Origin of the sequence: Capnocytophaga canis, from assembly GCF_000827555.1 — a bacterium.
In the GTDB taxonomy this organism is placed as follows: Bacteria; Bacteroidota; Bacteroidia; order Flavobacteriales; family Flavobacteriaceae; genus Capnocytophaga; species Capnocytophaga canis.
Window position 1 is genome coordinate 1 of sequence record NZ_CDOI01000173.1, and the last position, 57671, is coordinate 57671.

General features: G+C 34.7%; 50 protein-coding genes, 1 tRNA gene and 1 pseudogene (1 of these 52 running past the window's edge). 24 read left to right on the forward strand and 28 right to left on the reverse strand.

Annotated features, from left to right (window positions below):
- From ilvC to ilvD, 4 genes are all read right to left on the reverse strand, one after another.
- Window positions 1-1106: ketol-acid reductoisomerase (gene ilvC / locus CCAND38_RS08805; protein ID WP_042344914.1), on the reverse strand; the 1106-nt coding region annotated here is incomplete at its 3' end.
- Window positions 1107-1260: 154 nt separating this feature from the next.
- Window positions 1261-1800 (reverse strand): acetolactate synthase small subunit, encoded by a 540-nt coding sequence (ilvN, locus tag CCAND38_RS08810; protein WP_013996713.1) that lies wholly within the window; start codon window positions 1798-1800, stop codon window positions 1261-1263.
- A 78-nt stretch (window positions 1801-1878) separates the two neighbouring features.
- Window positions 1879-3561, reverse strand: a complete 1683-nt coding sequence (ilvB, locus tag CCAND38_RS08815; protein ID WP_042344915.1) for a biosynthetic-type acetolactate synthase large subunit — start codon at window positions 3559-3561, stop codon at window positions 1879-1881.
- Window positions 3562-3739: 178 nt separating this feature from the next.
- Window positions 3740-5422 carry a dihydroxy-acid dehydratase gene (gene ilvD, locus CCAND38_RS08820; RefSeq protein WP_042344916.1) on the reverse strand — a complete coding sequence of 561 codons (1683 nt, stop codon included), beginning with the start codon at window positions 5420-5422 and terminating at the stop codon, window positions 3740-3742.
- A gap of 369 nt (window positions 5423-5791) precedes the next feature.
- On the opposite strand from ilvD, the gene CCAND38_RS08825 reads away from it, so the two are divergent.
- From CCAND38_RS08825 to murB, 3 genes are all read left to right on the forward strand, one after another.
- Window positions 5792-6727: a polyprenyl-phosphate transporter gene (locus CCAND38_RS08825; protein ID WP_042344918.1), complete on the forward strand. Its 936-nt coding sequence runs from the start codon at window positions 5792-5794 to the stop codon at window positions 6725-6727.
- A 173-nt stretch (window positions 6728-6900) separates the two neighbouring features.
- On the forward strand, window positions 6901-9294 hold the full coding sequence (locus CCAND38_RS08830; RefSeq protein WP_042344920.1) for an efflux RND transporter permease subunit: 2394 nt from the start codon (window positions 6901-6903) through the stop codon (window positions 9292-9294).
- An 11-nt stretch (window positions 9295-9305) separates the two neighbouring features.
- On the forward strand, window positions 9306-10316 hold the full coding sequence (murB, locus tag CCAND38_RS08835) for a UDP-N-acetylmuramate dehydrogenase (protein WP_042344921.1): 1011 nt from the start codon (window positions 9306-9308) through the stop codon (window positions 10314-10316).
- A 43-nt stretch (window positions 10317-10359) separates the two neighbouring features.
- Here murB and CCAND38_RS08840 read toward each other — a convergent pair whose 3' ends face one another.
- Window positions 10360-11328: a polyprenyl synthetase family protein gene (locus CCAND38_RS08840; protein WP_042006216.1), complete on the reverse strand. Its 969-nt coding sequence runs from the start codon at window positions 11326-11328 to the stop codon at window positions 10360-10362.
- A 577-nt stretch (window positions 11329-11905) separates the two neighbouring features.
- Between CCAND38_RS08840 and CCAND38_RS08845 the strand changes: the two genes are divergently transcribed.
- Entirely contained in the window at window positions 11906-14107 is a 2202-nt protein-coding gene (locus CCAND38_RS08845; protein WP_042344923.1) for a RelA/SpoT family protein, read from the forward strand.
- Window positions 14108-14156: 49 nt separating this feature from the next.
- Window positions 14157-14229 (forward strand) — tRNA-Pro (locus tag CCAND38_RS08850).
- A gap of 25 nt (window positions 14230-14254) precedes the next feature.
- Here the strand turns inward: CCAND38_RS08850 and creD are convergent.
- From creD to CCAND38_RS08865, 3 genes are all read right to left on the reverse strand, one after another.
- A complete protein-coding gene (gene creD, locus CCAND38_RS08855; protein WP_042344960.1) occupies window positions 14255-15634 on the reverse strand; it encodes a cell envelope integrity protein CreD in 1380 nt (459 codons plus the stop codon).
- 77 nt (window positions 15635-15711) lie between these two features.
- On the reverse strand, window positions 15712-16014 hold the full coding sequence (locus CCAND38_RS08860) for a winged helix-turn-helix domain-containing protein (protein WP_042006222.1): 303 nt from the start codon (window positions 16012-16014) through the stop codon (window positions 15712-15714).
- Between the two features lie 81 nt (window positions 16015-16095).
- Window positions 16096-16719, reverse strand: coding sequence for a hypothetical protein (locus CCAND38_RS08865; RefSeq protein ID WP_042006224.1), 624 nt, complete (start codon window positions 16717-16719; stop codon window positions 16096-16098).
- A gap of 144 nt (window positions 16720-16863) precedes the next feature.
- On the opposite strand from CCAND38_RS08865, the gene CCAND38_RS08870 reads away from it, so the two are divergent.
- The 8 genes from CCAND38_RS08870 (at window position 16864) to CCAND38_RS08905 (ending at window position 24067) form a co-directional block, all read left to right on the forward strand.
- Window positions 16864-17283, forward strand: a complete 420-nt coding sequence (locus tag CCAND38_RS08870) for a hypothetical protein (protein ID WP_042344924.1) — start codon at window positions 16864-16866, stop codon at window positions 17281-17283.
- A gap of 210 nt (window positions 17284-17493) precedes the next feature.
- On the forward strand, window positions 17494-18738 hold the full coding sequence (locus CCAND38_RS08875) for an alginate export family protein (protein ID WP_042344926.1): 1245 nt from the start codon (window positions 17494-17496) through the stop codon (window positions 18736-18738).
- 202 nt (window positions 18739-18940) lie between these two features.
- A complete protein-coding gene (locus tag CCAND38_RS08880; protein WP_042006231.1) occupies window positions 18941-19171 on the forward strand; it encodes a hypothetical protein in 231 nt (76 codons plus the stop codon).
- Between the two features lie 227 nt (window positions 19172-19398).
- A complete protein-coding gene (locus CCAND38_RS08885) occupies window positions 19399-20481 on the forward strand; it encodes an AMP-binding protein (protein ID WP_042006233.1) in 1083 nt (360 codons plus the stop codon).
- A 237-nt stretch (window positions 20482-20718) separates the two neighbouring features.
- Window positions 20719-22554 carry an ABC transporter ATP-binding protein gene (locus CCAND38_RS08890; RefSeq protein WP_042006235.1) on the forward strand — a complete coding sequence of 612 codons (1836 nt, stop codon included), beginning with the start codon at window positions 20719-20721 and terminating at the stop codon, window positions 22552-22554.
- A 3-nt stretch (window positions 22555-22557) separates the two neighbouring features.
- Window positions 22558-23097 carry an RNA polymerase sigma factor gene (locus CCAND38_RS08895; RefSeq protein ID WP_042006236.1) on the forward strand — a complete coding sequence of 180 codons (540 nt, stop codon included), beginning with the start codon at window positions 22558-22560 and terminating at the stop codon, window positions 23095-23097.
- Window positions 23098-23128: 31 nt separating this feature from the next.
- Window positions 23129-23620 carry a hypothetical protein gene (locus CCAND38_RS08900; protein ID WP_042344928.1) on the forward strand — a complete coding sequence of 164 codons (492 nt, stop codon included), beginning with the start codon at window positions 23129-23131 and terminating at the stop codon, window positions 23618-23620.
- Between the two features lie 15 nt (window positions 23621-23635).
- Window positions 23636-24067, forward strand: a complete 432-nt coding sequence (locus CCAND38_RS08905; protein WP_042344929.1) for a hypothetical protein — start codon at window positions 23636-23638, stop codon at window positions 24065-24067.
- Window positions 24068-24177: 110 nt separating this feature from the next.
- Here CCAND38_RS08905 and msrB read toward each other — a convergent pair whose 3' ends face one another.
- The 10 genes from msrB to CCAND38_RS08955 all read right to left on the reverse strand — a co-directional run bounded on the left by msrB (window position 24178) and on the right by CCAND38_RS08955 (window position 36526).
- Window positions 24178-25293, reverse strand: coding sequence for a peptide-methionine (R)-S-oxide reductase MsrB (gene msrB, locus CCAND38_RS08910; RefSeq protein WP_042344930.1), 1116 nt, complete (start codon window positions 25291-25293; stop codon window positions 24178-24180).
- Window positions 25294-25312: 19 nt separating this feature from the next.
- On the reverse strand, window positions 25313-25771 hold the full coding sequence (locus tag CCAND38_RS08915) for a DUF417 family protein (protein ID WP_042344933.1): 459 nt from the start codon (window positions 25769-25771) through the stop codon (window positions 25313-25315).
- A gap of 360 nt (window positions 25772-26131) precedes the next feature.
- Complete coding sequence (locus CCAND38_RS08925; RefSeq protein ID WP_042344935.1) at window positions 26132-26689, reverse strand: RNA polymerase sigma factor; 558 nt, start codon at window positions 26687-26689, stop codon at window positions 26132-26134.
- A gap of 65 nt (window positions 26690-26754) precedes the next feature.
- Complete coding sequence (locus CCAND38_RS08930; RefSeq protein ID WP_197066350.1) at window positions 26755-29901, reverse strand: efflux RND transporter permease subunit; 3147 nt, start codon at window positions 29899-29901, stop codon at window positions 26755-26757.
- A 160-nt stretch (window positions 29902-30061) separates the two neighbouring features.
- Complete coding sequence (locus CCAND38_RS08935; protein ID WP_042344937.1) at window positions 30062-31048, reverse strand: hypothetical protein; 987 nt, start codon at window positions 31046-31048, stop codon at window positions 30062-30064.
- 15 nt (window positions 31049-31063) lie between these two features.
- Entirely contained in the window at window positions 31064-31351 is a 288-nt protein-coding gene (locus CCAND38_RS11550) for an NVEALA domain-containing protein (protein WP_082023507.1), read from the reverse strand.
- Between the two features lie 155 nt (window positions 31352-31506).
- Complete coding sequence (locus CCAND38_RS08940; RefSeq protein WP_042344939.1) at window positions 31507-32643, reverse strand: DUF4934 domain-containing protein; 1137 nt, start codon at window positions 32641-32643, stop codon at window positions 31507-31509.
- A gap of 62 nt (window positions 32644-32705) precedes the next feature.
- On the reverse strand, window positions 32706-33785 hold the full coding sequence (locus CCAND38_RS08945) for a DUF4934 domain-containing protein (protein WP_042344940.1): 1080 nt from the start codon (window positions 33783-33785) through the stop codon (window positions 32706-32708).
- A 66-nt stretch (window positions 33786-33851) separates the two neighbouring features.
- The gene (locus tag CCAND38_RS08950; RefSeq protein WP_042344942.1) at window positions 33852-35324 is read right to left on the reverse strand and encodes a TolC family protein; all 1473 of its coding nucleotides are present in this window, start codon (window positions 35322-35324) and stop codon (window positions 33852-33854) included.
- Window positions 35325-35716: 392 nt separating this feature from the next.
- A complete protein-coding gene (locus tag CCAND38_RS08955; RefSeq protein WP_042006252.1) occupies window positions 35717-36526 on the reverse strand; it encodes a M48 family metallopeptidase in 810 nt (269 codons plus the stop codon).
- Window positions 36527-36649: 123 nt separating this feature from the next.
- Between CCAND38_RS08955 and CCAND38_RS08960 the strand changes: the two genes are divergently transcribed.
- The 9 genes from CCAND38_RS08960 (at window position 36650) to truA (ending at window position 46448) form a co-directional block, all read left to right on the forward strand.
- Complete coding sequence (locus CCAND38_RS08960; protein WP_042006253.1) at window positions 36650-37300, forward strand: protein-L-isoaspartate(D-aspartate) O-methyltransferase; 651 nt, start codon at window positions 36650-36652, stop codon at window positions 37298-37300.
- 115 nt (window positions 37301-37415) lie between these two features.
- Window positions 37416-37784 (forward strand): rhodanese-like domain-containing protein, encoded by a 369-nt coding sequence (locus CCAND38_RS08965; protein ID WP_042006284.1) that lies wholly within the window; start codon window positions 37416-37418, stop codon window positions 37782-37784.
- Window positions 37785-37844: 60 nt separating this feature from the next.
- Window positions 37845-38057 (forward strand): hypothetical protein, encoded by a 213-nt coding sequence (locus tag CCAND38_RS12005; RefSeq protein ID WP_064504536.1) that lies wholly within the window; start codon window positions 37845-37847, stop codon window positions 38055-38057.
- Window positions 38058-38365: 308 nt separating this feature from the next.
- Window positions 38366-39283 carry a YihY/virulence factor BrkB family protein gene (locus CCAND38_RS08975; RefSeq protein WP_042006254.1) on the forward strand — a complete coding sequence of 306 codons (918 nt, stop codon included), beginning with the start codon at window positions 38366-38368 and terminating at the stop codon, window positions 39281-39283.
- Window positions 39284-41734: a replication restart helicase PriA gene (gene priA, locus CCAND38_RS08980; RefSeq protein WP_042344945.1), complete on the forward strand. Its 2451-nt coding sequence runs from the start codon at window positions 39284-39286 to the stop codon at window positions 41732-41734.
- A gap of 191 nt (window positions 41735-41925) precedes the next feature.
- Window positions 41926-43218, forward strand: coding sequence for a tyrosine--tRNA ligase (gene tyrS, locus CCAND38_RS08985; protein ID WP_042344946.1), 1293 nt, complete (start codon window positions 41926-41928; stop codon window positions 43216-43218).
- 294 nt (window positions 43219-43512) lie between these two features.
- Window positions 43513-44667: a galactokinase gene (locus CCAND38_RS08990; protein ID WP_042344947.1), complete on the forward strand. Its 1155-nt coding sequence runs from the start codon at window positions 43513-43515 to the stop codon at window positions 44665-44667.
- 3 nt (window positions 44668-44670) lie between these two features.
- A complete protein-coding gene (locus CCAND38_RS08995; RefSeq protein WP_042344948.1) occupies window positions 44671-45699 on the forward strand; it encodes a dipeptide epimerase in 1029 nt (342 codons plus the stop codon).
- A gap of 8 nt (window positions 45700-45707) precedes the next feature.
- Window positions 45708-46448, forward strand: coding sequence for a tRNA pseudouridine(38-40) synthase TruA (truA, locus tag CCAND38_RS09000; RefSeq protein ID WP_042344949.1), 741 nt, complete (start codon window positions 45708-45710; stop codon window positions 46446-46448).
- 91 nt (window positions 46449-46539) lie between these two features.
- Here truA and lysA read toward each other — a convergent pair whose 3' ends face one another.
- From lysA to CCAND38_RS09030, 6 genes are all read right to left on the reverse strand, one after another.
- Window positions 46540-47742, reverse strand: a complete 1203-nt coding sequence (lysA, locus tag CCAND38_RS09005) for a diaminopimelate decarboxylase (protein ID WP_042344950.1) — start codon at window positions 47740-47742, stop codon at window positions 46540-46542.
- 375 nt (window positions 47743-48117) lie between these two features.
- Window positions 48118-48417 carry a thioredoxin family protein gene (locus CCAND38_RS09010; RefSeq protein ID WP_042006264.1) on the reverse strand — a complete coding sequence of 100 codons (300 nt, stop codon included), beginning with the start codon at window positions 48415-48417 and terminating at the stop codon, window positions 48118-48120.
- 57 nt (window positions 48418-48474) lie between these two features.
- Window positions 48475-50994 (reverse strand): type I DNA topoisomerase, encoded by a 2520-nt coding sequence (gene topA / locus CCAND38_RS09015; protein ID WP_042344952.1) that lies wholly within the window; start codon window positions 50992-50994, stop codon window positions 48475-48477.
- Window positions 50995-51121: 127 nt separating this feature from the next.
- Window positions 51122-51412, reverse strand: coding sequence for a DciA family protein (locus tag CCAND38_RS09020; protein WP_042344953.1), 291 nt, complete (start codon window positions 51410-51412; stop codon window positions 51122-51124).
- A gap of 50 nt (window positions 51413-51462) precedes the next feature.
- On the reverse strand, window positions 51463-52230 hold the full coding sequence (locus CCAND38_RS09025) for a murein L,D-transpeptidase catalytic domain family protein (RefSeq protein ID WP_042006268.1): 768 nt from the start codon (window positions 52228-52230) through the stop codon (window positions 51463-51465).
- Window positions 52231-52533: 303 nt separating this feature from the next.
- Entirely contained in the window at window positions 52534-52740 is a 207-nt protein-coding gene (locus CCAND38_RS09030) for a transposase (RefSeq protein ID WP_064504537.1), read from the reverse strand.
- A 105-nt stretch (window positions 52741-52845) separates the two neighbouring features.
- Here CCAND38_RS09030 and CCAND38_RS09035 point away from each other — a divergent pair, with 105 nt between their 5' ends.
- A complete protein-coding gene (locus tag CCAND38_RS09035; protein ID WP_042006271.1) occupies window positions 52846-53505 on the forward strand; it encodes an epoxyqueuosine reductase QueH in 660 nt (219 codons plus the stop codon).
- A gap of 4 nt (window positions 53506-53509) precedes the next feature.
- Window positions 53510-54205, forward strand: a pseudogene (gene truB, locus CCAND38_RS09040) (tRNA pseudouridine(55) synthase TruB); the annotation flags it as partial.
- Between the two features lie 142 nt (window positions 54206-54347).
- Here truB and purE read toward each other — a convergent pair.
- The 4 genes from purE to glmM form a co-directional block, all read right to left on the reverse strand.
- Window positions 54348-54824 (reverse strand): 5-(carboxyamino)imidazole ribonucleotide mutase, encoded by a 477-nt coding sequence (purE, locus tag CCAND38_RS09045; RefSeq protein ID WP_042006273.1) that lies wholly within the window; start codon window positions 54822-54824, stop codon window positions 54348-54350.
- A gap of 104 nt (window positions 54825-54928) precedes the next feature.
- The gene (locus CCAND38_RS09050; protein ID WP_042344955.1) at window positions 54929-56203 is read right to left on the reverse strand and encodes a glycosyltransferase; all 1275 of its coding nucleotides are present in this window, start codon (window positions 56201-56203) and stop codon (window positions 54929-54931) included.
- 2 nt (window positions 56204-56205) lie between these two features.
- Window positions 56206-57024: a ZIP family metal transporter gene (locus CCAND38_RS09055; RefSeq protein WP_042344956.1), complete on the reverse strand. Its 819-nt coding sequence runs from the start codon at window positions 57022-57024 to the stop codon at window positions 56206-56208.
- 519 nt (window positions 57025-57543) lie between these two features.
- Window positions 57544-57671, reverse strand: partial view of a phosphoglucosamine mutase gene (glmM, locus tag CCAND38_RS09060; RefSeq protein ID WP_042344957.1) — the 3' end only. The gene runs 1261 nt beyond the window's last position; 128 of the gene's 1389 nt are visible here — the last part of the coding sequence; the start codon falls outside the window, past its right edge; its stop codon occupies window positions 57544-57546.

Consider the following 57671-nt stretch of genomic DNA (forward strand, 5'->3'; position numbering starts at 1 on the left):
ACCCCCGATTTTACCATCGCTACCAATAATGTTCCGTAGTCAAAATAGGTTTGCTCTTCAATAGCTTCGGTAGTGGTAGGAGTTTTCTCAAAATCGGTTTCAGCCGTAGCGGAACGCCACGTAAGCAGGTTTTTGTCGTTGTTTGCCCAATCTTCCATCATCGTTTTTGAAAAATGTCCGCTTAAAATATCGTCCATATGCTTTTCAAAGAGCGGACGCATCATCTTTTTCAAATCTTCGGAAATGGCAAATGCTCTTACTTTGGCAGGATTCGATAGACGATTCATCATATTGGTAATTCCGCCGTGTTTTAAGGCTTCGGTAATGGATTCCCAACCGTATTGAATGAGTTTGGCAGCGTGTTCAGGGGCAACTCCTTCGCGTTTCATCTTATTGAAAGCCAATATCGAACCTGTTTGTAAAAGTCCGCACAGAATGGTTTGTTCGCCCATCAAATCCGATTTTACTTCCGCCACAAACGATGAACGTAGCACTCCGGCAGTGTCACTTCCCAAAGCTGTAGCATAGGCTTTTGCCCACTCAAAACCTTTGTTCTCAGGGTCGTTTTTGGGGTGAACGGCAATCAAAGTTGGTACACCAAATCCACGTTTGTATTCCTCACGCACTTCCGAACCCGGCGATTTTGGAGCTACCATAATCACGGTAATATCTTTGCGGATTTCAATGCCTTCTTCCACAATGTTAAATCCGTGTGAGTAAGATAAAGTCGCCCCTTGCTTCATCAAAGGCATAATCTTGTTAATCACCGAAGTATGTTGCTTGTCGGGGGCTAAATTACACACCAAATCTGCCGTAGGAATAAGCTCTTCAAAAGTACCTACTTGAAAGCCGTTGGCGATGGTATTGGTGTACGAGGGGCGTTTTTCAGCGATGGCACATTCACGCAAAGCGTAGGAAACATTCAAACCCGAATCACGCATATTCAACCCTTGATTAAGCCCTTGGGCTCCTGCTCCCACGATAACAATTTTTTTTCCTTTTAAGGCTTCAACTCCTTGACTGAAATCGCTTTTCTGTAATAATTCGCAAACGCCTAATTGTGCTAATTTTTCTCTGAAATTTAGGGTATTAAAATAATTTTTCATTGTTCTTCCGATTTAATTTAAAGATTTATATGGATTGTGTTCTTAAAAATATGATGATAACTTTTGGTGTCAAACCGAATAAAATCAAAGTTCTTGGAATTAAAGATTTGATTTTACTCAACTTGAAAAAACTGTTTTCTTACATCATACTCTACTATTTTTGGTTATCTACCTCATATTTGTTGAGCAAGGGAGATACTTTCATTTCCGATTTTGAAATAGCAATTCGTGCCGAGCCCGAAAATTGCATAATTCCGTAAGGTTTCAGCTCCTGATAAAGTGCTGCGATGGACTCTCGTGAGCCTGTTTTTGAAATTACATAAAAATGTTTATAAACAGCAACAATATTAGCATTATATCGCTGAATTATAGCTTGAATGGGAGTTTCTTCATCAAAAAGGGAAGCCGTAGGCATTTTGAAAAGTGAATTTTCAAGGGAAATGATTTCTTCATCGGTATGATAAAATACTTTGATGATTTCTATCTGTTTTTCAATCTGTTGAACCAAATGTTCTACCCATTTTTGAGTGGTATGAGTCACAATAATCATCCGAAATACATTGTCAATTTCCGATGCCGACACATTGATGCTTTCCATATCAATATGTCTTCTGAGGAAAATCCCCGTCACTCTGTTGAGTAGCCCAAGCTGATTTTCCGAATATATGGTGATGGTGTATGTTTTTTGTTCCATATTTACAATTTTACGTTTTAGGTTTTAAAGTTTTAGGCTCAAGGTTTTATTATTTATTGAACTTCTTTTATTGCTTTTTTATTTCAGTCTCACTTCCGAAACTGAAGCTCCTGTGGGTACCATCGGGAAAACGTTGTTTTCTTTCTCAACACGAACTTCCAAGAAATAAGCCTTGTCGGAATTGAGCATTTCTTTAACAGCTTCTTCCAAATCGCTGCGTTTGGTAACCAATCGCGATTGAATGTGATACCCTTCTGCAATTTTAATAAAATCAGGATTTATCATTTCGGTGGAAGCATATCGGCGGTCAAAAAATAGTTCTTGCCACTGACGAACCATTCCTAAAAATTCGTTGTTTAAAACTACAATTTTCACAGGAATTTGCGACTGAAAAATTGTTCCTAACTCTTGAATGGTCATTTGAAAACCACCATCACCAATTACCGCAACCACTTGTTTTTCAGGGACTCCTATTTTTGCCCCTATGGCTGCCGGTAGGGCAAATCCCATTGTGCCTAATCCTCCTGAAGTGATTTTACTGCGTGAATTTTTAAATTTTGCATAACGACAAGCCATCATCTGATGTTGCCCCACATCGGAAACAATAACCGCTTCGTGATTAGAACATTTATTTATCAATTCTAGAACTTCTCCCATTGTAAGCCCTTCTTTTTCAGGATATAATTCGTTTTTAATGACGGAATCATATTCTTCTTTGTCGTATTTTTTGAATTCTTCTCGCCACGTTGTATGTTTTTTCTGTTCTACTAACGGAAGTATTTTCTGTAAAGCCTCTTTTACATTGCCCAATATGGCGACATCAGCCTTTACGTTTTTGTTGATTTCCGCAGGGTCAATATCAAAATGCAATACCTTTGCTTGTTTGGCGTATCTACTTAAATCGCCCGTTACACGGTCATCAAAACGCATTCCCAAAGCGATGAGTACGTCACACGTATTGGTCATTACATTAGGAGCATAGTTGCCGTGCATACCTACCATTCCCACATAATTGGGGTGTTCGGTGGGCAATGCCGAAAGTCCTAAAATGGTCGCTGCTGCGGGTATATCGGTCTTTTCTAAAAAGGATTTTAGCTCGTTTTCAGCTTGACCTAAAATGATTCCTTGTCCGAAAACAACATAGGGTCTTTGTGCTTGATTGATGATTTGTGCGGCTTCAGCCAATTTTGAATCATCTATTTCAGGTACAGGATTATAGCTTCGCATTCGAGTACATTTCTTATAGTCGAACTGAGCAACTTGGTCGAACTGAGCACTTTTTACGATGTCGATAAGTACAGGTCCGGGTCTTCCCGAACGGGCAATGTAAAAGGCTTTGGCGATTGCTTCGGGTATTTCTTCTACTTCCGTGATTTGGAAATTCCATTTGGTTACGGGGGTAGAAATTCCGATGATGTCTGTTTCCTGAAAGGCATCTGTTCCTAAGAGATGCTTTGCTACCTGACCTGTGATGCACACCAGCGGCGTGGAATCGATTTGGGCATCGGCAATTCCTGTGATGATGTTGGTTGCTCCGGGTCCTGATGTGGCAAAAACTACACCTACTTTTCCGGTAGCTCTTGCGTAGCCTTGTGCAGCGTGAATAGCTCCTTGCTCGTGGCGAGTGAGGATGTGTTTCAACTGATTTTGGTATTTGTAAAGTTCGTCGTAAACAGGCATTATCGCCCCGCCGGGGTAACCGAAAGCTAAATCGATCCCTTCAGCTAACAAACATTTGATTAAAACTTCTGCTCCTGTCATATTTATTTAAAGATTTGATATTTAATGAATTATTTAAAAATTTAGAAAAGTATGATACATAAGAATAAACGATTTCGATCAGCCTGATATTAAAAATTATCATCATACTTTTTATAACATAGCGAAAAAATTTTGTTGATTAATTTGCATCTGATTAATTATGAGTTGAGGCTCTCGACTAAAATTCATCGGTAACACAACCTTGCGAGGCGGAACTTACCGTACGAGCGTATTTGTAAAGCACCCCTCGTTTGGCAGTATCTTTTAATGGTTTGAGGCTGAAATTGGCTCGTCTTTGAGCTAATTCTTCTTCGGTGAGATGTACATCAATAGTGTTTTTTACAGCATCAATGGTAATCAAATCACCATCTTGTACCAATGCAATGTTACCACCATTTTGTGCTTCGGGCGAAATGTGTCCAACCACAAATCCGTGTGAGCCTCCCGAAAATCGTCCATCGGTGATGAGTGCTACTTTTTTGCCCAAACCTGCCCCCATAATGGCAGAAGTCGGTTTTAACATTTCAGGCATTCCCGGACCTCCTTTCGGACCTTCATAGCGAATGACCACAACTGTTCCTTCGGTGACTTCGCCTTTGGCAATTCCTTCATTGGCAAGAAATTCACCTTCATAAACTTTAGCTTTTCCGGTAAACGAAAGTCCTTCTTTACCCGTAATTTTTGCTACAGCTCCTTCGGTGGCTAAATTTCCATAGAGAATACGAATATGTCCCGTTTCTTTAATTGGTTTTTCTAAGGGATATATAATATTTTGGTTTTCAGAAAGTGATGGTACATCTGCAAGATTTTCAGCTATTGTTTTACCTGTAACTGTAAGGCAATCACCGTGAAGTAATCCTTTTTCGAGTAAATATTTCATCACAGCAGGGATTCCGCCAATGTGGTGTAAATCTTCCATAACGTACTTTCCGCTTGGTTTGAGGTCTGCGATAAAAGGTGTGGAATCGCTCAGCTTGGCAAAATCATCAATAGTCATCGGGATTTGAGCTGCTTTTGCAATGGCTAAAAAGTGCAATACGGCATTGGTAGAGCCCCCCAAGGCAACCACCAATCGGAAAGCATTTTCGATGGATTTTCGCGTGACGATATCGCGAGGTTTGATGTCGTTTTCTTGCAGATAACGCAACGCTTTACCTACTTTGAGGCATTCTTGTCTTTTGGCATCACCTGAGGCAGGAGTTGAAGAGTTGTAAGGCAAACTCATTCCCAATGCTTCAATGGCCGAAGCCATTGTGTTGGCAGTGTACATTCCGCCACAAGCTCCTTCGCCCGGACAGGCTTTGTGTATTACTTCCTTATATTCTTTTTCATCAATAATTCCTGCTACTTTTTGTCCCCACGCCTCGAAAGCGGAAACTACATCGAGTTTTTTTCCGTTATGGCAACTTGCGGCAATTGTTCCGCCATACACCAAAATTGAAGGTCGATTCAGTCTGAGCATTGCCATTAAAGCTCCCGGCATATTTTTGTCGCACCCTACCACTGTAACGAGTGCATCGTAACACATTGCTTGAATTACCGTTTCGATAGAATCAGCGATAATATCTCTCGAAACCAAAGAGTAACGCATTCCGTAAGTACCCATTGAGATTCCGTCTGAAACACCTATGGTGTTGAAAATCAACCCAACAGAACCCGATTGCTGTACGCCCTCTTTAATTTTCAAAGCTAAATCATTTAGATGCATATTACAAGGATTTCCCTCGTAACCCGTACTTGCGATGCCTACTAAAGGTTTTTTTAGGTCGTCATCGGTCAGCCCCAAAGCGTGTAGCATTGCTTGTGCTGCGGGTTGCGTATCGTCTTGTGTAACTTGTTTGCTGTATTTATTTAATTCCATATTTTGATGATGATTTCTGAATCAAATTTTAAAAATAAAAAAACCTGCATCTAATTTCTGATGCAGGTTTTGTGTGTTTTACATATACGAAGCCTCGCATCAATAGGTGTTATTGATGATAATAATAAGGCTAATAATTATACTGTTATGATACATTTATTAATTAATTCGGTTGCAAACGTAATACTTTCTGCAAAAAAAAACAAATTTTTTATGTTTTTTCTTGTTTAAAAATTGGATTCCTACTCTAATTTCATTTTTAGAATTTTCATTTAGCTTCTATGATATAGTCCATTAAAAAGTTTTTCCGTTCCTACTGTTTACTTTTTTAAATATTTACGTACCTTTGTAGGCTAATTGTTTAAACAAATGCGAAGAACTTTTTTAGATTATATGCTAATTTCCCTAAAAGGAATGGCTATGGGAGCTGCGGATGTAGTTCCTGGTGTTTCAGGTGGAACAATCGCTTTTATATCAGGTATTTACGAAGAGCTGATTAGTTCTATCAACAATATAAATTTAGGAGCTTTCAAAGTATTGAAAAACCATGGGATTGTCAATTTTTGGAAACATATCAACGGTAATTTTTTCTTTTCACTACTTGTGGGGATAGGTATAAGTATTTTATCCTTAGCAAAAGGCGTAAAATGGTTATTGGAAAATCAACCGATTGCTGTATGGTCATTTTTCTTCGGATTGATGTTGGCAAGTATACTATTTTTGGCAAAGGACATTAAAAAATGGAATCTTGGAACGGTTTTATCAATGCTCTTTTTCGGAATTTTGGCTTATTTAATTACCATTGTTCCACCTTTAGGAAGCAACGATGGACTGATTTACGTATTTTTTTCAGGAGCATTGGCAATCTGTGCGATGATTTTACCAGGTATTTCGGGAGCATTTATTTTAGTACTTTTAGGGTCGTATCATATCGTTTTGGGAGCCTTAAATGACTGGAATTTTAAAATTATAGGGGTTTTTGGAATAGGAGCAATCATTGGAATACTGAGTTTTTCAAAAGTATTGAAATGGCTTTTTGCGAATTACCGAAATACCACAATTGCGGGGCTCACAGGGGTTATCATTGGCTCACTGAATAAAATTTGGCCTTGGAAGGAGATTCTTCAAACTCGCATTGATTCGCATGGCAACGAAGTGCCTGTATGGGAAAAGAGTATTTTGCCTTCCACTTATGAAAGTATTTCAGGTGATTCACAATTTCTAACAGCTGTTGTATTGGCGTTGGCAGGATTTTTTATACTCTACGGACTTGAAAGGTGGGCGGTAAATTTGAAAAAGTCGTAATTAATAAGAAACTTCATCATATTACGTATTTACGAGACTCAAAAAACAAACATCATGAGCTCAATTGTAGAATAAAAACGCATCAAAACAATAAAATTGGAAAAAAATCATTTACCAAATAGACATTAATGATGCAATTAAGTTAAAGATAAACGAAATTAATAAAATAGAACATGATAAAATGGTTTAAAGCTGAATTTTGGACTACTGTTGCACGTCTGATTCTGAGAAATCGGATTGCGATACTCGTTGCTATTGCACTAATAACCCTTTTTTTAGCCTTGCAATGGAAAAACATTCGCTTTACATTTACGGAAGCGAATATGCTTCCTGACGGACATCCGATTAACCTAGAATATCATGAATTTCTATCAAAATTTGGTGAAGAAGGAAATCTTATTCTATTAGCTATTGAAAATAAAAATAGTTACACTCCCGAAATATTAAATCAATGGAAAGGTTTAGCCAATGAATTTAAACAATTTAAGGAAGTTGAAGCTGTGCTTTCCATAGGGAATTTACCAGTTTTAACAAAAGACGTAGCTACCGAAAGTTTTACTACGAAACCACTTATAGACGGCATAATAACCTCTCAAAATCAAGTAGATAGCATCAAACAATTACTTTCCGAAAAACTGCCTTTCTATAAAGGAATCGTCTACAATCCAGAAACAGAAACTTTACAAACGGCGTTGTATATGAACAAAAAGATCATAAACACGAAAGAACGTAAAGACTTCATTATAAACACCTTAATCTCTATTATAGAAAAATTTGAACAGCAAACGCAAATCAAAGTACGTACTTCAGGTATGCCCTACATACGAACACTTAGTGCTCAAAACATTATCGATGAAATTGGGTTATTTATCGGAATGGCGTTGCTTATTACATCATTTATTTTATTCCTTTTTTTCCGCTCTTATCGTGCTATGTTTATTTCGATGAGTGTAGTTTCTATTGGGGTTATGTGGTCATTCGGGTTGCTTGGTTTATTCAATTATGAAATTACGATTTTGACTGGACTTATTCCTCCTTTGGTAATCGTTATTGGAATTCCAAACTGTATATTCTTGATTAACAAATATCAACAGGAATTTAACAAACATGGAAACCAAGCCAAATCTCTCCAACGTGTCATCAGAAATGTAGGAAATGCGACCTTGCTTACTAACCTAACAACTTCCATCGGTTTTGCTACTTTTATTTTTACGGAAAGTAGTCTTTTACAGGAGTTCGGAACCATTGCTGCCATCAGCATCATGTCTATCTTTTTCATTTCGTTGTGCATTATACCTATCATATACAGCTTTATGAAAATTCCAAAAGAAAAACATTTGAAACACTTGCACCGCACTTGGATTCAGAAGCTTATACAACTGTTGGAACGAACCGTTAAGCACCACCGAATTGCAGTATTCTCTATTGCTGTAATGCTGCTAACACTAAGTATTATAGGGATTAATCAAATGAAAATATCAGGAAGTTTGATTGAAGATATGCCAAAATCAGCTCCTTTTTTCGATGATATTTTGTTTTTTGAAAAAGAATTTGGAGGCATCATGCCTTTGGAAATTACGGTAGATACCAAACAGAAAAATGGAGTAATGCGATTGCCTAACTTAAAAAAAATTGACGAGTTATGTAAATATATTGAGGATATTCCAGAAATTTCTAAACCTATTTCAATAGTTGATTTAGTGAAATATGCTAAACAAACCTACTACAACGGAAATCCAGAGTACTACGATTTACCAACCTCTCAGGAACAAAATTTCATAATGTCCTACGTCAGAAATTCAAAAGGTAACGGACAAATGCTAAGTTCCTATGTTGATTCCTTGGGGCAAACGGCTCGAATCACAACCTTCATGAAAGATATTGGTACGGACAAAATGCAACAAATAGAAGAAAATATCTACGCAAAAGCAAAAAAATTATTTCCAGAAGAAAAATATGAAGTGAAAGTCACTGGAAAAGCTTTTCTGTTTACTAAAGGAACTACCTATTTGGCAAAAAATCTTATTTATTCGTTAGGATTAGCAATTTTACTTATTGCACTGATCATGTCCTACATGTTCCGTTCATTTAAAATGATACTCACTTCATTGGTTCCTAACCTATTACCACTATTGGTTACAGCAGGAATGATGGGTTATTTTGGCATACCTCTAAAACCCTCGACCATATTGGTTTTTAGTATTGTTTTCGGTATTTCAGTTGATGACACCATTCATTTTTTGGCAAAATATCGTCAGGAATTGGTTGCAAGAAACTGGAAAATCAGCAAATCCGTTTATGCGACTTTACGAGAAACAGGAGTAAGTATGTTCTACACCTCAGTGGTATTGTTTTTCGGGTTTTCGGTGTTTATGCTATCAAGTTTTGGCGGAACAAAAGCTCTCGGTGGATTGATTTCACTAACTCTTTTATTCGCCATGCTAACCAATTTGTTATTACTACCGAGTTTATTGCTTTCGTTAGAAAGAACCATCGCAAATAAAGAAACTCTTATAGAGCCAAAAATTGATATTTTACCAGAAGAGGAGGAAGAAAATAAGGCATAAATACAATTCATATGATTATAGAACACTACGTATCTTTAAAACCGTTTAACACCTTTGGGATTGATGCTCAAGCCACTACCTTTGTGACCATACATTCGGAAAAAGGGCTTACAAAAGCACTTAGCAATTACAAAAATCCTTTCATTTTTGGAGGAGGAAGTAACATGTTACTCACAAAAAACATTGAAAATCCAGTTTTTTGGATACAACTCAAAGGTATTTCTATTGAAAGGGAAACAGATGACCATGTGTGGATAACCGCAGCAGCAGGTGAAAATTGGCACGAGTTTGTACAATTTTGCTTGGAAAAAGGATACGGAGGTCTTGAAAATCTATCTCTCATACCTGGAAATGTAGGAGCTACTCCAATTCAAAATATAGGAGCGTATGGTGTTGAAATTAAAGATGTTATGGCGTATTGCCAAACCATAAATATCCACTCCATAACTCAAAAACAGTTTTCAAAAGATGAATGTAAATTTTCATATCGGGAATCTATTTTCAAGTGTGAAGAAAAAGGAAATTATATCATAACTTCGGTAACTTTTAAATTGACCAAAAAGAATCACATTTTACATACAGAATACGGAGCCATTCGTGAAATTTTGGAACAAAAAAATATTAAAAATCCACAACCGATAGACATCTCAAAAGCAGTCATCTCCATCAGAGAAAGTAAACTTCCTAATCCGAAAGAAATTGGCAATAGTGGTAGTTTTTTTAAAAATCCGGTTGTATCCAAAATTCATTTCGAAAAATTACAGAAAATATACCCTCAGATGCCTCATTATGTTGTCAATGAAGAGTCTACAAAAATCCCTGCGGGTTGGCTCATAGAAACTTGCGGACTAAAAGGCTACCGAAGAGGTGATGCAGGTGTACACCAAAAACAGGCCTTAGTTTTGGTAAACTATGGTAATGCTACAGGACAAGAACTTGTTGAGTTATCAAAATTCATACAACAAACCGTATACAACAAGTTTCAGATTCATTTGGAAAGTGAAGTAAATATCATTCAGTAGGGCACAATGTTTTGATATCCCTACTGAATCTGTGTAATTTAAATTAAATTTTTCGATGCATCAAATCAAGCGCAAATTGCTTGATTTCATTTCGCTTATCTTGTTGAATATCTAATTTTTCGAGAGTTTGAATGGCTTGTTGGGTATAATATTCAATTTGAGTTTTTACGAAATCAGTGGTTTTTGTATCCGTAAATATTTTCTTTACTTTTTCAACCTTTTGAGGGGTTTCTTCCGTAGTATTATAAAGATTATACAATAAATTTCTTTGCTCATTATCAGCAAGTTCCAAAGCTTTCAAATAGAGCATTGTCTTCTTATTTTCTAAAATATCCCCACCAATTTTCTTTCCAAAAGAAGCGTCTCCAAAAGAATCTAAGTAATCATCTTGCAGTTGAAATGCCATCCCTAATTGAACACCAAAATCATAAATCAATTGCTTATTTTCGTCTGTTGTTTTGGCAACTATAGCTCCCATCTGTAAAGCAGCTCCCACCAAAACAGCGGTTTTATATTTTATCATCAATAAATATTCTTCCACACTAACATCGTTACGTGTTTCAAAATCCATATCCCATTGTTGCCCTTCACAAACCTGCAAAGCTGTCTTGCTAAACAACTTAGCAAGTTGCTGAAAAACAATAGGTTCATAATTTTCAAAAAACTGATAAGCTATGATAAGCATAGCATCTCCTGAAAGAATAGCTGTATTTAAGTCCCATTTATGATGAACCGTTTGCTGTCCTCGCCTTAAAGGCGCCTTATCCATAACATCATCGTGAACTAATGAAAAATTATGAAAAACTTCTACTGCTAAAGCCGCATGGAGTGCCTTTTTATAATCTGTTTGAAAAATATCTGCCCCTAACAATGTTAAAATAGGACGTATACGTTTCCCTCCTAAACCTAAGATATAGTGCATCGGGGCATACAAATTTTCAGGTTCTTGCTTGGTGATATTTTCTTGCAAATGAGTTAAAAATACTTTTCTATAATTTTCAATTGACGACATATAATTTAATATGAATAAGGAACAAAATAACTACTTTAATTTGAAATATGCAAATTTGGCATACATCACGATAGACTAAACGTCAGTTTCTGAGTAAAAAAAATAGATATTTATCTGCGAAATATATGACAGATTACACTCAAAGGTAATTAGTTTACTTGTAGATATGAACTTTTAAAACTACTGAAAATCAGCATATACGTAACAAACTGTGTTGTACGTAAAAGTGAAAAAAATTGATACTTAAATAAAATTAACTTGCTATTGCTTTTTATAGATATTCTTTAAATAAATTTATAATTATTGTAGGATTTTATTAATTATTTTTTATATTTGTGCTTTGAAGATGTGTATTTATATACCAATATAAGAATATCATTCTGAACAAAATTCAACAAGGTATTAAAAATTAAATATTTATTTTTCAGACACATACAGATTCAGAAAGACACAAAAACTCGTATTTTTCCTAAAAATAAGTAATATACCTCTTTCTGAATTACTTAAATTTCACTGAAAAAAAAGAAATATTTTTTAGATTTTTTAAGATAATTCACAAACAAAACATTTTGAGGCTATGGGATGGAATTTTGACTTGGAGGAAGAAAATAAAATAATAGCTCGGGAGTATAAAGAGCTATTAAGTATTAGTTATCAGACCCTTACGGAAGATGACAAAAAACTAATTCGATTAGCTTTCGACACGGCGGTAGATGCTCATAAAGAACAACGTCGCAAAAGTGGTGAACCTTACATTCTACATCCGATTGCAGTAGCTAAAATTGTAGCTTCGCAAATTGGTTTGGATGCCGTTTCCATTGCTGCAGCTTTGTTACATGATGTAGTTGAAGATACCGACCACACTGTGGAAGATATGGAACGTCTTTTTGGCAAAACAGTAGCACATATCGTTGAAGGACTTACTAAAATTTCCAACCTAAGTAAAGAAAAAGATATATCATTACAGGCTGAAAATTTCAGAAAACTGCTTTTAACGATGAACGATGATGTGCGTGTAATTATCATCAAAATCGCTGATCGTCTGCATAATATGCAAACGATGGACTCAATGGCGGAACACAAACAAGCCAAAATAGCTTCTGAAACCTTGTACATCTATGCTCCATTAGCACATCGTATCGGGTTATACAACATTAAAACCGAATTGGAGGATTTGGGGCTAAAGTACACAGACCCTGAGTATTATTACAGCATACTCGGCAAGATGGAAGAATCGAAAGAAGAGCAAAAAAGCTATATAGAATCATTTACCCAAATCATTGAATCATCTTTAAACAGTCAAAAAATAGAATACCGTATCAAAGGTCGTCCGAAATCTATCTACTCAATTTACAAAAAGATGGAAAATCAAGGCGTTACCTTTGAAGAAATATATGATAAATTTGCCATACGTATCATTTATAAAAGCACTCCTGAGGAAGAGAAGTTTTTAGCATGGAAAATTTACTCTATTGTTACGGATCATTTTCGCCCCAATCCAACAAGGCTTCGCGATTGGATATCAGCACCAAAATCAACAGGTTATGAAGCATTGCATATTACCGTAATGGGGCCTAAAGGACGCTGGGTGGAGGTCCAAATACGCAGTGAGCGTATGCACGAAATTGCCGAAAAGGGATATGCTGCTCACTTCAAATATAAGCACGGAAACCAGGAAGAAGCAGGGATTGAAGTATGGCTTAATCGTTTGCAAGAAGTATTGGAAAATAGTGATGGTAATGCTGTGGATTTCGTTGAGGATTTCAAACTAAACCTCTATGCCAAAGAAATTTTTGTCTTTACCCCTAATGGAGAAATCAAATCCTTACCTAAAGGAGCTACACCGATTGATTTTGCATTTTACATCCATACGGGGGTAGGAATGAAAACTCGTGGGGCAAAGGTAAACAACAAACTCGTTCCCCTAAGCCATGTTCTGAAAAGCGGCGATCAAGTAGAAATCATCACCGCTGAAAATGCCAAACCAAACAAAAACTGGCTGAACTATGCAACTACAGCTAAGGCTCGAAGCAAAATCAAATCAGCTCTCAAAGAAGAGGTTAAAACGGTAGCCGCCGAAGGACGGGAACTGTTGCAACGCAAATTGAAACAATTGAAAGTAAGCCTTACAGAAGATGTTGTAAACGACTTAGTTAGCCATTTCAAAACCAAAACAAGTTTGGATATTTTTTACCAAGTTGGTACGGGAGAAATCACAAACCAGATGCTTAGAGATTTTGCTTCAAAACGTTCGTCATTCTTCAACTTTTTCAAAAGCAAAATCACCAGTAAAAAGAATGTGGTGGAAGAGGTGGAAAGTTCAAATGAACACTACGATAGCATTGTTTTTGGCAAAGAAGAGGAATCTTTGGACTATACGTTTGCTAAATGTTGTAACCCTATTTCTGGGGATCCTATTTTTGGGTTTATTACTATCAATGAGGGAGTTAAGGTACATAAAAAAAACTGTCCGAATGCTATTTCAATGCAGTCAAACTATGCTTACCGTATCATGGTTGCCAAATGGGTAAAATCAGCCGAACAAGAATTTAAAGTCGCTATCCGAATTAGCGGTTTAGATCGTGATGGGTTGGTAGCTGATATTTCACAAACCATTGGAAGTAATAAATTTGTAAAAATGACAAACATAAACATAGACACAGAGGGAAATATGTTCAACGGAAAGCTATCAATTACAGTGAACAATAACGCTACTCTAAAGCAATTGATGTTAGATTTGAAACATATCAAAGGTATTGATAAAGTAAACAGGTTATAGGAAAGATTAGGAATTTAAATAAAAAATAGTATATTTGCAACCGAAAAATCGGGGTGTGGCGCAGTTGGTAGCGTACACGTATGGGGTGCGTGTGGTCGCTGGTTCGAGTCCAGTCACCCCGACTTTCTTCATTGCATTATAACTCTCTTACCATTCTATTTTCCTCGAAACGTACATCACGATAGCAAGAATTGCAAACAAGCCAATGCTTCCCACTAAAAGTGCGTAGTTCTCCAATTGAATAATCACATAAATAAATCCATATACAGCTGATAGTGAGCATCCTATAAAAAATGGAAACTTTCTGTTTTTCAGTATGGATACCGAGTATAAGCTAATGAGTAAAATAACCATTAATGATGCAATAAGATACGCTTTTGAAAAGCTACTATGCTCTGTAATCGAAATCAAAAGTGTATAAAACATGATCAAAGCTAAGCCTATCATCGTATATTGAAAAATATGAATTTTTACTTTACTGATGGTTTGTATCAAAAAGAAAATTAAAAATGTAAGTCCTATAACCAAAAATCCATACTTACTAGCCCTTTCATTTTGCTGATATTCATCCACAGGGATTACAAAATCTACATCGAAAGTGTATTTTTCAATACTTGGTAACACACCAAAAGATTGTTGAGCAAAAGGACGATTGATATGTAACACTTTCCAATCAGCTGAAAATCCGCTATTTGTAATTTCTTTTTGATACGGCAAGAAATTGCCTTTAAAACTCGGATCTTTCCAATTCGATTTAACTGTACTTTCTGTAATTTTTCCAATCGGGACGATACTAATGCTTGAACTTCCATCATATTTTATCGAAAAATTAAAATTACCATTATCAAAATGCTCTTTTAGGTTAAAAAAAGATGTTTCTAATGAAGATACTACGAAATAAGTTCCTGTATGACCGTTATACTCATCATATTCAGCATAATTGGAAGAACTTTCTTCATAAATAGGCTCGAAAGAATACGATTTCCCTGATAAATTGATGGAAACACCATTTTTTATGCTTGATAAATTGGTTGTTCGAATCAAAATAGTAGCTTTATCCCAGTGAATATCTTCTTCAGGGATATTTTTTGACGAGAAATCTGGTTTTACATACTTCCCTTCGAATTCCATTTCAGCTGTGAATACCACCGACTCATAATTATTACGCTTTTTAGTTTCGGTCATCACGTTCGAAATATTTTTTAATGTCTCAGGAAAAAAGTACGCTACATTTTGTTGGGCTTTTCGCTCTATAACAGTTGTCCCTAATTTTTTGTCATAAACGGTATTTTTCTCGTAGGAAGTGTAAGGAACCTTTAAAATAGGCCCATAGAAAAACACTTTCTCCCCCCATTTTGAATTGATTTCACCTATGACTTCCTCCTGTCGGTATTTGCGTTCTCTAACTAAACTTTTTACTAATTCTAACGGAATTAGCAATACCAAAATTAAAATTCCGACCATGACCATTCGAGCGGTACTTGATTGCAACAATGTTGCGATAAATGATTTTTGATTTGATTCCATAACGTTTGTTTTTATATTAATAATAAATTTAAAAGCTCTTTGAATTTCAAAGTTTAAAATTAAAAAAATAGAATTCACTAATTTTCAGTCCCTTTTATAATTTTTTCCAAGGCTAGTATATGGCTTTGGAAAGCCTTTCGTCCTTTTTCTGTTGCTTTGTAGGTAGTATTGGTTTTACGACCGATAAAACGTTTCTCTACAACGATATACTCCTCGTTTTCAAGAGATTTTGTATGACTCGCTAAATTTCCATCTGTGACGTCAAGTAATTCCTTTAAGGTATTGAAATCAGCACTTTCATTGACCATAAGTATTGACATAATCCCCAATCGTGTGCGATTATCGAATGCTTTATTTATATGTTGTAAAAGTTCCTTCAATTTTTAATTTTTATTTCCTTTAAAACAGATGTTCATCAGTATAAAATGGTAATTTTGGTACAGGTTTTAAGAAAGAGAAAACTACTCCACCCTACCCCTATCATATTTAAAATACATTAACAAACCGTAAAAAATATGACATACTCCAAAACCAATCACCCAAAAGAGCAATCCATAGCCTGAAAATTGTACAGCCAACAAGCCCAAAATAACTTCAGTTATTCCCAAATAACGAACATCCCCAAAGGTATATCTACTGACATTCACACAAGCTAAACCATAGAAGATCAAAGTCATAGGTGCTAATAATCCATAATATTCATTCTTTAGTAGCAAGAAAATCAGTATCCCCCCTGTAAGCATTGGAATGGCAAAATTCCAAAAAGCACGTTTCGAAGTGGCGTTGATTAAAGTTTCTCCCCTACGTCTTGCTTTGCGTTGTGATAATATATAAGCCGTTACTAATGAGAGTATCAATACAGTTGCTGCAACTCCTAAAATAGCCTTAAACGTTTTACTTTCTAAGATAACAAATTGATTATAAGCATAATGTTTTTCAAGCAAAAGATGAACAACATAGGCTCCAATGAGTGCATACACTCCAGCTAACACTCCAGAAAGTCCACTCAATGACAGAAATTGAGTAGATTTTCGCATCATTTGTTTAATATGCTGTAAATCTTCTAAATAGCTTTTATCTTCCATTTTTAAAGTCCTTTGAAACGCAAAGTAACAACAAAAAAAGGAAATAACAAAACTTTCTCGCATATTTTTTGTAAATTTGACCTCCGATATTCGTACGTAAACGTTTTTTAAATAAAGATAAAGTTGCAATAATTTGACATACTTATGAAAACAATTCAGTATACTATAATTGTATTATTAATCTCACTATCAACATCTTGCAAAAATAAAATCACTGAGAAGGAATTGGTGCTACTCAATGGGTATTGGGAAATTGAAAAGGTTATCTTAGCTGACAAATCTGTAAAAATATACGAAATAAATACAACCTACGATTATATCGACTTGAAGGATAACAGCGGATTTCGTAAAAAGGTTTATCCACAACTTTTTGGTAAGTACCAAACGAGTGAGAATGCCGAATTTTTCTCAATCGTCAAAAAAGGTGATACTTGGGAGATGAATTATACCTCCAAAGACAATAAATGGGTAGAAACCTTGGAGTCGCTATCGGAAAAATCATTTACGGTGAAAAATACAGCGGGAATTGAATACTTCTACAAAAAAGTGGAAAGACAGGAATAATCTATCAAAAAATTATTTTATATCCTCAGAAATGATAAATATCATATTTATACGCAAAAAACAAACAATTTATTGTGATAAACGTAATTTTTAAGATTTATTTTTTCATTTTATAAAAAATAGTGTGTATATTTGTGCTGTCTCTATAAGAGATTTTTTAATCTCTTATAGAGATATGAAAGTTATTTAAACAAACTAATACCATTGCAAATGAAAAAACATTTCTTAACAACGTTATTATTCCTTGTGGGATTTAGTACTTTGGTCGCACAAGATTTCTCTGTTGACGCTAATTTCAGAACTCGATCTGAATATCGGCACGGTCAGGGAAGGCTTTTTCAAAAAGAAGAGAAACCTGCTTTTTTTGTAAACCAACGAGCTCGATTGGGGACTTCCTATCAAAACGAGTGGTTAGAACTTCGCTTGACAGCACAGCAAATTTTTACTTGGGGCGATGCACAACAACCTCAAGCAGAATTAAAAAATCATTTAGGTTTTTTTGAAGCTTGGGCAAAAATGCAAATTGATGAAAATTGGAATGTAAAATTAGGACGACAAGTCATTTCGTATGATGATGAGCGGATCTTAGGAGGATTGGATTGGTCTCAATATGGTCGTTTTCATGATGCAGCAGTTGTTTCGTATAAAAATTTTCTAAACGTTGGGTTGGCATTCAACCAAGAAGGACAACCTAACGTAGGAAACGCTTATGCCATTGGAAACACTTCAAAAAACACATACAAAACGATGCAGTTTTTAAGAGCCAACAAAAAATGGCAGGACAATTCACTTAGCTTTTTGTTTATCAACAATGGATTTCAAGACTTTGACTCATCAGGAAAACAAGATGGTGTGTCGAACATGCAAACCACTGGTTTTTACGGTATTTTCCCGATATCAAGCCTAATGTTGGAAGCAAGTGCTTATTACCAATTTGGAAAATTTCAAAAAACAAGTGTTTCGGCATATCAACTTCGGGCTGAGTTAATTTATAAGACACAGGAGTTTACCGCAGGATTGGGAATGGAAATGCTTAGCGGTAGAGACTATGATGACACTTCTGCTAAAATCAAAAGTTTCAATCCTCTGTACGGAACGGCTCACAAGTTCAACGGGCATATGGATTTTTACTACTTAGGTCAAAATTTACAGGGAACCACAGGACTCAACGATATCTATGCTAAAGCCATTGTTAAATTCAATGAGAAATCAAATTTGCTATTCATGCCGCATATTTTTATGAGCAATGCAAAACGTGCTGATAACAAAAGTTATCTCGGAACCGAATTAGACTTTATGTTCACACAGCAATTCCGCAAAGATGTTGCCCTAAACGTTGGATATTCACATCACTTGCCTTCCGATGCTATCAAAGTAGCTACCACTCACGGTATGCAAAATTGGTTCTGGGTGCAATTGAACATAAAACCAACCTTATTCACTACCAAACAGTAAGATACTCTTTCTTACAAAAAAACTTGTAATATTCCGCTTGATTATTGAGAATCAAGCGGTTTTTTTATGAGTACTTTCAAAATTATTCATCGGATAATATCATTTAGATTACAAATTACAGGTGCAACATCAATAAAGATTTTAAAAACAAAGTGAATCATGTACCTATTTTTTACTATATTTGCAAGGTAATTAATCAGATATGAAACAAAAATTGTTCGATTTTCGTTTTTTTTTGGAAAAACACGGATTTGCAGTTTCCTCCCGAATAGCAGAAAAGCTAGGTGTACGAGCTAAAGATGTACGTATATTTTTCATATACAGCACGTTTGCTACACTCGGAGCTTGGTTCGGAATCTATCTGTTATTAGCATCTCTATTAAGGATAAAAGACCTATTCTACACCAAACGAAGTTCTGTTTTTGATTTGTAAATCAACTAGAAAAGCTCAAAAACAGACATAGCCTTAAAGGTTAAATCTACCCGGTAAAAATATTTTTACGATTATTTTTAACTTCCCTATCCTTTTCGTATATTTGCACCTCTATTTTTGTCATAAAACATAAGGAAATAAACACTTTATTTCCAAGATATTTGTGTTACAAGATTTACATACATTTTTAGATAATTAATTAATACATAGCATAAAAAATAAACATAATGAACGAAATAGATTATACATTCATACATAGAGATTTCAAAATTGACAATTTTCCAATGGACAGAGAACGGTTGCTTATCTTGGCTACCGACTATGTAAAAAACGGAGAGAATCATCTGAAATCTGTCGGAGATTTCTTGTTAAATTGGTTGGATAATCGTGACTTTATTGAAGCAACTACTTCTGGTTCAACAGGTGTTCCTAAGGTAATACATTTGAAAAAGCAGTTTATGGTCAACTCAGCATTGGCTACAGGTAAATATCTAAATTTATCACCTAAAAATACGGCTCTTTTCTGCTTACCAGCTGATTTCATTGCTGGAAAAATGATGATTATCCGTTCTATCATTTTAGGATTGCATTTAGATATCATCCAGCCCTCGTCAATGCCTTTAGCATTAACTAACCGTGACTATGATTTCTCAGCGATGATTCCGTTACAAGCTTCAAAGTCGTTGTACGATTTACATCGGGTGAAAAAATTGATTTTGGGAGGAGCTTCCATCGATGAAGATTTGGAAAACAAATTGCAAAATGTTTCTACACATGTTTACTCTTCATATGGAATGACGGAAACTATCTCACATATTGCAATGCGTAGAGTGAATCACACCGCTACCCACGAAGAAAGTTACAAAGCACTACCGGGTGTTACCTTTTCACAAGATGACCGAAAATGTTTGGTAATCAACGCACCTCAAATCGCGGATCATTTGGTGGTTACGAATGATATTGTGGAACTAATATCTCAAACTGAGTTTATTTGGGTGGGACGTTACGATAATGTAATCAATTCGGGCGGATTCAAAGTATTTCCTGAAAGTGTGGAGCGTAAAATGAAAAAATATATCAAAAACCAGTACTTTTTAACCAGCGAACCTGACGAAAAACTTGGGGAGAAAGCGGTTTTATACATAGAAGGTAATGAAAAAGATTATCCAACTTTATCGCATGATTTGTTTGTTGATAAAGATATGTTAAAATTGGAAGTGCCACGAGCTATTTATTTTGTTCCAAAATTTGAATACACAGATAACGGAAAAGTTCGAAGAGACGAAACTGTGAAAAAACACAACAAATAAGTATGTTTTTCAGATAGATAAAAAACTCAAAATTCGTGTTTTTATGTGCGTTTTTTGAGTTTTTTTTATGAAATTTGAGTTCTTTCACATAAAAGTAAATAATGTTTTCCTAAATTCAAATTGCGTTATTAATCATCGTAACTACACCAAAAATTGACAAATGTAGCTGATGAATAGAATATGAGAAAGTTTTTTAAAAATATACTCCTGTAAAATAAAATTCAGAATCCAAAAAAAATGAATCCTAATTTAAAAAAATTCATACCATATATATACCCATATAAGAAATACGCTTTCTTAAATGTGCTTTTTAATGTATTATATGCATTATTCAGTGCTTTGTCGTTTGTATCATTGATTCCCATGTTGGACATTTTGTTTGGAAAGAAAGAGAGCAGGGTTTACGAAGTGCCCACTTTCTCTGGAAACGTCTCCGATTTAGTGGACTACGGAAAAAAATGGCTAAACTACAAAATTTCGAATATGGTAGGTGAGGATTCTGTATCAGCACTCACTATTGTCATCTGTTTGGTAATTTTGTTGTTCTTACTGAAAAATTTATTTAACTATATAGCAGTATTTTTCATTACCCATTTGCGAAATGGCGTTTTGAAAGATTTACGTAACAAACTCTATAAAAAAATTACCAATCTACCGCTTTCCTACTTTTCAGAACAACGAAAAGGAGACATCATAGCTCGTGTGGCTGGTGATGTAGGAGAAGTTCAGCATTCCTTTTTATCTATATTAGAACTCATTGTACGTGAGCCTCTTACAATTATATTTTCAATTGTAATGATGCTCGGTATCAGTATAAAATTAACCATTTTCACTTTTGTATTTATTCCACTTTCAGGGTGGATTATTTCCAAAATAGGAAAATCACTAAAAAAGCAATCCACAAAAGTACAGCAAGAACAAGGCAAATTTTTATCACTCATTGAAGAAACAGTCGGCGGATTGCGAGTTGTAAAAGCATTCAATGCCGAAAAAACTTTCCAAAAAAGATTTGAGGAGTCAACGCATCGTTTTTTTAAATTGGCAAATAATTTAGGTAACCGACAAAACTTAGCCTCGCCCATGAGCGAATTTTTAGGAATATTGATGATTGCTACGCTTTTATGGTTTGGTGGAACAATGGTTTTGGTGGAAAAAAGTTTAGATGGAGCTGCATTTATCGCTTTTATGGGATTGGCTTACAACATTTTAACCCCTGCCAAAGCAATTAGCAAAGCCTCGTACGATTTCCGTAGAGGAAATGCCGCAGCCGAACGCGTATTCGAGATTTTGGAATATGACAATCCAATTAAGGAAAAAGAGAATGCAACCGAAATTTTTGATTTTTCATCAGCTATTTCACTGAAAAACATCACATTCCGATACGGAGAACAAAACGTTTTAACTGATTTTTCATTAGAAATTCCCAAAGGAAAAACCATTGCTTTGGTGGGGCAATCGGGAAGTGGAAAAAGTACGATTGCCAATCTTATAACTCGCTTTTACGATGTTAATGAAGGAACTATCGAAATCGATGGAATCGACATCAAACAACTAAAAATAAGTCATTTACGCAGACTTATCGGCGTGGTCTCACAAGATTCAATCTTATTTAATGACAGCATAAAAAACAATTTACTGATAGGAAATCCGACTGCTAACGATGAGGCTATTTTGGACGCATCCAAAGTGGCAAATGCTTACGAATTTATCAAAGACCTACCCGAGGGGTTTGACACAAACATAGGTGATTCCGGCAGTAAACTCAGTGGTGGGCAAAAACAACGGTTGAGTATCGCCCGTGCTGTTTTAAAAAATCCACCCATTATGATTTTAGATGAAGCCACCTCAGCATTAGATACGGAAAGTGAGCGTTTGGTACAAAGTGCTTTGGAAAATATGATGAAAAATCGAACTTCAATTGTTATTGCTCATCGACTTTCAACCATCCAAAATGCGGATTTAATCGTGGTGATGCAAAAGGGGCGCATCGTAGAACAAGGTACTCATGGAGAGTTACTTGCCAAAGATGGCGTATATCGAAAACTGGTAGAAATGCAATCTTTTGAAACATAAAATTTGGACGAAAAAGAGCTCATATCACAACTTCAAAATGAGAAAAAAAGAGGAAAGGCTTTTGAGATTTTGGTCGATTTGTACCAAAAGCGACTTTATTGGCATATCCGTCGTATTGTAATTTCACACGATGATGCTGATGATGTATTACAAGAAACATTTATCAAAATTTTCCGAAGTATTGAAAATTTCAGAGGAGATAGCTCTTTATTTTCATGGATTTACCGCATAGCGACCAATCAAGCTCTTGATTTTTTGAAAAAGAAAGCTAATGAGAAAAATTGTACTATCGAAGATTTGCAATACGACCGAAGTTCGCACTTAGAAGCTGATACTTATTTTGAAGGCGACGAAATTGAGCGAAAATTCCAACAAGCCATATCTTCGTTACCTGAAAAACAGCAAATTGTATTCAATATGAAATATTTTGAAGAATTGAAATATGAGGAAATTTCTGAAATTTTGGGTACTTCAGTGGGAGCGTTGAAATCTTCATATCATCATGCTGTACAGAAAATTAAAAATTATTTAGAAAGTCATTAAACTTTTTTACTTTTTTATCGTCTTAGAGGAAATGAACGAAGATAATTTACATATTCAATCGGGAATGCAACTGCCCGAAAATTATTTTGACCAGTTCAAAAAGAAATTGATGAATAGGGTTGAATTGGAAGAGTATGCACCTAATAAAGAAACATTTATTGTTCCGGAGAAGTATTTTGAGAAGTCAAAACAAGCTATTTTGAAAGCTACAACGAAAAAAACGAAAACACGGATGTTCTCATTTGTCAGATATGCCGTGGCATCGGTTTTTACAGCTCTCATACTCTCTTCTGTTTGGATGTATACATCTCACAATGAAAATAATAACGTTCATTTTTCGGATTTAACTTCGGCAGAGATTCAGGGTTATTTTAGCGATATATATATCGAAGATAAATCTTACCTGATAGTTGAAGAATCTGAAGATGTTCACTTAGATAATTTTTTGGTCGGGGACATACAATCCTTTGGAAATATTGACAGTTACTTGTCAGAATACGATTATAGATTAGATGAATATTAAAAAAAATAGGTAATTATGAAATTGATTTATACTTTCTTGTTATTTAATTTATTTACTTTTTCTGTTTTTGCTCAAAAAGAGGATAACTATGAGCGTATAAAAACTCTAAAAATAGGATATATCACCGAAGAAGTGAGTTTAACTGCTGAAGAGGCAAAAAAGTTTTGGCCTATATACGAAAAATATAATAAAATTTTACACGATTTACATACCGAAGCCAAAACGTGTCGTAGACATGGTTTTTCTAAGAAAGAGAATCTGACCGAAAAAGAGGCTTTGGAAATTTTGAAAAAAGACACTGAATTAGGAGATAAAATTTCAAAAATAAGCAAGGATAAAGATAAAGAACTTTTAAAAGTTATCTCTGCACAAAAATTAGTATTATTGAAAAATGCAGAAAGAGATTTTCATAGAAAACTAATGACACAGTACAAAAATTCGAAATAAATACCTACATCTTTGAGGTTGCTTTATAAGACAACAAGAGACCGTTTGAATATGGTCTCTTGTTGTTTTGTGAACATTTTTATTAGAAGTCCAAATCTAATAAGAAGAATTTATTTCTTCAGCAGTTTCAAATAATCACCATAACCTTCCTTTTTCATTTCTTCCTTTGGAATGAAACGCAGAGAAGCACTATTGATACAGTAACGCAATCCTCCCTTGTCCAAAGGTCCATCTGTAAATACGTGTCCTAAATGAGCGTCACCTGTTTTGCTTCGAACTTCTACACGGGTCATTCCGTGCGATTTATCTATTTTCTCCGCAATGAGTTTTTTATCAATCGGTTTGGAGAAACTTGGCCAACCGCATCCCGATTCAAATTTATCTGTTGAAATGAAAAGAGGCTCACCTGTGGTAATATCCACATAAATTCCTTCGCGAAATTCATTCCAATATTCATTGTGAAAAGGACGTTCCGTAGCGTTTTTTTGTGTAACTTCATACTGAATTTTGGTAAGCTTATCCTTTAATACGTCATCGGTCGGTTTTTCGTACATTTTTTTACCGTTTTTAGGCAAAGGATTAGCTTCTTTTGCCACCTGAAACAATTTGGGATTTATGTGACAATACCCATCCGGATTTTTATCTAAATAATTTTGATGATTTTCTTCCGCATCATAGAAATTTTTCAAAGGCAAATTCTCCACCACAATCGGCTGATTATATTTGGAAGCCAATTCGTTAAGTGATTTCTCAATTATTTTTCTATCAGAATCATCAACAGTATAAATCCCTGTGCGATAACGTGTTCCTATATCGTTTCCTTGTTTGTTTAAACTGGTTGGGTCGATAGTTTTATAGAATAAATCCAAAAGCAATTGTAAATCAACCTCTTTCGGGTCATAAACAACTTTCACAGCTTCCGTAAATCCCGTTTTATCGGTATATACTTCTTCATAACTTGGCCTTTGGGTATTTCCGTTGGCATACCCAACTTGAGTGGCAATAACACCACGAATTTGCTTAAAGAAGTGTTCTGTTCCCCAAAAACAACCTCCCGCAAAATAAATTTCTTTCATATCCTTTTTGTTATTCATTGTTTTGATATCCATATTCTGCTTTTTCATAACTGACTCTTGAATTTTCACTGATTCCTTTGAGATTTTGCATTGACTTGTAAGCAAAATCATGATAGGCAATACCGCCATAAAAGTAATTATATTTTTCATTTTGACATCTAATTTAAAATTATTTTTTTTCTTGTTTTCCTATCAACATTAGGCTGAAACCCAACAATACAAGGTCTTTCAGTATAAAAAAATCTGTAATTGGTAGCCATTCTACTTTTCGCCACATATTTGGAGTAGTAAACAAATAACTAATTGTTATTAAAAAAGTTACTATCATTCCGTAGGCAGCATATTTTCTCAATTTTGGAAAAAACGGACTGAGTAAAAGCAATAAAGCCAATGTAATTTCAACGATACCGACAAGATTTGAAACGGCTTGTACACTCATCAAATCGTATGCCCAAAATGTTAAGAAATGATTTTCGACCAAAGGTTTTATCGCATTGGCTTCAGCTGTTGTGAATTTGAAAATTCCTATCCAAAATAAAATTAAAGCTGTCCCGAAAAGAGATACGTAATAGCCTATTTTGTAGATTTTTTCATCCGACAACGGACAATTTGAAATTTGTTTTTCCATCTGGTTTAATTATTAAAAGGTTATCTATTAAAAATGTATGATTAATCGTACATCCTTATAGTCGTTAACTTTTAAAAAACCTGACAAAAAAAGAACTATTTTTTTAAATTTTCTTTCATTTTACGCTTAAATAACTGAATTTCAGAATGATTAAAAACAACTTTTTTTTCAGTGATTTCTGTATTTTGAAGTGATTTATCCAAAAACATTACTTTTTTGTGATACATTTTACACAAACGACACAACCGCAGATGTAAAAAAAGACGTATTTTTTCAAAGAAAGAAATTTTCCTTGCTGTTTTCTTTTCAATAAGCAATGAAATTTCACTACAAGGCAATATAAAATAATGAATAATTCTGCTAAACATCTCCAAACCAATTAATTTCCAAACATTTTCTGAGCTGCAAACGACTCCTTTGCAATATTTTCCACATATTAGTCGTTGAAATTTCCATTTCCTGACAGACTACTTCCGTCTTTTTCTCTTCTAAATAATAAAGTTTAACGAGAAACCTCCATCGTTGAGGCAGTTTTTCGATGCATTCGTCTAAAGCTCGTGAAAAATCTTCCTTTTCTGAGGAATTTTCTGATATTTCTTGCCAAAAGTTTAAGACGCTCTGATCTGTCCAGATTCCATCTTCATCAAAAAAATCAGAAAGACTCGTACTGACAGGATTTTTATACTTATTCCGATAAAAATCGGCTGTTTTATTGTGAAGAATATTGTACAACCACGTAAGTGGACTACTTTTCCCTTGAAAAGATTCAAATGAAGTGTAAGCTACAAGAAAAACTTCTTGCACGATATCAGCCGCATCTTCCTTATCCGAAACCAAGTATAAAGCCCTATTGAGCAATGACTCTGAATACATTTCAATCCACAGCGTTATTTGTTGGTCTTTTGTTTTATCTACCATCTTTTATTTTTTGAAATACTAAATAGTCCTTAAAGTGTGAACTTTTCAATTTTTAAACATAAAGATTATTTTCTTTTGACAACCAACATCGGTAACAATATAAAAATTCCTACCAGCGAAAAGAGCAATCCTCCCATCGTTCCTGCAGCAAGTGGAAACCAAAAAGCCTCTCTTTTAAGTCCGATTACAAAAGGGATAAATCCTAAAATAGTAGAAATTATGGTAAGTAATATCGGAATGATTTTACTGTTCCACGCTTTCAAATAAGCTCTTACTGAGGAAAGATTAGGGTATTTTTTACGAAGACCGTTATACTCATTTAAAATGTAAATATTAGCATTTACCGTAATCCCTGAAAGCAATACGAACGAAGCAAATCCGCCTTGATCAAAATTCAAATCGAAACCATAAAACGTAAGAAATACTCCAATGAACGATATAGGAATAATCAAAATAACTATAAAAGGCTGTTTAAGCGAATTGAACAAAATAGAAGTAGTAAAAAAGATAATCGCTATGAGCAGTCCTAATAGCCAATATTGTTTTTTATCTTTTCCCCAATTCCAATTCCAGCCTTGTTTTTCGGCTTTATATCCCGAAGGAAGACTGTTGTTGAGCTTTTCTATCTCTTTTTCGAGTACTTTATTTCCTTGCTGAGAAGAACCTATGTAATTAAACTGTACTACCAACCGGTACTGTTGATTTTCCTTAGCGATTTCCTGAGGAGCTTGTCCTTTGGTGATTTGAGCAAATTGATTCAGTTTATGAAATTGTTCGTCAAAATGATTTCCAGCGTGTTGCAATGCCCAAATATCGTATGTTTTGGACTGCTTGCTGTGAAGTACGATATCTTCATTTTGTCCGTCAACAAACAATCTTCCTACCCAAATATCTCTCCCAAACATACTCGAAAGCGAATTAAACAATCGAGAAGGAGACATATTCTGAATGGCAAGTTGTTTTTTATCTAAGTTAAACATAAATTCTTGATAATCATCTTTATAATAAGACATATCTGAACCGATGGTTACTTCTTGGATACGACGATGTTTCAGTAAATTATTTTTCAGAGAGTCTGCCCAAGTGTTCAACTCATCGTAGTTATATCCCAATAATTTTACAGAAAAACTTCCCGCAGTTTCTTTCACGTCATTGCTAAATCCTCTGTCTTCCAGTCCGAAAACGCCCCAACTACCACCACCCAATTCCAAGGCTTTGGTAATCACACTATTTTTCAGTCTGTACGGAAATCCCGAGCGTTCCGCTTCCTTGGTAAAATACACAGAAATGGAAGCTCTGTTAGGGCTATTTATAGAGGTTTGAAACTGTTTTATCTCAGAAAAAGTAGAAAGATAACTTTCCATTCGCTGTACCAAAGTATTCATCTGAGAGAGTGTAGTCCCGTTGGGCATTGAAGAGGTGATGGTTAAGACCATTTCCTGATTTCGGTCAAAATATCCCCGCTCATATACGTTCTGAACAAATAAACGCAAGGTTCCTCCAAAAACCTTATCCGTTATGGGTTTTATTTTTTCTTTGTAAGTTGCCGTATTGAAAACACTATTGTACAGCTCCGCCCATCGAGTTTCCTTATCAATTTTATCGGGAAGCAAAAAAACAGGTAGTCCAAACAAAAGAATAAAAAATACATATACAGCCCATTTCCCTTTCTTTAAAAGCAAAATGATTTTTTGATAAAACAGGCTCGTTTTTACGATAAAACGCTTCGATATACGGAATTTCTGTCGCGATTTTCGTGTTTTGTTAGCGATTTTAATTCTTTCCATCATTGCAGGTACGAAAAACAAGGCAACGAGCAACGAAACCGCCAAATTAATAACAATTACCATCGCAAAATCTTGCAAATTGAGTCGCAATCGTTCATCTAAAAAGAAAATCATACAAAGAGCTCCGATGGTAGTTAGTGTAGCTGCCAAAATTGGTAAGAAGACCTTTCGATTATTTTTGGTTTGCAAATGATCGGTCATTATGATAGTATTGTCTATCATCAAATTGAGGGAAATGGTAATCCCTGCCAGTGAATAGAGTTGTATTTCCAAACGTAAAAAATAATACAGCACAACAGCTATTGCCAGATTGATGAACAAACTGCTAACGATAAGGAACAGATATTTAAAATTTCGTGAGATGAGCAATACAAAAGCCAATAAAATCAGGATAGTAAGCCCACTTCGGAAGTAAATTTTGTTGAGTTCATCTTTGATGTATTCGGTAGCGTCGTAACTCTGATGTAATTCATACCCTTGCGGAAGATTTTTTCTAATATCTTCCATCAATTTTTTGATTTCGCTACTCAACTGCAATTGATTGGCATTTTCTTCTGCCGAAATGGAAATATAGATGGAATTGAGTCCGTTGATACGATAATAGCTTCGGGGAGCTTGTTCAACCCTACTAACATTTACTAATTGATTCAAATAGAGTATCTTTCCGTCTTTATTGGTGACAGAAATTTTGGAAGCGTCAAAAGTTTCTTTTTCAGAGGCATCTCCTAAGACAACTCGTGCAAATTTTCGAACATTTCCACTATCTTCAATTTCTCCAATACCCAAAAATTGTGTATTATAATGCAACTGTATGGCTCGTTGGATTTCGTCCACACTTACTCCCATTCGGTTCAGTTGGTCGTTGTCGTATTGAAGTTGCCATTCCATAGGAGTTGCTCCGTTTACATCCACTTTGTAGATACCTTCAATCTCACTAAGTCGGGGTTTGATGCTATTTTCACAATAGTTTTGAATAGTAATAGGCGGTGCTGAAGCATTGAGCGTATAATTTAGAAAAGGGCGGTTAGCATTTTCATCAGGACGACGCACTTGCAATTGTGGATAAGAAACACTTCTTGGTAAATCGCCCCACAACTGCCTTATAACGGTGGATGCCTCAAAACGAGCAACATCAATGGAAGTGTGTTTATCCATTTCCAAGGAAACGCTTCCCCAACCATTTCCCGAACGAGAAGTAATTTTTTTAATACCTTTAATACGGGAAAGCATCGCTTCTATCTTTGAAGTAGCTTCCATTTCCACCACACGCGATGCACTTCCGGGCATCGAAAAAGACACCGTCAGAGCAGGGAGATTTTGGGAGGGTGCTAACTTTACAGGCAATAAAGGAACAAGTGCTATTCCCGCTAAAGAAATGCACAAAAACACTAAAATAATGCTGAATGAAGATATTTTATTTTCCAATATTTTCTATCTAATTCAAATTTTTAACCCAATAACTCATTCTTGATTTTGAAAAAACAAAGGAAAAAATAGTTATCTTATTCATTTTAAAAATTATCAAAAAATGCCAAAATCAATTTAAGTTAGAAGACCATTTTATAATGCTCAAAAATTCAAAGGCTTATTTCTTTGGAAATTCGTAAATCATAAAACAATCTTGCTCAGGATATTTAACTCCCACTAATAAATCATTCCATATAACAAAATCCTTAAAAAAGGTGTTTAATTGATATGTTTCTATTAACTCACCTTCCAACGAATATTTGTCGATAAACGTTTTTATATCCTTATCCATTATTTTTCCGCCCTCCTGATTTATTCTGTAAATGAAAAAATGTTCCGATGATGCCAATACTTTAAAATTATATACCATCGCTTTTCCATAATCCACATTGTCATTGGAAGAAGGAAAAGCTTGATTTTCATATAAAATAGTCTTCAACAATTTTCCACTTGAAGAAATAATATCAATTTTCGGAATATATTGATATGCGTAAACAAAAATGTCCTTTTTAGAAAGTTTTGTCCAATATCCTGTTTTTAGATTTATAGGAATATTTAAATTGTTGATTTCTTCAAAAGAAAATAATTCATTTAATTCGCCAACTGAAGTATCATAAGTAACCAACCGAAGTCTCTCACCATCTTTGGTGTCTAACACGATTTTATTTTCAGTGAGCAACATAGACAGAGGAGTTTCTTTTATAAATAATCCTTTCCATAATTGACTATTTTTCTTGTTTATAATGCAACTAAACCCATCTTTTGCGAAATCAAATACAAAAAGAGAATCGCTCTCTGCATGAATTATCAAAGGCATCAAAAAATCATTCGGACCGCTCCCTTTATATCCAATATTTCCTATATGTTTCAAATCTTGCAAATCATATACACTAAAAATGGTATCTGTTGCTGAATTTCTAATTACCAAATTGGAATTGTTTGTTACTTGCATTTGTTCAACATTCAGCAACTGGTTTATAGGAATGCTATCCTTAAAGAACAATTCCACAGGATTATCACTGAATTTCAATGTCTTATCCTTCTGTTCACAACTTACGAAAGTAAAACATATGCAAAAACAAACAATTCCAATATAGCTTTTCATAACTCACAAAATTATTTAATTTACTGAACAAGCCTGAGGGTCGTAACCTTCAGCTGAATTACACCAACAATCTCTAAAAACTTCTTTCCGCTGCGTCGGGATATTGGTCGTTGCAAACCATTTTTTATACCCATTCTTAGAGCAATCATTCGTATTCCCCTCTCCATCAGCCAATGCTTCTATATTAGCTAATGTTATTCCACTCAATTCAGTAGTATCATTATCAATACTCTGACTAATTCCATAACTGCTTATCGCTACAATACCTGTAATTAGTAAGCTTTTAAAAATTTTACTGATAATGTTTTAGTGTTAAAATTTTCTACAAAGGTAGTAGTTACTTTACATTTCACAAATTATTTTCTAAATTAATTTACATCTCCTCTCTCCCTTAAAAATCAAAGAACAAGATGTATTTTCGTGTTTTGAAAAATATTCAATAAAGAAATGCCCAACTTCTATTTTAATTTTCCGATAAATAACAACGAATTATCATCTTCTTTGAGGTTATTTAGGTTAGGATATAGCTCATTTATCTTATTTTCAATAATCCACGAGAGGTGTACCATAAACATTACCGTACTGTTTTCTGCAAAAAAAGTGATATCCGATTCTTGAAAAGGCAATTCCTTTCCTTTTGAAAATAAATCATCTACAATTTTGTTATAAGAAAATGACTTACTTGTTTTTTTATCGTATGAAATCAGGTATTTTTCACTTTGTTTGAAACATTGAAAATATAATTTTGTTTGGGTTTCAAATGCGTTGTATGTGGAGTTTATGTAACCATACTTTTTAAATTCTTGGAAGAATTCGAACACATTTGAAAAATTGTTATCCTCATAAAATGATGGAGGTACGTTCTTTCCATTGTATGAAATGACATATTTCGGCTTTAATTTATTTTCTTTAAAATTGTAAATGGTGTCATTAAAAGGCTCAAAAAACAACATTTCATCTCCACTTTTATAAAAGTGTACCAAGTTTAAAATGTGTAAAAACTTACTCTTTTTTTCGTCTATCCCATAAAAGCGATAACTTTTCCCTTCATTATCAAATATATTGAATTTGTACGCATTATTGTTATCTCTCTCGTTTCCGCTGTAAACAAATAAATCTTTATTAGTGTCTCGAGTAAATTTAACTGCCCAAAAATTCAATGGAATTTCACTTAAATAATCTCCATTATGGTTGTACTGCAATATTTTCTTCTGACGCTTGTCAAGGACTTCAATTTTTTTCGAATTATCATCAACATAAAAATCTGAAATACCCAAGTACTCCCCTGCTCCATTGCCTTTGCGGTCGATATTTTTAACAAAATTTCCCTCATAATCAAATAATTTGATACTTTTATTACTTTCAATAAAAATGAACTGATCGGAAAATTTTAGCTGAGCTCCATCTGTAATCAAGGATAAATCGGTTGTTTGTAAAGGCACAATCTCTACCGAAGAAAAAATATCTGAAAGATGAATAGTATTATCTTCTAATTTAACGTCAACTTGCAGATAATCAATCGATTTATTTTCCGAGTTACAACTGATTACAAGCAAAGTAGCTATTAAAGATAAGGCATTTCTAATAAATTTCATTTTTTAAATCATTATTTATCAATTGCTAAAAAATAAACCTGCTATTTTTTCACTACTAACTTTTAACAGAATGGGATTAGATTCCATTGTATGGCTGTCTTCCGAATCTGCATCGGCTTGATTTTCCACTGCATTGAGTCCATTACGAAATAGATAAAACCACCATGCATATAGAGAGGAGTTAGAGATACTTTTTCCATAGTTATTATGTTATGGAATAATCTGTTCTTACTAAAATCTTCAGTAGATACAAAAACGGATAACAACTTCTGATTATAGAAGAAATTGAAGTAAACAAGATTTTCATCCATCATAAAATTATCTATTAGATAAGCAACATTCTTTTCTTTTTTTAAATAATCTAAGAGTTTTTGTCTATCGTAATTCAACACATTCTCAGGCAGATTGTTACTTCCAAAATCTATGTGTACAAAATTTCTTACGCTGTCTTCATTTACAAGTTTAATATAATTTGAAAAAGATTTTGTATAAAAGTTTTTTTGAGCATATGTAAATAGAGGTAATCTTAAATCCCATTCTATTTTTTGAGGGTCATACACGAAAGATTCCTCTTTTTTGATGAGATTAAAATCATTATCAAACAACAACACATGGTGACATTCTTGCCCTTCACCGTCACAATAATTAGTTACACCAATGAAATTTTCCCCGTTAGAAGAGATAAAACTAATATCATATGGTATTTTTTTCTCGTGAGTGAATGTAGAACCTTCAAAATATAGAATTTTTCTCTGATCTGCATCTAAAATTAACAACGATCCTGTTTTCTCATCGATAGTAAAGTCATCTAAGGACGAATATTCTCCTGGTCCTTGCCCCGAACGATCTATTTTGTAGATAAATTTTCCTTTTTCATCAAAAACGAATATAGCCTCTGCAATCTCCTTATCAAGAATATACATATGGTTATTCTTTATTAACATTTTATCAATATTACCCAATAAAGAATGCTCTGTACTCTCAAGAGGTATCGTTTCAGAAAATTGAGCTTGTTTAATGTCAAAAAACAGCTCTTTTTTGTTTGGGTCTATTTTAATTTGATTGTCACTTTGAGGACGTATTGATTCATTTTTACAAGAAATCAACAAAAGAAAGGAAATAAGGTACGTAAACTGTTTCATTTTTATAATTATACACTACAGAACTTTGTCAAAAGTAACAATTAATTTTACTATTAACAAATTATTTTAATTCAAACTATCAAAATCAATTTGTATGGATTCCCCTACTTCAAAATCAAATAAGGTATATTTTCGTATTTTGTAATAATTCAACCAATAGTTTCGAAGTGCCGAAATATAATTGCGTTGTGCTTGTTGGTGTCGGTCATTGGCAAGGGTAAGACTGTTAATGTCCGCTTTACCAATGATAAATCGTTCTTGAGTCTGTTGATATGCTTGTGATGCCAACTCCAAGGCTTCCTGTGCACTAACAATAATTTGCTGTTGTACCTGAAAGTCTCCCAAAGTCATCAGTATTTCCTCTTCAATTTTAATTTCTTCTTGTTTGGTAGAGAGTTCCGCCACCGAAAGATTACTTTTTGCCACATTGTACTTGCCCTTATTCACACCCCAATCCAAAATCGGAACAGAAAGCGTGATGGCAAACACATCCTGCTGTAAGGGGGAGTTATAAACCTTGTCAAAACTCGGAGCTACTTGATTAAAACCTACACTTGCCGAAACACCCATATTAAATCTCGCTTCTCGCTTGGTTTTATCCACCGTCTTTTGTAGTTCCAATAGCTGTATTTTTTGTTTTAAGAAGTTAGGATTGTTTTTCTTGGCATAACTGAGTGCTTCTTCAGGGTTTATGGTGATGTTTTTTACCTTTTGGGGTATATCCAACAAAATTTTAGTATCTTTTTCCAAGTTTAAGTAAGAAACCAACGCAAACATTGCTCTTTTTACACTAATTTCAGCAGTTTGTAAAGCATTTTCAGCATTGATTTTATCCAAATGTAGCGTCATGAGGTCAGACTGGCGAATGGCAGCGATTTCAAAACGTTCTTTCCCGATGCTGTATAACGTATCTGCACTTTGTATTTTTTCTTTTGCTAATTTGTATTCCGCTTGTGCCATCGCTAAGTTAAAAAAGTAGCCGGTAGCCTCTTCTGCTGTTTGTTCCAAGTTATAAAGAAGCTCTTTTTGGGCAGCTTCGTATTTGATGGGTTCGATTCTTTTTTCCCACTTAAACGGATTATACCCCAAAAGTTGCTGTCTGTATCCTATACGAATGGGTACGCTTGAATATTGTGTAAACTTATTGTCGCTAAAATTACGATGATACCCTAACTCTGAGTCTACAAAAAAGGTTCCCCCTAACCAATCAAAATTCTGAATTAGAGAAAGGTTTCCGTGTGAAAACAAGGTTTGTTGTGGGCGGTACACATCGATATTTTGTTGGGAATCATACCGCCTTACAAAATCCCTATTGTAACGCAAAGGCGTCATACTCAGTGAAAGAGAAGGTAATCGGTTTGCTTTGAACGACTTAAAACTCCAATAATTCGATAGGTACATATTTTTTGCCTTAAACGAAGCTATAGACTGACCGTTTGCCATCGTCACTAACTGCTCCAAAGTTAAAGTCATTGTTTTCTCTTGGGAAAAAGAAAAGAAGAAAAATAGGATAAATAGTAAAGATAATACTGCTTTCATAATAATGACATGAGTTTCATTCCAAATAAAGAATAACGCAAAAATATAAACATTCTATCTTATAAACAAAAAGAAACCGTCCAAAATGTTAAAATACAAAACTTTTATCATCTTGAACAGCCCTTTAATACGCTCAACTTGGAAACAATAAAGCTACCTCAACCGTTTTTTGCATTACTGATTTCCGTAATTACCCATCAAATTTTACAAAATATTACTCAACCCATATTCGTATACAGTACCATTAATACCAAGTCCGTATATTTTTTTGGCATTAGTAAAATTTTTATTTTTATTTGAGGTCATAAACACACAAATTCCCTAACTTAACTTAATTAAATCAGGGAATTTGCCTATTGATTGAAAATCTACTCTCAGAATACGAAAGTAACTTAGTTATATTGGAACGTTCTAATACCAAATTTTGCAGCTTCGGCTCTTGCTTTAGGAACCATACTTTTGAGATTAGCTATCCTTGAGGCATTTGAAGGGTGTGTACTGAGTAACTCAATGGTGCCACCTGAACTATTAGCATCCATGCGTTCCCATAGTCTTGGTGCTTCTTCTGGATCATATCCTGCTATTGCCATGATTTGAATTCCTATTTCATCCGCTTCCGTTTCATGAGCTCTACTAAAAGGAAGGGTTACACCTACCTGAGAACCAACGTTATAAGCCATATTAAACTCATCTAAATACTTACTGTTCTGTAAAGCTACGTTTCCTAACATTCCGACAAGTTGTTGTGTTGTACCTACACTCATGCGTCGAGCTCCATGGTCAGCCAAAGCATGTGCTATTTCGTGTCCCATAACCACCGCTAAGCCTGTTTCGGTTTGTGTGATAGGTAAAATTCCTGTGTAAACTACAATTTTTCCTCCTGGCATACACCAAGCATTTACCTGATCGCTTTGTACCAGATTATATTCCCATTGATAGTCCTTTAGATAATCTTTATATCCGTTATGTTCCAACCACATTTGAGCTGCTTTCGCAATACGTTGCCCCACTTTCTTTACCATTTCGGTTTCTTTAGTTCCAGTAATGACCTTATTTTCACTCAAAAAAGAAGAATATTGAGAAAAAGACAATGGAAATAAATTACTATTCGGCATAAAGTTAAACGTACTTTTACCTGTAAATGGATTCGTTTTACATGAAAAAACGACCAACAGAATCACAATGATACTAATCCTCTTCATAAAATATTATATTGATATGTTTTCAGGGCAAAGTTAATAAAAAAAGTATGACTTTTGAACTAAATAATTTTACAAAAATGAAAAAAAAATAATACCTTTGCTCACTGAGGATAAACGATTGTTATGTTACAACTAAATGACACCTTGAAACATAAAGGAATGCGAAATCAGTTAGTTGATTTGCTCAGAACCAAAGGAATAAAAGACCAAGATGTTTTAGAGGCTATTCGCATAATTCCACGTCATTTGTTCATGGACAGCGGTTTTGAAATGCACGCCTATCAAGACAAGCCTTTTCCTATAGGAGAAGGACAGACAATTTCACAACCCTACACAGTGGCTTTTCAAACTGAATTATTAGAAGTTTCGGCAGGACAAAAGGTGCTGGAGATAGGTACTGGTAGTGGCTATCAGTCCTGTGTATTAGTTTTTTTAGGAGCAAGAGTTTATACGATTGAACGTCAACACAAATTGTTCAAACAAACGCAGTTGTTATTACCTAAATTAATGTCTCGTCTGCCAAAAATGTATTTTGGCGATGGTTATAAAGGTTTACCAAACGAAGCTCCATTCGATCGTATTTTAGTGACAGCAGGAGCTCCCGAAGTGCCTATGACGTTGTTATCTCAGTTAGCTATAGGGGGGCGATTAGTAGTACCTATTGGAATAGAAACCCAAGTAATGACCCTTTTTGAACGTATATCAGATACGGAATTTCACAAAACGGAATACGGTGATTTTCAATTTGTTCCAATGCTTAAAGATAAAACATAAGTAACATTCTTCTGTTTGTACAAGAGTAAGAATAATACCTAATTACTATGTGACCATACTATTCATGGTGAAATTTAATTATAATGAATGTAAATTGAATAAAAAACGAATACCTATGAAAAAATCAATTTTAATTTTAGCTATGGGGCTTTTTTCTTGTAGCAACATTCCTTCAGAAAAAAACATCAAAATCAAAGACTATGAGCCAAAAGCTACCGACAAATTAGTGGATATACGCACTGCAGAAGAGTTTGCTGATGGACATCTGAAAGGAGCCGTTAACATAGATTTCTTTGAAGATGATTTCTTAGAAAATTTTGAAAAACAATACGATAAAGAGGATACTGTCTACATATATTGCAAAAGTGGTGGACGCAGTTCAAAAGCCTATGCAATACTCGAAAAGGCTGGGTTTAAAAACTTGATGCACTTAGATGGGGGTTTTATGCAGTGGAGCGGTGCAGGAAAACCTGTAGAAAAATAATTTAAAAGTATTTTAAATTAGATTCAAAAACAGAAAAATGTAAAGAATTTATTTTTGAATATGTACGAAAATTTGTACATTTGGCGAAATTTTAAGATTATGTTTGAATTTGACCAATATTTAGGATTTTTAGTGTTTTTAGGCATCGCAACTATCGGTTTTTGGTTGATGATTTTCCTATTGACTTTCGTAGTTCCTTACTGGGTAGGAGGAGCTATTATGGAAGCTATCAAAGAGAAAAGAGAAGCAAGAAAAGCTAAAAAATCAGCATAGCTACTTTTTGAGAGTTAAAAGCTCAAGCAGTACAAGATAATTGAAGATTTTTGCGAAGTAAAAACTTCGTAAAAGTCTTTTTTTGTTCATATAATTTAATTTTAAAACCTATTTACAAGTTGCCATTAGCTTATTACTCGAGCTGCAAAAAATCTTTCGATTGTGAAATATTTTTTATACTTTTGTCATCAAGTGTAGTTCTTAGCCTAAAATTTACTGACTAAAAGAAAAGCTAATTACTTTCGAAATTAACGCTTAAAAAACTCATCCTCAATTAGATATAATTACCCTACTTCAACAAAAAACATATGTCGGAAAAAATAGAACAAAAATTAGCTAAAATTCCTGTAGTGAAAAACCTTGTTGCATTACTGAAAAGAGTAACCATTTCGCAAAATAGTTTTTCTCTATACGATTTCTTAGAGCTTTACATTGTTGGGATTGTCAAGGGGGCATTGACCTATCGTGCTAGCGCTATTTCATTTAGTTTTTTCTTAGCTATTTTTCCGTTTTTGTTGTTTATACTGAATTTGATTCCGTACGTACCGATTGACACTTTTCAAATTGACGTTTGGAGTTTTATTGACGGGCTATTGCCTCCTGGCACTAATGAACTGTTTTCGAGTATTTTTTTTGACATAGCCGATAACCGCCGAGGAGGATTACTTTCATCAGTTTTTTTATTATCTATATTACTGATGACAAATGGAATAGTAGCTATTTTTGGAGGCTTTGAATCATCCTACCATGTACGAATAACACGTACTTACATCCGTCAGTATATGGTTGCTTTAATGGTAGCAATCATTATTGCTTTGCTGATTCTGATTGTGATAGCAATGTTTATTTACTATGGCATTTACATAGTTCCATACTTGGAGAGAACAGGACTACTTTACAGTACAGAAACTATCATTCAATGGTCAAAAATTGGTTTTGTAACTGTCATTATCTATTTAGCAACTTCTATTCTGTTTTTCTTTGGTACTAAGGAGGGTAAAAAAAGTAAGTTTTTTTCCATAGGTTCAATTCTGACAGTGTTATTATTTGCATTAACCACCTATTTGTTTGGTATTTACATCGAAAATTTTTCACAATACAATCAATTATATGGTTCCATTGGAGCATTGTTGATTTTTTTGTTGTACATTTGGTTAAATTCTAATATTCTTTTGTTGGGATTTGAACTCAACGCTTCGCTTTTACGACTTAAAAAAATACGATAAATGGCTTATTTCATTGACGTTATACTTCCCATTCCGTTGCGAAAACTATTCACATACAACGTAACTAAGGAAGAAGCTAATTTCCTAAAACCAGGGATGCGTGTTGCTGTACCTTTCGGGAAATCAAAAGTATATGCGGCTTTGGTAGAGAGTGTACACACTACAGAACCTTCATACGAAACCAAAGATATTGAGTATATTTTGGATGAAACCCCTATTGTAAATCATTCTCAATTACGACTTTGGAAATGGATTTCGGACTACTATATGTGTTGGTTGGGAGATGTATTTAAAGCAGCCATGCCATCAGCTTTTTTGTTAGAGAGTGAAACTATCGTGGAGAGGGACGAAACTGATTTGGAAATGACTCTTTTTTCAGATGATGAATGGATGGTTTATGAGGCATTATCCTATAAAACAGCACTCACTGCTAAGGAAATAAATCAAATTGTAGGAAAACGAAAAGCTTTGAAAGTGGTTAAAAATTTATTAGAAAAAGGAGCCATTCGTATTTCTGAAAAAATATTTGAAAAATACGTACCTAAATTAGAAAAATACATTCGTTTGGCAGAAAAATACCAATCGGATGAAGGGATGAAAGCTGTTTTTGAGGATGTCGGTAAGTCAGTAAAGCAAAAGCAATTATTAGTAGCCTATTTTAATTGGATGATGCGTAATAAACTTCCTCTAAAGGTAGAAAAATTGCTCTCCGATTCTAACGTTTCGGCTACTGTTTTGAAATCAATGGTTGGAAAAGGAATTTTTGAGGAATATTACATCCAAAAAGACCGAATCAATTTCAAAGGTGAATTGATTGGAAGTAAATCGCTCAGCGAGGCTCAGCTAACAGCTTTAAAGCAAATTAATGAACAGTTTAATACTAACCAAGTTGTTTTATTTCAAGGAGTTACCGCTTCTGGAAAAACTGAAATCTACATACATCTGATTCAAAAATGTTTAGATGAAGGCAAACAAGTATTGTATTTATTACCTGAGATTGGACTTACGGAACATTTGATCAATCGTTTGAAAAAGCATTTCGGAGATAAATTAGGGGTATATCATTCCAAATATACAACTAATGAACGGGTCGAAGTTTGGAATAATGTACTCAATGAAAATATTAAAAATCAGCTAATTGTAGGAGTTCGTTCGTCCGTATTTCTACCTTTTTCCAATTTAGGATTAGTCATAATCGACGAGGAACACGATGCTTCTTACCAACAATTTGATCCTGCACCTCGTTTTCAAGCTCGTGACACAGCCATTATGTTAGCTAAAATACAGAATGCTAGGGTGTTACTAGGTTCGGCTACCCCCTCAATTGAAAGCCTATACAATGCTAAGCGTAAAAAATATGGATTTGCGTATTTACTAAAACGATTTGGTGAGTTTCAATACCCTGATATTGAGTTGATTGATATTAGAGATAAACATTTTCGGAAACAGATGACAGGGCATTTTTCTGATAAACTTATCCAAGAGATACAAACTACCTTGTCAGAAGGACAGCAAATAATTCTATTCCAAAATCAACGAGGTTATGCTCCTGAAATACAATGTAAAAGTTGCGGAACAGTAGCTCAATGTCCCGCTTGTGACGTTAGTTTAACGTATCATCAGGGTAGGAAACAATTGCGTTGTCACTATTGCGGGTATGCTATTCCAATACTTGATAATTGTATTGCTTGTGGAAGTAATGAATTGATAACCAAAGGATTTGGAACAGAGCAAATCACAAAGGAATTGGCTCAACTTTTTCCTGAAGTGACCATTGACCGAATGGATCAAGATACCACAAGCGGAAAATATGGCTATCAAAAAATACTGTCGAAATTTGAGCAACAACAAACTCAAATTTTGGTGGGCACACAAATGATTAGTAAAGGATTAGATTTTGAAAATGTAGGTTTGGTAGGAGTGATGAACGCCGATTCGTTCATTCATTTTCCTGACTATAAGGCTTATGAGCGTAGTTTCCAATTACTAATTCAGGTTTCTGGAAGAGCAGGACGGAGTACTAGAAAAGGTAAAGTATTGATTCAGACTTACAATCCGAACCATCCGGTACTGAAACAGGTATTGGAACACAATTTTAGAGATATGTTCAACAATCAAATAGCTGAACGCAGGGAATTTTTGTATCCACCAATGGTTCGATTGATAAAAATTTCATTCAAACATGCCGATTTTAATAAAGTTACAGAAGGAGCCGATTGGTTTGGAAAATCATTACGTCAAGGATTTGAAAAACATACTGATATACATATTTTAGGCCCTGAAAGCCCTTTAGTTTCTCGTATACGAAATGAATATATCAAGGACATTCTACTGAAAATTCCTTTTACCCATTCCGCTGAAAACGTAAAAAAATACATCCTACGTACTGAAATTAGTTTTCAGGCTATCCCGAATTTTCGTTCAATTCGAGTGATTTACAACGTTAGTTAAGGAAAAATATCTTATTACAATATCCATAGCAAGGACAAAAAACGTATCTTTGCAAAATGAAAAATTTACTGGTGTATATCATACAAAATTGCGGATTTCTAATTTCACTAAGTATTTTTGATTTATGCATTTAAATAACTAAATAACAGTGTGTTAAAATAATTCATAATTATATAAGAATAATAAAAACAATGAAAAACTTCATACAGGAATTACAATGGCGTGGAATGATTCAGGATATGATGCCTGAAACGGAAGAACATCTTTTAGAGGGCGTACGCTCGGCGTATGTGGGAATTGACCCAACGGCGGATTCACTCCACATTGGGCATTTGGTGGGGGTAATGATGCTCAAGCATTTTCAGAATTGCGGTCATAGACCTTATGCTCTTGTGGGGGGTGCTACGGGAATGGTGGGCGACCCATCAGGGAAATCGGCGGAGAGAAACCTTTTGACCAACGAGGTTTTAGAGCATAACATTGCCGGAATCAAAAAACAATTGGCAAAATTCCTTGATTTTGAAAGCACTGCCGAAAACAGAGCTATTTTGGTCAATAATTACGATTGGATGAAAGATTTTTCGTTCTTAAACTTTATCCGTGATATTGGCAAGCACATCACCGTGAATTATATGATGGCAAAAGATTCGGTAAAAAAACGCTTTGACCCAAAAGAAAACACAGAAGGAATGTCTTTTACCGAGTTTTCGTATCAATTGTTACAAGGTTACGACTTTTTGCACTTGTACCGCGAAAACGGATTGACTTTGCAAATGGGAGGCTCTGACCAATGGGGAAATATCACCACAGGAACCGAATTGATTAGAAGAATTGCCGGTGGAAAAGCCTACGCAATGACTTGTCCGCTCATTACCAAAGCTGATGGAACAAAATTCGGGAAATCCGAAGGAGGAAATATTTGGCTCGACCCTGAAAAAACCTCGCCGTACAAGTTTTACCAATATTGGCTCAATACCTCTGATGCAGATGCCGAAAAGTACATCAAAATCTTTACGATGCTTACGCAAGAAGAGGTTGCCGAACTTACAAAACAACACCAAGAAGCACCACATTTGCGAATTTTACAGAAGAAATTAGCCGAAGAAATCACCGTAATGGTACATTCTCGTGAGGATTATGACAACGCCGTAAAGGCTTCGGAAATTCTGTTTGGAAATTCTACCTCCGAAAGTTTGAAAGGACTCAATAGTAAAATGTTTTTAGAAATTTTTGATGGTGTTCCACAAAAGGAACTTGCCAAAGAGGAAGTTATCGGTGCAAATATTGTGGAGTTACTTGCTGACCAATCAGGCTTTTTGAAATCACGTGGAGAAGCCCGTCGCGACCTTACAGCCAACGCTATTTCGGTTAATAAAGAAAAAGTAACAGAAGGGTTTGTAGCCTCTGAAAACGATTTGATAGACGGAAAATTTATCTTGTTACAAAAAGGCAAAAAAAATTATTTTGTAGTCGTGGTAAAGTAAAAGAAAATTATTCATTTGGAACGACTATTTTGTAGTTTTAAAATCACCGTTAATATAGTCATACTAATTTTTTATTCTAGCATAAGAAATTAATGAGTACAGAATGTATGACTTTTGAAACGAAAAAGGAGGTTTAATGCCTGATGATTAGTATCAAAACTACCAAATAATTTTATGAATATTATGGATTGAAAAATCTAAAAATCTAAGAATATGTATTTTATTTTTCCAATATATTTTTGTAACTTTGATGTTCGTAAAATGACAAAAACAAGTAAATAACACATACAAAATATGAAAGCATATATTCAAGAATCCTTTGAACAAGCATACGGAAAACCTGCTGACAAGATATTTTTTGCTCCTGCAAGAGTAAATCTGATAGGAGAACACATAGATTACAACGGAGGACTGGTAATGCCCTGTGCTTTAGGAAATGGAACTTATTTAGCAGTACGTAAGACAGAGGATAATATGTTTACTTTCAGGAGTTTGAACTTCCCTGATTCTGTTCATCAGGTTCCTGTAAACACTAAAGGATATACAAAACAAGATTCTCTTTGGATAAACTATCCATTGGGTTGTATTGACTATTTCACTCGTGAGGGGGCTACTCTATCAGGGTTGGAACTTTTGTTTTATGGCAATATTCCCAACGGAGGAGGATTGTCGTCATCTGCATCGATTGAATTGGTAACAACTTTTGCTTTAAACACCCTGTTTGACTTGGGAAAAAATCAAGTAGAATTAGTTAAAATATCTCAACAAGTAGAAAATAAGTTTGTGGGGGTAAACTGCGGTATTATGGATCAGTTTGCTATTGGTATGGGAAAAGAAGACCATGCTATTATTTTGGATTGTCAGACGTTAGAATATACCTACACACCTTTTGTTTTAAAAGACGATACATTACTGATTATCAATACCAATAAGGAACGTAAATTAGCCGATTCCAAATATAACGAGCGTAGAGCTACCTGTGAAGCAGCTTTAGAAATATTCAACAAAACCGAAAATTTCAAAGATTTGTGTTCTATCCCTGCGGAATATTTTGAAGCTAATAAGCATTTGCTTACTCCTGAAATGCAACAACGAGTGAAGCACGTAATTTATGAAAATTTACGTGTTAAAGCATCTGAAAAAGCATTAAAATTGGGTGATATAGAAAAATTTGGTGAGTTAATGTCAGCTTCACATAAATCACTGATGGAAGACTATGAAGTAACAGGGAAGGAATTGGATACTATCTATTTAGAAAGTGTTAATTTTGAAGGGGTTACAGGAGTTCGTATGACGGGAGCAGGTTTTGGAGGCTGTGCTATTGCGTTGGTAAAAAATGACCGTGTTGATGCTTACAAAAAGCATATTGAAAAAGTATACACCGAAAAAATAGGTTATGCTCCTTCGATTTATGATGTAAGTATTGGAGACGGTACGAGAGAAATATAGATAATGAAATTGTCTTGGTTTCCCTATGACTTACGCCTTCGGCATAGGTTTTCTGTTTCTGGACATTCGCGTAGTACCACACCTGTCGTTCTTACTAAAATAGAATACGATGGGCTGTGTGGGTATGGCGAAGCCTCTTTGCCTCCTTATTTAGGTGAGACAAAAATTTCTGTGATTGATTTCTTGAAAAAAATCGACTTCACAAGCTTTTCTTCTCCTATAGATATAGATGAGATTCTGGACTATGTCGATAGCCTCGCTATGAAGAATACAGCTGCAAAAGCATCTATTGATATTGCGTTGCACGATTTAGTTGGAAAAATCAACAATCAATCTTGGCACAAGTATTATCATTTAGACAAAAACAATATACCTGATACTACATTCACCATAGGCATTGATACTGATACAGTGGTTCGTGAGAAAACCAGGGAAGCTGTGGGACGTTTCAATATATTGAAAATAAAACTTGGAGGGAGGGATGATAAACAAATGTTACGGGCTGTACGTTCTGTAACGGATCTCCCTCTTGCGGTGGATGCCAACCAAGGATGGACAGATGTTCACCAAGCTATGGATACGATTTTCTGGTTACAAGAACAAGGTGTCGTTATGGTAGAACAGCCCATGCAAAAAGATGACTTAGATAATATAGCTCTCTTAACAGAGAGCAGTCCCTTGCCCATTTTCGCCGATGAGTCGGTTCAGCGTTTAGAAGATATTTCACGATTGAAAGGCGTTTTTTCAGGTATAAACATCAAATTGATGAAATGTACAGGAATGCGAGAAGCATGGAAAATGCGTGATTTGGCAAAGTCACTTGGAATGAAAACAATGATGGGGTGTATGACCGAGACTTCTTGTGCTATTTCGGCTGCGGCACAACTTTGTGCAGATATGGATTTTGCAGACCTTGATGGAGCCTTGCTTATAGCCAACGATTGTTTCGATGGAGCCAAACTTATTAATGGAAAAATTATCCCATTGGATGATTCAGGAATTGGTGTAAAAAGTTTATTATCAAATTTTTAAATACAAAAATGAGGTATTTCATTGAATTTTCATACAATGGAAAAAATTACTTTGGTTGGCAACGTCAGCCTCATTCAGTTAGTGTGCAAGAAATATTAGAAAATAGTCTAAGCACATTACTGAGAACTCCTATTGAAGTAGTGGGGGCAGGACGCACAGATAGTGGTGTACACGCTCACCAAATGTTTGCCCATTTTGACATCGAAAAAGAGCTTGATAATCAATTGATTTACAGGCTTAATGCTTTTCTTCCAAAAGATATAGCCATTCATAAACTTCATCGTGTTACAGATCAAGCACATGCTCGTTTTGACGCTCTAAAACGTACCTATCAATATCATATTTCTATGAAAAAAGATGTGTTTGCCTACGAGTCAAGCATGTATTTGAATCTTCCTTTGGATCTTCCTAAAATGGAAATAGCTACAAAAAAACTATTTGATTATACTGATTTTCAGTGTTTTTCAAAATCCAATACAGATGTGAGAACTTATGATTGTAAAATCTACGATGCTTTTTGGCAACAGCAAGAGCATCATTTAATTTTTACGATTTCCGCAGATCGCTTCTTGCGAAATATGGTTCGAGCTATTGTGGGCACATTGCTGGATGTTGGCTTGGGAAAAATTTCCATTGTCGATTTCGAAAATATTATAAAAAGTAAGAATCGAAGTAAAGCAGGAAAATCTGTTCCTGCTTGTGGATTATTTTTAGTACAAGTGGAATATCCTCAAAGCTGTTTTATATGAAAAAACTTTGTCAAATCTTAAAGATTTGACAAAGTCATGAATCTGTGTTATAGATATTACTGAATATTAAATTGTTTAATTATTACCAATTCTAAAATATCTGAATTTGGTTTCTCAAAATATCATCAAAGGTTTCGGCCTGTCTGATGAGTTTTGCCTTTCCGTCGTGCCATAGAACTTCAGCGGGTTTCAAACGCGAATTATAGTTACTTGACATCGAAAAACAGTATGCCCCTGCATTTCTGAAACAAAGAATATCTCCTTCGGAAATTTCAGCTATTTGTCGGTTAGAGGCAAAAGTATCTGTTTCACAGATATAACCTACCACCGAATAAAAACGTTTTTTTCCATTAGGGTTGGAAATATTTTCAATTTGATGAGTTGCTCCATAGAGCATCGGTCGAATCAGATGATTGAATCCTGTATCCACTCCAGCAAATACCGTTGAAGTAGTCTGCTTCACAACATTTACTTTTGCCAAAAAGAAACCTGCTTCACTGACTAAAAACTTTCCTGGCTCAAAAGCTAAAGCTAAATCTTTGCCATATTCTTTGCAAAATGCTAAAAATCTGCTTGAAAGTCGTTCGCCTAATTCTTCAATATTAGTTTGAATATCCCCCTCTTTATAAGGGACTTTAAATCCACTGCCAAAATCAAGAAATTCCAATCCTTCAAAATGTTTTGCTGTTTCAAAGAGAATTTCAGCAGCATACAGAAATACATCAATATCCAAAATATCACTTCCAGTATGCATGTGAATTCCATTAATTTGCATTTTGGTATTTTCAACAATACGCAGAATATGAGGTATTTGATGAATACTGATGCCAAATTTACTATCAATATGTCCGACTGAAATATTAGAATTTCCACCTGCCATTACATGCGGATTGATACGAATGCAGATAGGAATTTGTGGATATTTACTTCCAAATTGCTCTAAAATAGATAAATTATCAATATTGATTTGCACACCCAAAGCAGTGGCTTCTTCAATTTCCTCCAATGAAACTCCATTGGGAGTGAAAATTATTTGTTCAGGTGAAAAACCTGCTAATAGACCTAATTGTACTTCCTGAATGGAGACTGTATCCAATCCACTTCCTAAATTACGAAGCAGTCTCAAAACAGAAATATTAGAAAGAGCTTTAACTGCATAGTTCACTCTGAGGTTTGGAATAGTATTGAAAGCTGACGTAAGTCTTTGATATTGAGAAGTTATTTTCGTAGCGTCATACACGTACACTGGATTACCAAATTCATTGGCTATGGAAAGTAGGTCTGTTGTATTCATAATGGTTCTATTTTGAAATGCAAAAATACTATTTCTTTTTAACTACAAAATTTTTATTAAACAAAAAGTCAAAATACACACAAAAAGTTACAAATAAAACTTTCAAAGATGTGATTAATAAAGTATAAATCAAATTTTGCCATTAATCATTTATTATTTCATTTTTAATAATGTGGTTATATACACTAAACAGACCTTTTCCATTCTATTTTGTATAAAATAAGAGTCATAATAAAACTATTTTCATCATGACTCTCACAAGCTTATATATAAGGTTTTTAAAATCTATCTTAAACTACATTTTCATTCCTAAAATTTAATAATGGAAAAATGTACTTTATCACAAAGGTCAAGATAAATCAAAATTAAAAAATTCTATTGTAAGTATTTTACCAATTCAGTAATAAGCAGATTACTGCTGTGGAAACCTTCACCACGCCAAACTAATTCACGTTGATTGAATATGACAATCGTTGGTAATCCGTTGATTTTTAAAGCCTTTGTCAATTCTTTGTTTTTATCAACATCAATTTTAACAACTTTGACTTTATTTCCAAGTTGGGTAACTATTTCTTTCAGTACGCCATTCATCTGCACAGAAGTTTCATGCCAATCAGCATAAAAACAGAACAAAACAGGTACGTTAACATCTACAATATTTCCGAATTTATCCATTAATATGTTTATTAATTATGTGTTTGTATTATAAAAGGCTAAATTTTTGAATTAAAGTTATTTATTTTTAGTTGCCTTCGTTGTTGTGACTTTTTTAGTTGTGGTTTTCTTCTCAGTCTTTGCTTTTGCTGGAGTCTTTTTTGTTTTAGCATCTAACAAAGCGTTTGCCTGTTCTAATGTAAAATTTGCCACATCCGTTTCTTTCGGTAGTTCAATTTTGGTTTTACCTTTGATGAGATTGTAGCGTCCCCAACGAGCTTTTTCCAAACGAACGTCATCCCATTCTTTTACAACTTTCTCGGATTCTTTCTGTAATTTGGCTTCTATCAGCTCTTCGGCATCATTCTGTGAAAGATTGTTGAAATCATATTTCTTACTTACATTAATAAACATATCATTCCATTTAATGTAAGGACCAAATCGACCTACGCCTTTGCTCACTCCCTTACCTTCATACATCGCAAAAGGAGCATCTGCTTTGTTTTTTTTCTCAATGACTTCCTTGGCTCTATCAAGGGTGACACTGAATACGTCTTCGCCTCGGTCTAATGAAATGAACGTATCTCCATAACGCACATACGGGCCAAAACGTCCGATATTCACATCTACCTCTTTTCCATCAACAATCCCTAATTTACGAGGCAATTCAAATAATTGCAAGGCTTCTTCAAAAGTAATTGTTTCAATTGACATTCCCGAATGAAGACTCGCAAACAATGGTTTTTCTTCATCTTCACTTGTTCCAATTTGTGCCATTGCTCCGAAACGTCCCAGACGCACACTGAGCGGACGACCCGATTTTGGATCAATTCCTAATACACGTTCACCCGTCTCTCTACCTGCGTTTTTTTCTACATCTTCCACTACGGGATGAAAATGGGAGTAGAAATTTTGTAGCATTTCTGTCCAATTTTCGGTTCCCTCTGCAATATGGTCAAAACTTCCCTCAACTGTAGCAGTGAAATTGTAATCCATAATCGTTTCGAAGTTGGATACTAAGAAATCATTTACTACCATGCCAATGTCTGTAGGAACTAATTTTCCTTTGTCCGCACCCACTTTTTCGGAGAGTGTTTTTTGTTTTACGATTCCATTGCTTAATGTAAGTTGCTGATAGTTACGCTCTTCTCCTTCAAAATTGCTACGTTCTACATAACCGCGATTTTGAATAGTTGAGATGGTTGGAGCGTAAGTGGAAGGACGGCCGATACCTAACTCTTCCAATTTTTTGACTAATGAAGCTTCTGTATACCGTGCTTGTGGACGTGTAAAACGTTGTGTAGCAATGATATCATTATTTTTGACGCTTTCTCCCGTTTTTAGTATAGGCAATATACCTTCTTGTTCCTCCTCCTCTTCATCTGTACTTTCTAAGTAAACTTTCAGAAAACCGTCAAATTTGATCATTTCTCCATGAGCAGCAAACAAATCCTTATGTTTATTAGCTTCGATCTTTACATTTGTTCTTTCTAATTGGGCATCAGCCATTTGAGATGCGATAGTACGTTTCCAAATCAATTCATAGAGTCGAGCTTGGTCGCTTTCAGCGGGAATATTTGTACGCATCATGTCCGTTGGACGAATCGCTTCGTGTGCTTCTTGAGCTCCCTTGGCTTTGGTCGCAAAGTTTCGCACTTGACTATACTTAGTACCATAAAGTTGATGTATGGCATTCTGAGCTGTCGATAGAGCTTCTTGGGAAAGATTAGTACTATCCGTACGCATGTAAGTGATAAATCCAGATTCATACAACCGTTGAGCTACGGTCATCGTTTTACTCACCGAAAAGTAAAGTTTTCGCGAGGCTTCTTGTTGTAATGTTGAAGTCGTAAATGGCGGAGCTGGTGATTTTTTAGCGGGTTTAGTTTCTAATGAAGCTATTTTGAATGTGGCTTCTATATTTTTTTCTAAAAAAGCCTTTGCTTCTTCGAGAGTGTCGAACGATTTGGATAAAGTAGCTTTGAAAGTTTTCCCTTCAGAATTAGCGAATTCAGCAGTGATTTTATAGGATGAATGTGTTTTAAACTCTTGGATTTCACGCTCTCTTTCCACGATAAGCCGCACCGAAACGGATTGTACACGCCCTGCAGAAAGCCCACTTTTTACCTTTTTCCAAAGCACCGGAGAAAGTTCATAGCCTACAAGCCGATCCAACACACGACGAGCTTGTTGTGCATTAACCAAATTATAATCAATACTTCGTGGATTTTGTATTGCTTTTTCAATAGCTGTTTTTGTGATTGAGTTAAAAACGATACGTTTTGTCTTTTCAGGATTTAATTTCAAAGTTTCTGCTAAATGCCATGAAATAGCTTCTCCTTCGCGATCTTCATCACTTGCTAACCAAACCGTTTCAGCTTTTTGTGTGAGTGCTTTTAATTCTTTTACCACCTCCTTTTTATCGTTGGAAACAAGATATTTAGGTTTAAATCCGTTTTCAATATCCACCCCAATTTCTTTAGATGGCAAATCAACAATATGCCCGTAGCTTGATACCACTTTAAAATCCTTGCCTAAGAACTTTTCAATAGTTTTTGCCTTTGCAGGCGACTCAACAATCACTATATTTTTAGCCATACTACTAACTTTTGGTCGCAAAAATATAAAATTAAATTATAATATATGGTGTAAGAAGGAAAATATTTTTTATTTAAAGACGTACAGTTACATTAGAACATACCGTAAATAGAGTAGGCAGGAAAAATCAACTTCTGAAGACTATTTTTTTAACAACTTCTTTGCCTATCTCTTCATTAATACTTCTGACAATAGTTTCTTTTCCATACGTAAGTTCCTCACTAAGAGCAGGAGAAGATAATTCAACGTACAACACATCTCCCTTCAGCTCTACGGATTTGGTGTATTTGGCAATACTAATCCCCATTATCCGAGCCCATATCTCCTGCACTTCTACTTTATGGAGTCCATATTCCAATTTATTTTGTTGTATAATCTGTTTGATAACAGAAGATAGTACCTTTGTATTTCCTTCCATAATAAGTTTAATTTTCTCGAAGAAACTTAGTTTGTTGAATCACAAATAGGTTAAAAAACCGTATAGTCAATCAATTTCAATAAGTTGAGATATTTTGAAGATTTTAAATATTTTTTATCGTTATAATATGCAAAAACAACGGTTTTATCTTTTATAGTTTCAATAACATCTTTATAGATATGCTCAGGTAGAACAGGGCATCCTAAACTACGTCCCAAACGACCGTTACGTCTGATATAATCTTCACTAACATAATCGGCTGTATGGATAACCACTCCGCGTGTCGCCACATTGCTATTATATCCCTTTTCATCACCGTGCAAACGAAGACTGAACCCTTTACTTCCCATGTAGGTACTGCCGGTTATAAAAAAACCTATACTACTTTTATTAGACTCCTTAGTATTTGAAAATGAGGTAGATAGTTTATCTCCGCTTTTTTTTCCGTGCGAGACATATGTATGAAAAATGATTTGTTTTTCTTCCAAATCAATGGTATAAAAACGCTTAGTGTTACTATCTTTTGAAAAATCAATAATAGAAAGAATTTCCTTTTCGTTCAAGCGTTGTTGATTTTTAAGTGATTGATAGCCAATGTAGGCATAACGAAAAGCCTCATAATTCAGGTCATAATACTCCCCCTCCAATTCATCGTACAACTCCTTGATATTGTTTTCCATTTTTTTAAGAGCCAAGGAAACATATTCTTTGGAGCGAATAGAATCTGTAACGGATACCGTGTGATTGTTTTCTGCATTGACAGATTGTAACGAGAAAAACAAAACGAAAGCATAAAAAACATGACGAATTCTTTTCATATCGAATGTTAGATAAAAATTAGTTATTAGATAATAATATGTATTGCTATAAGATACTGCAAAGTTATTTTTATCTATTCGAAAAAGCAACTTTTAGTTCTTTAAATAATGTTAATTAACATTTATCATCGTGTTTTTAAAGGTGTCATAGCTAAATATAGAGTCCTTTGCAATACCCTCCATTTCCTTTTTCTAACTGGTTTTAAATAATCTTTGAACCGATTTTTTAGAAAATCACATATTTAAAAACAGAAAATAGGTGATTTTCATCGTCTTTTCTCCCTTTTTTGAGCCTTTTTTTCATTAAAAGACAGGAAATATCTCCATCTTCGGACTTCGCTTCAGATTGTAGGCAATGGCTTCCAAAATATGTTGCGTGTGTACTTTTGCTAAGTCTTTGAGCCGTGTGACGCCCACACCAAACCATCGCTTTTGACTCCCAAAAGTACGCTCTACTACCCAAAGCGTCTTAGAAATCAGTTTTTTAAACGCTTTCTCCCATTTACTCAATTGAAACTTGATAAATTCGGTGTCTTTGAACTAATTCAATGTTTCGGTTTTTATATTTGAAAAAAAATTGCGTTATTTGCAAAAAACTAATTAGAAAACACACTTATGACATTAATTCGAGAAAAATTAGTACTGCCAAATGATGGAAAAAAATTGTTGCTACACTCTTGTTGCGCTCCTTGTTCAGGCGAGGTAATGGAAGCCATTCAGGCTTCGGGCATTGATTTCACAATTTTTTTCTACAATCCAAACATACATCCATTGAAAGAATATGAACTTCGTAAGGAAGAAAATATTCGATTTGCTGAACAATGCAATATTCCAATCATTGACGCTGATTATGACGTGGACAATTGGTATGAACGAGCCAAGGGTATGGAAATGGAACCAGAACGAGGTATCCGTTGTACGATGTGTTTTGATATGCGTTTTGAACGCACTGCACTCTATGCTTACGAAAACGGATTTGATGTGATTAGCAGTTCATTAGGGATTTCACGATGGAAAAATTTTGATCAAATCAATGATTGTGGTGAACGTGCAGCTGCCAAATACGACGGTATTACGTATTGGACATACAATTGGCGGAAAAAAGGTGGTTCGGCTCGTATGTTAGAAATCAGCAAACGTGAAAAATTCTATATGCAGGAGTACTGTGGATGTGCCTATTCACTACGTGATACCAATAAATGGCGTATTGAAAACGGAAGGGAACGTATCAAAATTGGAGTCAAATATTACGGAAACGAAGAACAAAATAGCTAAAATGATTATTACCCCAGAAGAATTCTCCAACGGAAAAATATTACTGATAGACAAACCTTTACATTGGTCATCGTTCCAAGCTATTAATAAGATAAAGTGGTCTATAATCAAAAATTACAAACTCAAAAAGATTAAAATTGGACACGCAGGGACGCTCGACCCACTTGCTTCGGGTTTATTGATTGTATGTACAGGAAAATTCACCAAAAAAATTACTGAGTTTCAAGAAGCTACAAAAACATATACGGGTACTATTCGGCTTGGAGCGACCACACCTTCTTTTGATATGGAAACGGAAATCGATCAAACTTTTTCCATAGAACACATTACTCCCGAGCTAATTGAAAAAACTCGTCAACAATTTGTAGGAGAAATTGTTCAGTATCCGCCTATGTTTTCAGCCCTTAAAAAAAAAGGAAAACGACTTTATGAATTTGCACGTGAAGGAGATGAAACTATTGAAATCCCTTCACGAACGGTTTCTATTGAGCAATTCAACTTAGATACAAGTGAATTTCCAAATATTCATTTTGAAGTAATATGCGGCAAAGGGACGTACATCCGTTCCTTGGCTAATGATTTTGGGAAAGCCTTACAGTGTGGCGGATACTTAACTGCCTTACGACGTACAAAAATTGGAGAATTTTCCGTCGATGAAGCCATTTCTCCCGATGAATTTGTAATAAATCATATATTAAAATCAACAAAATAGGGATAAATTATAAAACCTTTCCTAACCATCATTAAATACAGCACCCAATAAAACTTCAGCTGAGATGCTTAATTAGTCAAAGCATTGACAATCAATATTCTATTGTTTTATTGGGTATAGTATTAAATTTCTAGAATGTCTCAGCGGATTTTAAAACAGCTTGTTTTAATCCTTCTTTATATTGTAAAATTTTTTCTAAAGTTTGTGGGTGTTGAGCAGCAATAATCTGAGCAGCCAAAATACCTGCATTTTTCCCCCCATTCAATGCAACAGTAGCTACAGGAACTCCTCCTGGCATTTGCAAAATAGAGAGAACTGAATCCCAACCATCAATGGAATTACTACTTTTTACAGGCACTCCAATCACGGGCAAAGGTGACATGGAAGCTACCATTCCCGGAAGATGTGCTGCTCCTCCTGCCCCTGCAATGATTACATTTATACCTCGTTTATGGGCGTTCATACTAAAATCCATTAATTTCTCAGGAGTTCTGTGCGCCGAAACAATATCAACTACAGTTTCAATACCAAATTCTTTTAAAATATCGACTGCTTCCTGCATCACAGGTAAGTCGCTTTTACTTCCCATAACAATTGCTACTTTCATATTTTGATTCTTGTATATTTAGTTTGATTTATTTTTGTTTTGTCTAAGTTTTTATACATACATCGTACGTTTAACAAAACCACGTATCTAAACCCTGAATTTGACTAAATCAAGTCTGCTAATTTCTGGGCCAATTTTTTTCGATGATATGGAGCTAAACCTATCGGATTAGTTTTCAAACTCCTAATTTTGAATAATTCATACCATTCACAAATAGTTGCTTTTAATTGCTGATGTTCGTCATATAAAAAAGACTTTCCTGTATTAGTTTCCCGAATGATTTGAACAGCATCCCAACCTTTTGGGCCTATGGCTAAAATGGGTCGACCCGATACCATATACTCAAACAATTTCCCAGGAATGATACTTTCTGTTTCTTTGCTATTGATTTCGATAAGCAATAAAATTTGGGAAGAACGTTGTAATTCAATAGCTTCATTATGAGTAATATAACCTCTGTTTATTATATATCTTCCCAAACCAAAAGCACGAATTTCTTGTTCAACGTCTTCACTAAATTTTCCTGCAAAGCACAGTTGAAAGTCATTAGCAAATTCCTCATTTTCAGTTACTAGTTCTGAAAATACTTGCCATAACATTTTTGGATTTCGGTCGGAAAGTAACGACCCTATATGCGATACTAAAAATTTCTCTGAAAGAGATATTTTTTGAATGTTCATGTCATCATATCCATTAGTAATTACATGAATAGGTCGCTTTGTAAGTTCTGAAAATTCTTTCTGAGTTTTGAAACTCGTAACGAGAATCGTATCAGCAGTATTCAAGATCGTTTTTTCCCAATATTTTTGCTTTGAATCTGCCCATTTTGTTAATCGCAAATCTTTATAGTAACCTATAGTTGTCCATGGATCCCTGAAATCACTAATCCATTTCAAATCTGGATATTTTTTTTTCAATTTATATCCTATAAGGTGAATACTATGAGGAGGAGATGTTGTTATAATAGTCTGAATATCATTTTTTTCAATAAAATCTGATAAAAAAGCAACAGAAGGCTTTACCCAAAATTTACGTGCATCAGGAATAAAAAGATTACCTCGGAGCCAAAGCATCATTTTCTCTACAAAAGATATTTTTTTTCGGGGAATGATACCAGCACTCATTTTTTTAGTTTTATTTTTTGAAAAGAATGAAGCCAAACCATAAGGTTCCCAAATAGGATGCTTAATAATTTGAATATCAGAAGGAACATCTTCACCAATTTTCTCATCCACAATTGGATAGCTTGGATTTTCAGGTGTATAAACAATCGGTTCAACTCCAAAATTTCGGAGATATTTCACAAACGTAAGCCAACGTTGTACGCCGGGGCCTCCCGCAGGTTTCCAATAGTATGTGATGATTAGTACTTTTTTCATTTTTAACCTAACACTACGTCCAACACCATCATGACAATAAAGCCTCCTAAAAAACCGACGGTTGGTACATCTGTATTTTTATTCTGCTGTGATTCAGGAATAACTTCTTCAACAACTACATAAATCATGGCACCAGCAGCAAAAGCCAAGGCATAGGGCAAAATAGGAGTAAAAAACATTACAGCCACAGCCCCTAAAACTCCCGCAATTGGCTCAACCACAGCTGATAACTGCCCATAAAAAAAACTTTTCCTACGACTTAACCCCATACGACGTAAAGGCATTGAAACTGCAATCCCCTCAGGAAAATTTTGTAGACCAATTCCTATTGCCAAAGTAATAGCCCCCGCAATGGATGCCTCAGGAATATTTGCTGCTACACCACCAAAAAGCACTCCTACTGCCAATCCTTCAGGAATGTTGTGTAAAGTGATTGCTAAAATCAGCAAAGTTGTTTTCTGCCAAGGCGATTTAACACCTTCTGTTTGTTTGAAATTGGCGTGAAAATGCGGTAAAAGTCTATCTAATAAAAACAAAAAGAATGCACCTAATAAAAAACCAACTGTGGCCGGAATTATTTTTATAAAGTTGTCTCCTTCAGACATTTCAATAGCAGGAATGAGTAAACTCCATATACTGGCAGCAACCATAACTCCTCCCGTGAAACCTAACATTCCATCAAGAACGATTTTATTTGCCTTGTTGAAAAAAAATACTACCGATGCACCTAATGCCGTCACTAACCACGTGAAAAGTGTAGCATAGAAAGCGGCTAAAATAGGATCTATATTTTCTAAATAAGTTACTAAGGTACTGTACATTTTAAAAAAAATTGTTTTACCGAGTGCAAAGGTATAACATTTTTTAGATTAAACTAAAAAAATATTTATGTTTTTACAAAACATAGATTCACCTCGAATCAAAGCTCATTTTTTTTATGTTAGAAATTTATATATTGTCTCATATGATTATTTAACAGAGAAAAAACATTTCCTTGAAGAAGCTGTCTGAAAAGGTCTATTTTAACAAAATTAGATTCATAAAAACATTGATTATGAAAGTCTTATTTTTTGAATTGCCAAAATTATACTTTTCAGACAACCTTTTTTTCTCATGGATTTTTCTTTCGCAGACTTTGGATACACTCTTTCTAAAAAAAGAGAAAAGGCATGTCAAAAATTGCACTTACTAATCGAACTTAAGATAGAAAAGTAAACCCAATCCTCCATCAACGATGAAAAGAAATTCTGCAGAACCTTGAGATTTATAACAATTCTGTTTCTATTGCTTGGATATATTAGACTTCTTATAACTTAACAAAGCATTAGTGTAAAATATTTTTATTTTATAATATTCTGAATATCAGCAATTATACGATTTGCTAGAGCATCAGCTTCTTCAAAACTTTTAGCTTCGGTATAAATACGAATAATTGGCTCTGTATTTGATTTTCGTAAGTGAGCCCAAC

What these genes read in the sequence shown, in the direction of transcription:
- ilvN (WP_013996713.1), bottom strand. Translation starts at nt 1,800, where the DNA reads ATGGAACAAAAAACATACACCATCACCATATATTCGGAAAATCAGCTT.
- ilvB (WP_042344915.1), bottom strand. Translation starts at nt 3,561, where the DNA reads ATGACAGGAGCAGAAGTTTTAATCAAATGTTTGTTAGCTGAAGGGATC.
- ilvD (WP_042344916.1), bottom strand. Translation starts at nt 5,422, where the DNA reads ATGGAATTAAATAAATACAGCAAACAAGTTACACAAGACGATACGCAA.
- CCAND38_RS08825 (WP_042344918.1), top strand. Translation starts at nt 5,792, where the DNA reads ATGCGAAGAACTTTTTTAGATTATATGCTAATTTCCCTAAAAGGAATG.
- CCAND38_RS08830 (WP_042344920.1), top strand. Translation starts at nt 6,901, where the DNA reads ATGATAAAATGGTTTAAAGCTGAATTTTGGACTACTGTTGCACGTCTG.
- murB (WP_042344921.1), top strand. Translation starts at nt 9,306, where the DNA reads ATGATTATAGAACACTACGTATCTTTAAAACCGTTTAACACCTTTGGG.
- CCAND38_RS08840 (WP_042006216.1), bottom strand. Translation starts at nt 11,328, where the DNA reads ATGTCGTCAATTGAAAATTATAGAAAAGTATTTTTAACTCATTTGCAA.
- CCAND38_RS08845 (WP_042344923.1), top strand. Translation starts at nt 11,906, where the DNA reads ATGGGATGGAATTTTGACTTGGAGGAAGAAAATAAAATAATAGCTCGG.
- creD (WP_042344960.1), bottom strand. Translation starts at nt 15,634, where the DNA reads ATGGAATCAAATCAAAAATCATTTATCGCAACATTGTTGCAATCAAGT.
- CCAND38_RS08865 (WP_042006224.1), bottom strand. Translation starts at nt 16,719, where the DNA reads ATGGAAGATAAAAGCTATTTAGAAGATTTACAGCATATTAAACAAATG.
- CCAND38_RS08870 (WP_042344924.1), top strand. Translation starts at nt 16,864, where the DNA reads ATGAAAACAATTCAGTATACTATAATTGTATTATTAATCTCACTATCA.
- CCAND38_RS08875 (WP_042344926.1), top strand. Translation starts at nt 17,494, where the DNA reads ATGAAAAAACATTTCTTAACAACGTTATTATTCCTTGTGGGATTTAGT.
- CCAND38_RS08880 (WP_042006231.1), top strand. Translation starts at nt 18,941, where the DNA reads ATGAAACAAAAATTGTTCGATTTTCGTTTTTTTTTGGAAAAACACGGA.
- CCAND38_RS08885 (WP_042006233.1), top strand. Translation starts at nt 19,399, where the DNA reads ATGAACGAAATAGATTATACATTCATACATAGAGATTTCAAAATTGAC.
- CCAND38_RS08890 (WP_042006235.1), top strand. Translation starts at nt 20,719, where the DNA reads ATGAATCCTAATTTAAAAAAATTCATACCATATATATACCCATATAAG.
- CCAND38_RS08900 (WP_042344928.1), top strand. Translation starts at nt 23,129, where the DNA reads ATGAACGAAGATAATTTACATATTCAATCGGGAATGCAACTGCCCGAA.
- CCAND38_RS08905 (WP_042344929.1), top strand. Translation starts at nt 23,636, where the DNA reads ATGAAATTGATTTATACTTTCTTGTTATTTAATTTATTTACTTTTTCT.
- msrB (WP_042344930.1), bottom strand. Translation starts at nt 25,293, where the DNA reads ATGAAAAATATAATTACTTTTATGGCGGTATTGCCTATCATGATTTTG.
- CCAND38_RS08915 (WP_042344933.1), bottom strand. Translation starts at nt 25,771, where the DNA reads ATGGAAAAACAAATTTCAAATTGTCCGTTGTCGGATGAAAAAATCTAC.
- CCAND38_RS08925 (WP_042344935.1), bottom strand. Translation starts at nt 26,689, where the DNA reads ATGGTAGATAAAACAAAAGACCAACAAATAACGCTGTGGATTGAAATG.
- CCAND38_RS08935 (WP_042344937.1), bottom strand. Translation starts at nt 31,048, where the DNA reads ATGAAAAGCTATATTGGAATTGTTTGTTTTTGCATATGTTTTACTTTC.
- CCAND38_RS08940 (WP_042344939.1), bottom strand. Translation starts at nt 32,643, where the DNA reads ATGAAATTTATTAGAAATGCCTTATCTTTAATAGCTACTTTGCTTGTA.
- CCAND38_RS08945 (WP_042344940.1), bottom strand. Translation starts at nt 33,785, where the DNA reads ATGAAACAGTTTACGTACCTTATTTCCTTTCTTTTGTTGATTTCTTGT.
- CCAND38_RS08950 (WP_042344942.1), bottom strand. Translation starts at nt 35,324, where the DNA reads ATGAAAGCAGTATTATCTTTACTATTTATCCTATTTTTCTTCTTTTCT.
- CCAND38_RS08955 (WP_042006252.1), bottom strand. Translation starts at nt 36,526, where the DNA reads ATGAAGAGGATTAGTATCATTGTGATTCTGTTGGTCGTTTTTTCATGT.
- CCAND38_RS08960 (WP_042006253.1), top strand. Translation starts at nt 36,650, where the DNA reads ATGTTACAACTAAATGACACCTTGAAACATAAAGGAATGCGAAATCAG.
- CCAND38_RS08965 (WP_042006284.1), top strand. Translation starts at nt 37,416, where the DNA reads ATGAAAAAATCAATTTTAATTTTAGCTATGGGGCTTTTTTCTTGTAGC.
- CCAND38_RS12005 (WP_064504536.1), top strand. Translation starts at nt 37,845, where the DNA reads ATGTACGAAAATTTGTACATTTGGCGAAATTTTAAGATTATGTTTGAA.
- CCAND38_RS08975 (WP_042006254.1), top strand. Translation starts at nt 38,366, where the DNA reads ATGTCGGAAAAAATAGAACAAAAATTAGCTAAAATTCCTGTAGTGAAA.
- priA (WP_042344945.1), top strand. Translation starts at nt 39,284, where the DNA reads ATGGCTTATTTCATTGACGTTATACTTCCCATTCCGTTGCGAAAACTA.
- tyrS (WP_042344946.1), top strand. Translation starts at nt 41,926, where the DNA reads ATGAAAAACTTCATACAGGAATTACAATGGCGTGGAATGATTCAGGAT.
- CCAND38_RS08990 (WP_042344947.1), top strand. Translation starts at nt 43,513, where the DNA reads ATGAAAGCATATATTCAAGAATCCTTTGAACAAGCATACGGAAAACCT.
- CCAND38_RS08995 (WP_042344948.1), top strand. Translation starts at nt 44,671, where the DNA reads ATGAAATTGTCTTGGTTTCCCTATGACTTACGCCTTCGGCATAGGTTT.
- truA (WP_042344949.1), top strand. Translation starts at nt 45,708, where the DNA reads ATGAGGTATTTCATTGAATTTTCATACAATGGAAAAAATTACTTTGGT.
- lysA (WP_042344950.1), bottom strand. Translation starts at nt 47,742, where the DNA reads ATGAATACAACAGACCTACTTTCCATAGCCAATGAATTTGGTAATCCA.
- CCAND38_RS09010 (WP_042006264.1), bottom strand. Translation starts at nt 48,417, where the DNA reads ATGGATAAATTCGGAAATATTGTAGATGTTAACGTACCTGTTTTGTTC.
- topA (WP_042344952.1), bottom strand. Translation starts at nt 50,994, where the DNA reads ATGGCTAAAAATATAGTGATTGTTGAGTCGCCTGCAAAGGCAAAAACT.
- CCAND38_RS09020 (WP_042344953.1), bottom strand. Translation starts at nt 51,412, where the DNA reads ATGGAAGGAAATACAAAGGTACTATCTTCTGTTATCAAACAGATTATA.
- CCAND38_RS09025 (WP_042006268.1), bottom strand. Translation starts at nt 52,230, where the DNA reads ATGAAAAGAATTCGTCATGTTTTTTATGCTTTCGTTTTGTTTTTCTCG.
- CCAND38_RS09035 (WP_042006271.1), top strand. Translation starts at nt 52,846, where the DNA reads ATGACATTAATTCGAGAAAAATTAGTACTGCCAAATGATGGAAAAAAA.
- purE (WP_042006273.1), bottom strand. Translation starts at nt 54,824, where the DNA reads ATGAAAGTAGCAATTGTTATGGGAAGTAAAAGCGACTTACCTGTGATG.
- CCAND38_RS09050 (WP_042344955.1), bottom strand. Translation starts at nt 56,203, where the DNA reads ATGAAAAAAGTACTAATCATCACATACTATTGGAAACCTGCGGGAGGC.
- CCAND38_RS09055 (WP_042344956.1), bottom strand. Translation starts at nt 57,024, where the DNA reads ATGTACAGTACCTTAGTAACTTATTTAGAAAATATAGATCCTATTTTA.